Below are 47,256 nucleotides of genomic sequence, written 5' to 3' on the forward strand. Positions count from 1 at the left end.
AATAAGCGCATGCAGATTTTAAAAAAAACAGCACTATTTTTATTAATTAATTTTGGCGGACTCGCCTTTGGAAGTTGGTTAATGAATAATGGGCCAGCAACTGACTGGTATCAAAATCTAACAAAAGCACCTTGGACACCACCAGGATGGGTATTTGGAGCCGCATGGACAACTATCATGATATGCTTTTCTATGTATCTCGCCTATCTTTTTTCAGAAAGTAATACAACTAAAGCATTAAAACTTTTTATAGTTCAATTTATTCTAAATGTGAGTTGGAATTATATATTCTTTAATCAACAATTATTTACGTTAGCACTTATAAGTATCACATCACTGACAATTGTTGTATTTACTTTTTTCTTTGTATTTAACTCAGAAAAAATGAAATATCTACGACTATTGTTACTACCCTATATAATTTGGTTATGTATTGCGACATCATTAAATACATATATAGTAATCTATAACTAATTTCTTTGTTTTAATGTAGCTTCGATATCACTGAATTTCATGTTTTTACTTTTTAATAGAATTAAAAAGTGATATAATAAATCGGCAGCTTCATTTCTAAATAAATCGGAATTATCATCTTTTGCCTCAATTACTAATTCTACAGCCTCTTCTCCTACTTTCTGCGCTATTTTATTAATACCGCGTTTAAATAATGTATTTGTATATGATTCACTTACATTATTATCAATTCGATCGTGAATAGTATGTTCTAAGTCATAAATAAATCCTTTGGCCGTTTCTTCAGCAAAGCAAGAGGTAGTTCCTTTATGGCAAGTAGGACCTTCAGGTACTGCTTTTATCAGCAATGTATCTTGGTCACAATCAATCTGAATGTCTTTTACAGTTAAGAAATTTCCTGATACTTCACCCTTAGTCCATAATCTATTTTTAGTTCTACTAAAGAAAGTCACTTTGTTCTCAGCAACAGTTTTTGTATATGCATCTTCATTCATGTACCCCAACATTAAAACTTGTAGTGTTTCGCTGTGCTGTATGATAACGGGCACCAAACCATTTGATTTATTAAAATCTATATTCATAGTCTAATTGCTATATTATTTCTTTGTAATTCTTTTTTGAGTGCTACTATTTCTATTTCTTTAAAATGGAAAACACTTGCAGCTAATGCAGCATCGGCCTTGCCCAACTGAAACGCATCAATAAAATGGGCAATAGTACCGGCACCACCAGATGCAATGATTGGGATGTTTATAAGAGACGATAACTTGGCAAGAGCTTCATTGGCAAAACCTTTTTTAGTACCATCATTATTCATTGAAGTAAATAATATTTCCCCAGCTCCTCTTTGCTCAGCTTCAATTGCCCAATCAAATAAGTTTAAATTTGTTGGCTTCGTACCTCCCGCTAAATGTACTACCCATTCGTTAGCTATTTTCTTCGCATCAATTGCCACAACTACGCATTGACTTCCAAACTTATCTGCCAATTCATTAATTAATGTTGGTCTTTTTATTGCCGAAGAATTTATAGAAACTTTATCAGCACCATTTTTTAACAGTATCGATACATCATCAACAGAAGAAATACCGCCGCCAACAGTAAACGGAATATTTACCTGTTCTGCTACTTTCAATACCATCTCTTGCATCGTCTTTCTACCTTCTAATGTTGCAGAAATATCTAAAAAAACTAACTCATCGGCACCGAGCTGTGCGTATTCTTTCGCCAATTCTACTGGATCACCTGCATCTCTCAAATTAACAAAATTGACACCTTTTACAGTACGTCCGTTCTTAACATCTAAACAGGGAATAATTCGTTTAGTTAGCATTTATGATAAATTTTTCTAGTTGTTGTAATGAAATCTTCTGTTCATAAATAGCCTTTCCAATAATGACTCCTTCACAGCCCATATCGGCTAACTTTGGTAATTCTTCAAAGGTAGCAATACCACCAGAAGCAATTAGCTTTAACGACGGAACTTCATCGAGTATCGTTTTGTAGGTTTTGAACGAAGGTCCTTCCAACATTCCATCTTTTGAAATATCAGTACATATTACATACTGAATTCCCTTTTGATGATAGCTAGTAATAAATGGAAGTAGTTTTTTATCGCTGTTTTCTTGCCAACCACTTACGGCTATTTTACCTCCTGAGGAATCAGGATGAAAGTCAGCACCTAATATAATTTTATCGGGTCCATATTGTAAAATCCATGATTGAAATACTTCAGGATTCTTAACTGCAATACTACCTCCGGTAACTTGAGAGGCGCCTGATTCAAAAGCAATACGCAGATCGCTATCTGATTTTAATCCACCACCAAAATCAATTTTTAAGTTTGTTTTAGACGCTAAACTTTCTAAAACGTTATAATTGATAATTTGCTTTGCTTTCGCACCATCTAAATCTACAACATGTAAAAATTCAATACCTGCTCCTTCAAATTGTTTTGCGACCTCTAACGGATTCTCATTATAGATCTTCTTTGTTGTGTAGTCGCCCTTAGTGAGGCGCACACATTTTCCATCAATAATATCTATAGCTGGTATAATTCTCATACTTCTAAAAAATTCTTTAGTATTTTCTGTCCCTCTTCTCCACTCTTTTCTGGATGAAATTGAACTCCATAAAAGTTGTCTTTCTGTAACGCAGACGCGTAACGTACTTCATAATCTGTCGTTGCAATTGCTTCTGAACAATTTAACGCATAATAACTATGCACCAGATACATAAACTCAGCTTCTTTTATTTCTTTAAAAAGGTTCGATTTTAAATTATAAATCGTGTTCCAACCCATTTGAGGTACTTTTACCTCATTCGAAAACCTTTGTACAGTTGTATTAAAAATACTTAAGCCCTTTGTAGCATTCTCTTCTGTTGACTTACACATGAGCTGCATACCCAAACAAATACCCAATACAGGCTGTTTAAGCTCTATAATTACCTTATCTAAGTTGGATGCAAGAAGCATTTTCATAGCAGAGCTAGCCTCTCCTACGCCAGGAAAAATTACTTTTTTAGCAGTTTTTATTTCTTCTTTATCCTTACTTAAAACAGCTTCAACGCCCAATCGTTGGAAAGCAAATTGAATGCTTTTAATATTTCCTGCACCATAATCAATAATCACCAAATCTCTCATAGCATTCCTTTGGTTGATGGTAAAATCATCTTATCTGTATCACGTTTTATTGCCATTTTAATAGCTTTTGCAAAAGCTTTAAAAATAGCCTCTATTTTATGATGTTCATTCACACCTTCTGCCTTTATGTTTAAATTACATTTCGCACCATCAGTAAATGATTTAAAAAAGTGCATAAACATTTCTGTCGGCATTTTGCCAATCATCTCTCTTTTAAATTCAGTATCCCACACGAGCCAATTTCGCCCACCAAAGTCAATGGCTATCTGGGCGAGGCAATCATCCATAGGCAAACAAAACCCATAGCGCTCTATACCCAGTTTGTCTGCTAAGGCAGTGTTGAATACCTCTCCTAGAGCGATGGCCGTATCTTCAATAGTATGGTGCTCATCAACTTCAAGATCTCCCGCTACCTGTATCGTTAAATCGAGTTGACCATGACGTGCGATCTGATCTAACATATGATCAAAAAAGGCAATACCTGTATTAATTTTGCTTTTCCCTGATCCATCCAAATTTAGCGCTATCTTTATTTTAGTTTCGTTAGTATTTCTCTCTATAGAAGCTGTTCTATCTGCTAATTTTAAACATTCGTAAATCTCGTGCCAGTCATTAGTTTCTATAGTTATATAGCTATCTAACGCTTCGCGTTTCACTGTAATTTCATCTGTACCTAAAAAGGTTTTATCATTAATATAGATACCTTTACTACCTAAGTTTTTTGCTAGTTCTATATCGGTTAAGCGGTCGCCAATTACAAATGAATTGGATAAATCATACGCATCTGAGAAATATTGTGTTAACAACCCGGTGTTGGGTTTACGCGTAGGTGCGTTGTCTTTTGCATAGGTACGATCTATAAACTGCTCTTTAAATTCAATACCTTCATTTCTAAATACATCTATTATGAAATTATGAACTGGCCAAAATGTATCTTCAGGAAAATCAGGTGTGCCTAACCCATCTTGATTGGTAATCATTACAATCTCATAATCAAGCTCTTTCACTATTCTACTAAGAAATTGAAATACCTTTGGATAAAAAGTTAGCTTTTCAAAACTGTCAATTTGCTCATCTTCAGTTTCTCTAATAAGGGTGCCATCTCTATCTATAAATAATACTTTTTTCATAATAAATTCTTTAGCGTATTTATAAGTTTATCGTTTTCTTGTTTTGTGCCAACCGTAAAACGTAAGCAATTCTTACAAAGGGGTTGGTTACTCCTATTGCGAGTAACAATTCCTTTTTTAATTAATTGCTTATAACGTTCGTCTGCATTATCTACTTTAATTAGAAGAAAATTAGCATCAGAAGGATATATGTTGTTAATAAAATCAATTTCGTTAAGTGTAGATGATAAGCGATCTCGTTCACTTATAATCTCCGAAACTTCGTTTTGTATCTTTTCTGTTTTCCCTAATATTTCTATTGCTTTTTGTTGTGTTAACGAATTCACATTATAGGGCGGTTTAATTTTATTAAGTATATCTATAATCTCTTTGGAAGCAAAACAGATTCCCAATCGTATTCCAGCCAAACCATAGGCTTTTGATAAGGTCTGAGTTACAATTAAATTGGGGTATTTGTCTAGGTAATTTACCCAACTTTCTTGTTTAGAGAAATCTATATATGCTTCATCAATAACTACGATTCCGTTAAACTTTTTTAGCAGTTCATCAATCAAATTACCTTCAAAACTATTGGAAGTAGGATTGTTGGGTGAACATAAAAACAATAATTTTGTATGCCTATTTACAACCGCCAAAATCTGGTCTATATTTGGCTGAAAGTTATCTCTTAATTGTACTTCAATATTTTTAACAGCATTAATGCCCGCCAGCACTTTATACATACCATATGTTGGCGGTAAGGTAATAATAGCATCTTTATTCGGTTCGCAAAAAGCTCTAAAAATTAAATCAAGTACTTCATCACTACCATTACCCAGTAAGATGTTATGCGTATTGACAAGACGCCGGTTGGCAATAAGTTCTTTAAGTGTTACCTGATGTGGATCAGGGTATCGATTATATCCATTATTAAATGGGTTCTCATTCGCATCGATAAAAATCATGTTGTCTGCAACCTCTTTGTATTCATCTCTAGCTGAAGAGTAAGGCTGCAAATCAAGAATTGTAGGTCTAACAAAACGTTTTATATCAGTCATCTTTAATCGTTTTTAATCTCACTGATACGGCATTTTTATGTGCTTGCAAGCCTTCTGCTTCAGCCATTAATTCAATAGCTCCACCAATATTTTTTATACCCTCTCTAGATAATTTTTGAAACGTTACTTTTTTTACGAAGCTGTCTAAAGACACACCACTATATCCCTTAGCATATCCATAGGTTGGTAAGGTATGATTTGTGCCCGATGCGTAATCGCCAGCACTTTCACAACTATAATTTCCTAGAAAAACAGAACCCGCATTTATAATTTTATCGATATAATCTTCGGCATTATCTGAGGCAATTATTAAATGTTCTGGTGCATATACGTTACTAAATTCAATACACTTTTCTATAGACGTTAAAAGTATCGCACTACTATTTTTTAAAGCTTGTAATGCAATCGTTTTTCTTGGCAATGTATCTAGTTGTATTTTGATTTCTGTAATAATGCTATTTACCAATTTTTCATCTTCAGCCAATAAGATCACTTGACTATCGGGTCCGTGTTCGGCTTGCGACAAAAGGTCAGCGGCTACAAAGGTCGCATTGCAAGTTGTATCTACAATAATAAGTACTTCACTAGGTCCAGCAGGCATATCTATAGCGACACCCTTTTTTTGTATCAATTCTTTCGCTTTTGTAACATATTGATTACCTGGGCCAAAAATTTTATATACTTTGGGTATTGTTTCCGTTCCATTTGCCATGGCCGCTATGGCTTGTGCACCTCCCACTTTAAATATTTGTGTAATACCAACAAGATTGGCGGCATACAAAATAGCTGGATTCACTTTTCCTTCCTTATCTGGAGGTGTGCAAAGTACAATCTCTTTACAGCCCGCAATTTTAGCAGGAATCCCTAACATCAAAATACTAGAAAACAAAGGTGCAGAACCTCCCGGAATGTACAAACCTACTTTTTCAATGGCAATACTTTTTCGCCAGCATTTTACGCCACTACTCGTCTCAATAACTTGTACAGTTTCTATCTGAGCATTATGAAATTTAGTAATGTTATCTTTTGCAACAGCAATCGCTTTTTTAAGATCTGTATTTACTAAAGCGACTGCTTCCAAAATTTCATATTTTGAAACCTTGATGTTAGTAATATTCACATTATCAAATAATTGAGAATATTTTAACAATGCCTTATCTCCGTTCTTATATACATCATTTACAATAGTTGTAACTGCCGCTTCTAATTGATTTTCTGGAAGCTTAGCGCGTTGACAAAGGTCACTCCATTTACGTTTATTTGGATATTCAATTATTCGCATCATAAAACCATTTTTTCAATTGGAACTACCAAAATACCTTCCGCTCCAGCCTTTTTTAATTTATCTATTACTTCCCAAAACTTACTTTCTTCGATAACAGAATGTAATGAGCTCCATCCTTCTTCGGCCAAAGGAAGAACTGTAGGACTTTTTAATACCGGAAGTATATTAGATACCTCTGCAATTTTATCATTCGGCACATTCATCAAGATATACTTTGTATTCTTAGCTCTTAAGACCGCTTGCATTCTAAATAATAATTGTTCTAAGATCGCCTCTTTTTCTTCGGGTAATTTATTAGATTTAGCTAATACCGCTTCAGATCGTAGAATTACTTGAGTTTCTCTTAATCCGTTTTTAAATAGAGTACTTCCTGAACTAACAATATCACAAACACCATCGGCCAAGCCAATATTTGGCGCAATCTCTACAGATCCTGAAATTACATGAATCTCTGCATCTATATTATTCTCTTTTAAAAAGCTTTGTAAAGTGTTTGGATATGATGTAGCAATTTTTTTTCCATTAAAATAAGAAAGTTCATTTGTTGTAACTGTTTTAGGCACTGCTAAGGAAACTTTGCACTTAGCAAAGCCCAACTTTTCGACAATCGTAACATTTTTCTGTTTTTCTATTAAAACATTTTCACCTATCACTGCTATATCGGCTACGCCATCTTCAAGATATTGGGGAATATCAGAGTTACGTAAAAAAAGTATTTCTACTGGAAAATTAGGTACCGAAACCTTTAGTTGATCTTTACCATTATCGAGTTTTAGACCCGCGTCTTTTAAAAGTTTGAGTGAGTTTTCGTTTAAACGTCCACTCTTTTGAACTGCAATCTTTAATTTACTCATAATTTGTGCTAGTATTTGTTTGAGTAAATCTTTTGAGCATCTCTTTGAAAAAAGAAAAAATCCGTTTGATTTACTCAAACGGATTTTAAATTTTATGCTTTTAGTTACAACATACCATCTCTAATTCGCTTGAGTGCAAATATGAAAATGATGATGATGTAATTTATTTATAGTCATTGTTTTTTTAATGATCGACAAATTTAAAAGATATAATTTAATAAATACAAACTTTTCTTTAAAAAATATTTTATGGGCAAATTATTTAGTACAATAAATTTTTATTGATACCCATAATATTATTCTTGGTATATGTATTAATAAAATCTTCGGTGAAATATTTGTTACCTAAAAGTTCCTGTTCTTTTAATGTCTCTTGTACTTCTCGCTCTCTATACGCTTTTAACATCGGTTTGCCTAATTCGGCAAAACTGTAATGCCACGGTTCATATTTAAAACCTTTTCGTGCGTGGTCATTGGTATATACTTGATAATACCCATAGCTATGTGCGTTTTTATCCATCCATTCTCTAAAGGTTTTATAAATACCATAGCCGTGAAAGTTTTTGGTGCTTAAAGGATATTTTGACGTTTTTATCCTTCCGTTCACAACATCAATTTCAGTACCCCAATGATGTCTTGAACTACCTGGGATTGCCGTATAACGTATATTGCTATGTATAGCTTCTTTAGGACTTTGTTTCTTTTGTAATGTGTAACGCTTGTATTTTCGTGTCCAGATTAAATTTTGGTGATTAAAACTTCGATAACTAGAAACAACACGTATTGAAAAACCATCTTTCTCAGCTTGATGACTCATTTCTAAAAAAGCCTGATTTGCTTTCTTTAATAATTTATAACCGTTACCATACAACTGAGGTTTACCTCTACCGATAAGGTCGCTATCGGTAAATGCAAAACTTTCTTTTGTATTAGTGAATGCCAAATTGGGTGCTGCTATAATAGCAATTCCTGCAAAAGCAGATGATTTTAAAAAATTTCTTCTTGAACTCACAAATAGGGAAATTTTGAATTAGTAAACTTTACCTAAAAATAAAGCTCTGAGTTACACTTTTGAAGTAGTAAACTTTTGAATTATCAACAATATTTTTTGTTAATTAGTAGGCGAAATAGAAGAAGTAATGAAATCAAAAAATATCATAAATTTTTGATTTTAAATACTTTAAAATATAATATATTCATACAATATCAACAGTATTTATAAACAATTGAAAAAAACCATTAAAAACTAGAGCAAAAAATTAGCGCAAATTATTAAAAAGTTAATTCGCATATTTTGCCTTTTTACTCCCCTTGTACATTTCATATTTTACAAAGCGACATTCTAGTTTACCGTTATATACTTTGATTTTTTTTGAAGTACGTAAACCTACATTTTTAAGACCATTCTCAAAATCAGAAGTGATCAACCAGGCATCAGTATCTGTATATCCTCCTTTTAATGTATTACCAATCTCTTTATAAAAAATGGGTACATCGATCTCTAAGCGTTCTCCATAAGGTGGATTAAATAGTACAATCGTTTTACCCTCTGCCTCCTTTTCTGTATTGAAAAAATTTTCATGACGTATTTTAATAAAATCCTCAAGATTTGCATTCTTTACGTTATCTAATGCCTTTCTTGTTGCTGAAGGTGCTTTATCAAAACCATAAATTTCTCGATCGGAAGAACGGATTCTTTTTAGCAATGAATTTCTAATTACATCAAATAATGCTGAATCAAAATCTTTCCAACGTTCAAAGCCAAACTCTCTACGATTGATGTTCGCTGGAATATTATTAGCAATCATAGCAGCTTCAATAAGTATGGTACCACTTCCACACATGGGATCTATAAAATGTTGTGTGCCGTCATACCCCGAAAGCAATACTAAGCCCGCAGCCAACACTTCATTAATTGGTGCGATATTCGTAGCACTTCGATACCCACGCTTATGTAGTGAATCACCCGAGCTATCGAGCGATACTATACAATTATCTCGATTAATGTGTATGTTTAGTTTTATATCGGGATGTTTTATATCTACATTAGGTCGTTTCCCTTTTTTATCGCGAAAATAATCGACAATGGCATCTTTAGCTTTTAGTGCTACATAGTGAGAATTTGTAAAATTATCTGAACTTACCACGGCATCAATCGCAAAAGTATTTCGTTCTGTAAAAAAACGTTCCCAACTTATTTTTTGAAGTTTATTATAAAAATCATGTTCGTCAGTTACTCTAAATCCATGAATGGGCTTTAAAATACGTACCGCTGTTCTTAGCCCCATATTAGCTTTATACATGAAACCTTTATCTCCTTTAAATGTTACGCTCCGTACACCTTCTTTCACATCCATTGCTCCTAGATCACGTAGTTCTTTTGCTAGTAAACTTTCAAAACCATATAAGGTTTTTGCCAACATTTTAAAGTTTTCGTTCATGAATTCGATTATTTTACGACAAAGGTAATTGAATGAATTGATTTGTTATTTTTGCGCGACACTTTTTCTATGAAAACAAAAAAGAATTGGTTTGAAGATTGGTTTAATACCAAATACTATCATATACTTTATCAAGACAGAAATGATACAGAGGCTCAGCATTTTATGCGAAATCTCACCGACTTTTTACAGCTCAAAAAAGCAGACAAGGTATTAGATCTACCTTGTGGTAAAGGACGCCATGCCATCTATTTAAACTCTTTAGGTTATGACGTTATTGGTGCAGATCTATCAAAAAACAGTATTGAATATGCTAAAAAGTTTGAAAACGATTCTTTAAAATTTGAAGTGCACGATATGCGCAATAATTTTAAAACCAAGTTTGACGCCATCTTAAACTTGTTTACCAGTTTTGGATACTTTGATGATGACGAAATCAATATTGCAGTGCTAAAAAACTTAAAAAATGGACTCAAACCTAATGGAGTTCTTGTAATTGATTTCTTAAATGTTCACCAAGTAGCAGCGAATTTAATCTCGAAAGAAATTGTCAAAAAAAATGACATCGACTTTCACATTTCGAGAAAAATAACTGAGAACTTTATTATTAAAGACATTGAATTTATAGCTGAAAATAAAGAGCATCATTATACAGAATATGTAAGAAATATTAGTTTAGAAACTTTTACACATTATTTTAAAAAAGCGGGATTGAAATTAAAACATATATTTGGAGACTATAATTTGAATGAATTTAATAGTGAATCTTCAAAGCGTTTAATCTTGGTTTTAGAATGAATTACCTAGCACTTTTCGTATCGGTTATTATCGGTGTTATCTTAGTGATCGCCTTAAAACCTAAAACAAAAAGTATTCAGCTACTATTGGCTTTTAGTGGTGCTTATTTATTGTCAATAACAGTTTTATATTTAATTCCTGAAGTTTTTGAAACACAGCAACATGAAATAGGGATATTTATACTTTTTGGAATATTATTGCAAACAATTTTAGAATTCTTCTCAAAAGGGGCCGAACATGGTCACGTGCATATTCATCATGAACTTAAAAATATTCCTTGGTTATTGGTGTTGAGTTTATGTATTCATGCATTTGTTGAAGGGATACCATTACATGGCGATGAAAATGACACCTTACTTTGGGGTATTGTTATTCATAAAATACCCGTGACTTTGGTATTGGCCGCATTTTTATTACATACAAACCTCTCTAAAATTACTGTTTATGGTATTCTGTTAGTATTTGCCTTAATGAGCCCATTAGGCGCCATAACTCCTGAATATATCTCGTTTTTTAATAAATATCAAACACAAATAACAGCTATTATCATTGGTGTATTTTTACACATTGCCACGGCAATACTATTTGAAAGTTCACAGAATCATCAATTTAATATAAAAAAATTTGTAGCTGTTTTATTAGGATTTGGAGTCGCCTATATGAGCGCTACTATTGGGCATTAATTAGCAACTTTACTAATAAATTTGATACGCATTAAACGTAACTCTTCTTCATCATAATCACCATCAAATTCATCTAAAGCTTCTTGAATTTTATCGTTTTCAGCTTCCATAAAATATTCAAAGATCTCTTCTTGCTGCTCTTCATCTAGTAAATCGTCTAAAGTATAGTCTATATTTAGCTTTGTACCCATATAAACAATACGTTCCATTTCTTTAATAAGTTCTGCCATTGATAAACCTTTAGATTTGGCAATGTCTATAAGGGGTAGTTTCTTATCAGTATTTTGAATTACAAATAATTTGAGACCCGAATTACTACCTGTAGTCTTTACTACTAAATCATCGGGTCGTTCTATATCATTCTCATCGACATATCTTGAAATTAATTCAATAAAGGGCTTTCCAAACTTTTTTGCTTTACCATCACCTACACCATGAACATTCGCCAATTCTTCTATCGAAATCGGATATTTGAGCGTCATATCTTCTAAAGAAGGATCTTGAAAAACAGCAAAAGGAGGCACTCCTTTCTTTTTACCTTCACTTTTGCGAAGTTCTTTAAGCATACTCATGAGTTGCTCATCTACGGTTCCTCCTGAACTTTTAGTATTCGTAATTATAGTACTATCTTCATCTCCATCATAAACATGATCTTCAGTCATCATAAATGATATAGGGTTCTTTAAAAAGTTTAGTCCTTGATCGGTGACTTTTAACACCCCATACTGCTCAATTTCTTTACTAATATAACCCGCTACTAATATCTGTCTAATCAAAGCCATCCAATGATTGGCATCTTTGTCTTTACCTATACCAAAGAAAGGTTGTGAGAGTATCTTACGAGATTTTAGTAAAGCATTTTCCTTTCCGATAATGATATTTACTATTTCTTTTGATTTGAATTCTTCATTAGTGTCTTTTATTACTTCAATTAATACTTTAACATCATCTTTAGCTTCCTTTTTCTTTTTAGGGTTACGAACATTGTCATCCATATCAGCTCCTTCGCCATTCACTTCATCGAATTCTTCACCAAAATAATGGAGTAAAAATTTACGACGAGACATCGACGTTTCTGCATACGACACTACCTCCTGTAAAAGTGCATGCCCTATTTCTTGCTCAGCAACGGGTTTTCCTGACAAGAATTTTTCTAACTTTTCAATATCTTTATAAGCATAAAAAGCTAGACAATAACCTTCACCTCCATCACGTCCTGCTCTACCCGTTTCTTGATAATAACTTTCTAAGCTTTTTGGAATATCGTGATGAATAACAAAGCGCACATCAGGTTTATCAATACCCATCCCAAAAGCAATAGTAGCAACCACCACATCAGCATCCTCCATTAAAAACATATCTTGATGTTTTGCACGTGTTTTTGCATCCAATCCAGCATGGTAGGGAATTGCTTTTACTCCATTAACTTGTAATGTCTCAGCAATCTCTTCTACCATTTTACGGCTTAAACAATAGATAATACCCGATTTACCAGCATATTGACGTACAAAACGAATAATGTCTTTAGCAACTTCTTTTGTTTTAGGACGAACTTCATAAAATAAATTTGCTCTGTTAAAAGATGCTTTAAAAGTTTTAGCACCCGTCATACCAAGGTTTTTTAAAATATCTTCTTGTACTTTTGGTGTAGCCGTTGCCGTAAGCCCGATAATAGGAACATCATCAATTTTTTTAATAATATTCTTAAGGTTTCTATATTCTGGTCTAAAATCATGCCCCCATTCTGAAATACAATGAGCTTCATCAATCGCAACAAATGATATATTCTGATCTTTTAAAAAATCTATATAATCTTCTTTGGTAAGTGATTCTGGTGCTACATACAGTAACTTTGTAACGCCATTTCTAATATCGCTCATCACTTGATTTACCTCAGTTTTATTAAGCGAAGAGTTTAATACATGCGCAATGCCATGTTCGGTTGAGATTCCGCGTAAAGCATCAACCTGATTTTTCATTAAAGCTATAAGTGGCGATACTACGATAGCAGTACCCTCTTTTATCAATGCAGGTAGTTGATAGCATAACGATTTACCACCACCAGTTGGCATGATAACAAAAGTGTTTTCGCCAGAAAGAATACTATTAATTACTTGCTCTTGAAGGCCTTTAAATTGACTGAAACCAAAATATTTCTTAAGAGCACCGTGTAAGTCTAAATTTGTCACGTTGTATAAAAATTTATCTATATTTTTAGATACATTTGCATTTAAAGATACAAATTAATTATTTCAAAAAAATGCTGCGGTTTGAATAGCCAAAAAAATATTTTAGACATCGCACGACAAACCATTTCTCTAGAAAGTAGAGCGATAGCGAATTTAATCAATTTTTTGGATAAAAACTTTGAAAATTCGGTTAAATGCATCTTAAATTCGACGGGACGCGTAGTAGTAACGGGGATTGGTAAAAGCGCCAATATTGCTACTAAAATTGTTGCTACGTTAAATTCTACAGGAACACCAGCAATATTCATGCATGCTGCTGATGCAATTCACGGAGATTTAGGTATTGTTCAAAAAGATGATGTAGTAATTTGTATTTCAAAAAGTGGTAATACACCAGAAGTAAAAGTATTAATTCCTTTAATTAAGAATTCTGATAATAAAATTATCGCTATTACTGGTAACAAAGATTCGTACCTAGGCAAAAATGCTGATTTTGTATTAAATTCTTATGTTGAACAAGAGGCTTGCCCCAATAATCTTGCACCCACAACCAGCACAACAGCACAATTAGTAATTGGTGATGCACTTGCAATATGTTTACTTGAAATGAAAGAATTTACGAGTAACGATTTTGCAAAATATCACCCAGGTGGTTCTTTAGGCAAACGCTTGTATTTAAGGGTAAGTGATCTGGTAAATAATAATGAAAAACCTAAAGTTTCACCTGGTGACACTGTTACCGACGTCATTATAGAGATTTCTGAAAAAAGATTAGGAGCAACTGCCGTTGTTGAAAATGACAAGCTTATTGGTGTTGTTACAGATGGCGATCTTAGAAGAATGTTGAAAAATAATGAGAATTTTAATAATTTAACTGCTAATGATATTATGACAAAAGCCCCTAAGGCAATTGACGTAGATGCCATGGCAATAGACGCATTAGAAGTCATGGAAAATCATAATATTACACAGTTATTAGTAACAAAAGATGATTTATATGCTGGTGTTATACATTTACATGATCTTTTAAAAGAAGGAATACTATAAGATGGCTAAACAAGAACAAGGAGAAATGTCTTTTTTAGATCATCTAGAGGCGTTGAGATGGGTATTAGTTCGCTCAACGGGAGCTGTGCTGATTGCAGCTTCAGTAGCATTCTTAATGAAAAACTTTATCTTCAATTCTATTATACTTGCACCAAAAGAAGCAAGTTTTACTACCTATCGTTTTTTTTGTAATATTTCTAAAAGTTTTGGTACAGAAGGTTTATGTATAGATGATATTCCTTTTGTTGTACAAAGTAGAACCATGGCAGGGCAATTTTCTGCACATATCTGGACTTCGATAACCGCGGGATTCATCATTGCATTTCCTTTTATTCTATGGGAAGTATGGAAATTCATAAAACCAGCTTTGTACCCTAAAGAACGTAAAAATGCCAAAAGTTTTATTTTCGTTTCTTCTATATTATTTTTTATTGGAATTCTATTTGGATACTATGTGATCACACCGTTATCTGTGAATTTCTTAGGAGCCTATAGAGTAGCCGATGAAGTTAAAAACAATATAGACCTTAGTTCTTATATTGGATTGTTAAGAGCTTCTGTTCTATCAGCTGGGCTTATATTTGAGTTACCCATTATCATTTTCTTTTTAACGAAATTAGGTTTAGTGACGCCTGAGTTTTTAAGAAAACAAAGAAAATATGCATTTGTACTCGTACTTATATTGGCTGCTTTAATAACTCCACCCGACGTAATTAGCCAAATTATTGTTGCGATTCCTATGGTGATTCTATATGAAATAAGCATTTCTATTTCGAAGAGAATTATTAGTAAAGAGAAGAAATTAGTTACTAAATAATAATTCTTTATACTTTTGTTTTACCTTTAAAACAGTGACATTATGAAAATGGCCAGTTCTGTAGAAGAATATATTAAAAGTCAAGAAAAATACACCAAAGAATTAGAATTTTTAAGAACTATTTTCTGTGAAACTGAACTTACCGAAACAGTAAAGTGGGGAATGCCAACCTATACAATTAATGGCAAAAATGTTGTAGGTTTTAATGCTTTTAAAAATTATTTTGGTGTTTGGTTTTACAATGGTGTTTTTTTAACTGATCCTCATAATATTTTAAGAAATGCACAAGAAGGAAAAACACGAGGTATGCGACAAATTCATTTCACAAGTATCGATCAGGTAAATAAAAATATGCTACTTGATTATTTACTCGAGGCAATTGAAAATCAAAAAAAGGGTTTAGAAATTAAACCAGAAAAGAAACCACTATTTATACCAAATGAGTTACAACAAGTTTTTACTGAGAATAAGAAATTAGAACGTATATTTGAAAGCCTTACGCTAACTAAAAAGAGAGAGTTTACTGAGTATATTAGTAGTGCAAAACGTGAAGAAACACGTCAAAAAAGATTAGAAAAAATTATACCAATGATTTTGAATAATATTGGTCTAAATGATAAGTATCGATAAATGATTTTAAGAGCTGACAATATTCAAAAAGTTTATGGAAGCCGTAAAGTAGTTAAAGGCATTTCTCTACAAGTAGAACAAGGTGAAATTATTGGATTGCTTGGTCCGAATGGTGCAGGAAAAACTACCTCTTTTTACATGATTGTCGGCATGGTTCAACCTAATGAAGGGCGAATTTTTTTAGATAATGAAGATATTACTGAAGACTCGATGTACAAACGTGCACAGAAAGGTGTTGGTTATCTAGCGCAAGAAGCATCTGTATTTAGAAAGCTTTCTGTAGAAGATAATATTATGGCTGTGTTGCAGTTTACCAAGCTTTCAAAAAACCAACAAAAAGAAAAATTAGAATCATTAATCGATGAATTTAGCTTAGGGCATGTTCGTAAAAATAGAGGTGATTTGCTTTCTGGTGGTGAGCGCAGAAGAACGGAGATTGCTCGTGCGTTAGCTTCAGATCCTAAATTTATACTTTTAGACGAACCTTTTGCAGGTGTTGACCCTATTGCTGTAGAAGACATACAAAGCATTGTTGCACATTTAAAAGATCGAAACATTGGTATTCTTATTACAGATCATAACGTGCAAGAGACCTTAGCTATCACAGATAAAACCTATTTAATGTTTGAAGGTGGTATTTTAAAAGAAGGCACACCACAAGAGTTAGCAGAAGATGAAATGGTACGTAAAGTTTATTTAGGCGAAACTTTTGAATTAAAAAAGAACAGATTTGTCAAGTGATGTTGTTACAAAATTTAATTTTCTGCGTCTTATTTTACAACTAGCATAATTCTGATATGAAAATCAAATTACAACTACACGTTTTAATCATTACTCTACTTTTTTTATCATGTACTTCTAAAAAAAACGACCCTGAATTCTTGAAACAATTTTCTGGAAACTATTTATACACTGATGATGAACTAGTACATGTTCATTCTAGTAATAGAGAGTTACTACTCGATTGGAGAGGTGCTAAAAATATTAAGCCTTTAAAAACAGATGCTAACACTTTCTATGTGAAAGAAATGAATTCTAAAATTCGTTTTTTAGTAAATCCATCAGATAATAAGGAATACCTAGTGCTTATACCTAAAACTAAAGAGGATACGTTACAGTTTGTGCATTATAAAGTTACAACGAATTATAAAACACCTAGTATGCACTTATTAGACAACAATTATGAAAAAGCACTTGAAGGTTTTTTAAAAATAAAAGAGAAAGATAGTGTAAGCCCTCTTATTAATAGACGCAAATTAAATAGATTAGGATATGATTATTTGCGTGGTAAAGATTCCATTAAAAAAGCTATTGAAATTTTTAAAATCAATGCAGCTTTACATCCAGACAATGATAATGTGTATGATAGTTTAGGAGACGGATATAAAATGAATAAAGATACTGCTAACGCCATTTTGAATTATGAAAAAGCATTAGCTATCGATTCTGGCAGTAAGCATACCAAAAGAAAACTTGAAGACCTACAAAAAAATTACTCAAAAGAAATTAAAAAAGAAACCACTAATTAAGCTGTTTCTTCTTGATTACTTTCTCTTCCATAATTATTTTCTGCGAAGAAAAAAATCATGGCGATTAGATCTACCAGTACATCTACATTAAAATTTCTCATTTGTGAATTTGTTTAGGTTTTGTTTATTAATTGATAATCTTTTATTCAAGCATTTGTAAAATTTTACCCTCAGCATTTACTAAATATTGCTGCGTTCTCTTTCCGTTAACTAATGTCACTAGGTAAACTTTATTTGCACTACTCTTTTTTGTATCTACAGCAACATCTTTTAATGTAAAGTGTGCAATTTTAGATGCTGCCGATTTTACTTTAGTTGGAACTGCTGATTGTGCTATTTTTGTATAATCCTTCTTATTAATTGATGATACTTCAGTTGTATTAATTTCTCTGCTCTGGCTATATATACATTGTGTTGAAAAGAATAAGAATCCAACTATTAATATCGCTATATATTTTAAATTTTTCATGATCATTTATTTTCGTTAATTATTATCTTCTACTCCATCTAGCACCACCTCTGCCTCTTTCAAAATCATATCCTAGCGTTATGAGATGTGTACCAGCGTTATTCAATTCACTAGCTTCATTGATATTCCACTGAAAAGCATATCCGAAATAGAACTGATCTTTTTTAATACCTAACAAGGGTGCGATAGAGACAGGCTCAAAACTTTGATCATTTAAAAAACGACCATTAATACCAGCAAATAAATATCCATCATCAGTAATTTTACGAGTTTTAAAATTTAAATGAGTTTCTGAACGCTTATCACTTTCATAGTAATCGAAATAGATAGATGGTTCAAATTCATACTCTTCATTTTCTGTATAAAAAGTATATCCAGTATAGATATAATAGTTTCTTAATTTTGCTGGTTCTTCTTCATCAAAAATAGTAAGCTTTTTATTCAAAATATTTGAGGCATTGAAACTAATAAAGAATTCTTCAATTCTATATAAAGCACCTATTTCAAAATTATGATTTGTAGTACCTTCACTAGCACCTACATTTGGGTCATTAGCAGGAAAAGCTGGGTCACCATTATGAAAATCTGAAGTATTAATCTTAAAATGATTAAATCTATACGAAATACCTAGGGATAAATACTGCTCATTAGCATCATTAAGCGTTAAATGATGTGCATATGATAGCTGTCCACCTATTTGTTTTGTAAATCCGTTTCTATCATTATATAACAGAATTCCTACACCCGATTTTTCATTATTTAAGCGTGTATCGAACGAGATAGTCTGCTCTAATGGAGCATTTTTTAGTCCAATCCATTGCCCAACACCACTTACTCTTAATCTACTCATATCTTCATCATAACCCGCAAAGGTAGGTGAGATTACAAATGGGTGTTCTACTAAATACTGCGTATAAGGTGAAAGCTTAAATTCTTGCGCATTAGCAACTAAGCTACATACGAATATCATTATAAAAATTACTCTTTTCATTGGTTTGTAGGTTTAGTTGATTAACGGTATAAAGTAAAATGTCCTTTAAATTCTCTGTTATCGCCAGATTCATTAATTTTGACAATGTACCAATAGTCTCCTGAGGGTAATCGTTTCTTTTTATAGCTTCCATCCCAAGAACTCGTGTTGCCTTTATATGCAGCGATTAAACGTTGATATCTATCAAATATTTGTACAGATAGGTTTGGATAATTTTCAATATTAATAGGATACCAAGTATCATTTGTGCCATCACTATCTGGTGTAAAGAAATTAGGAATTTCAATATCTAAGAACTTTATAAATACAATGGCTTCTTTTAAACATCCGCGTTGATCTCTTACAACCAATTTGTGGTAACCTGATCTTGTTACGGTAAAACTACTTTCAGGTCCAAAATCTTCTTCCTCGGGTTGAATACTTTCGTCTGGAGAGTTAACACCTACAAATACAACTGCGTATTCATAAGTTGGTTCTCCTCCAGTAACTTGAATTTGATAAATATTCACTTCAGGTGTTTCTAAAAGTGTTGGCTCGCTAAGCGCCACGTATGAATCAATGAAAACATCTACCGGATCTGCAGAACATCCTGTTGAATTTTGCACAACAGTCACAGTATGATTTCCTGCTGAAACATTTTCAAAAATACCTGTAGTATTTGCAGAACCTCCATCTAGTCTATAGGTTACATCATTTCTATATTCTTCTGCTACAGTGGCAGTAACCGTATTCGATGCTCCTTCACATGAAAACCCTCCCGTTGCTTCCAATTGTAAATCAACTAGTTGATTCACCGTGATAGGTGTGGTAGTTTCACAGCTATTAACTCCTTTAACTTTACGAACAATAATTTCGTAATCTCCTTTTATCAATCCGCCAAAAGTTGGATTTGATTGGAAACTATTTCCTCCATCTATACTATAGGTTAATGTATTACCTGCATTGTTTTGAGATACATTAACTGTAATCGTACCATCACTATCTCCTTGACAAACGATATCAGTTTTGTCAACTGTGTATGCTATTTCTTCATCAAAATTTATATTGGCGACAGTCGTAGTAGTACAATTATTAGCATCTCTTACAGTTATGGTATGATCTCCTTCTTGTGTTGTTTCAAAAATGTTTGATGTTTGAAAAGTGCCACCATCCATACTATATTCATATGCATTATCACCTCCCGTAAAAACAGTACCACCTGTACCTGTTATTTCTATTCTCCCGCTAAGGGTATTACCATTACAAGGCATGATATTATCTAATACCACGTTTGATGCTTGTAATAATGTAGGCTCTTGCACTGTAAAACTAAATGTGTCGAAACACCCATCTGTATTCGTAATACGCACATTGTATGTACCTATATCTAAACCACTAAAAGTATGATTCTTAGCTGATATTAAACCTGTAGATTCATTAGTACTTGGTCCAGATATCTCATAATTAAAAGTAGCTGCATCATCTGTAATTGATATAGTAACACCTCCATCAGCGCTATCTTTACATTGATTATTAAATGGTGTAAATTCTACATCTAATCCATTTACTGTAACAACTCTCTCAGTTACTGTACAACCTACTTTGGTTTGTGTACATGTATATACGCCAGGACCACTAACCGTGATTGTTTGAGAATTAGCTGCTAATAAATTATCATCTTGATCTGTCCATCTGTAAATATTATAACCGTTATCACCAGAAATGGTTAAATTATTATTACAGAATTCTAATACAGTATCAAATTGACAAGAGCTTGTATCGACGAACAATTCCATAGCCCCAACGTTACCAAGACCACAACCACTAACACCATTTAATCCTGGCTTATTAATAATGGTTCCAGCTGGATTTGAAGCACCTGAATAAAAGGCCTCAAGACTATTAATCAATATATTAGTACAGGCATCAGAATAATCAAAACAATTTGATGAAGCCGTTACTTGATATCTTATATTATAAGCCGCATTATTTGGATCTGATTCTCTTACTAATAGTGAACTGTCTAAATCAAAACGGAGCACACGCGTGGTAGGGTTGAAAGTATAGGTAATTAATCCTCCTGCCAACGGGTTTCCATTTTCATCTAAAAATTCAAAAGAAGTATTATCTAATGTTACATTAATGGGTAATGTATTTAGAATGTAAGCGTTTTCACCATCATCAGTTCCTACATTTTCAAAATTTAAATTATACCAAACCGTTTCACCTAATTGAATAGGAGAACCTAAGGTTACTTGGTTCCCACTCAAGTTTTCGACACTTGTAAGCACCTCAATATCTGGTTCAATAATATTAACAGAGAAGGTATTTAAGAAAGGATAAATTCTATCGCCTTGAGTTGCTAGCCTTACCGTTGCTTCTGTAGCATTATTCTGCAACATCCAATTCGCTGGATTCGGATCTGAATTAAAAGGCGCCAAATCTACCAACGCTATATCCCAACCCAGCGTATTCGTGTGATTGGGGTTTTTAGTGGTTACTTGTGCTCCATCTATCGTTACTTTACTATTAAAAAAGTTATCTGAAGGATTTTCAGCATCTGATAGTATTGTAAAATTACTATTTGGATTTGTAGCAGGTAATAATTGATCTGCAAAATATAACTCTTCACCAGTAAATTGTCTATCTCCTTCTAATGCAACTATACCAATTTTACCTTCAACAGGTCCAAAAGGCGGTGTGGTAAATCCTGAATATTGAAATTGTTCTGTATTAGTAGGAGCAACTTCTGTCAATCCATCAAAAATTGAAATATATCTACTAGGTTCGTTTGGATCCTCAAATACAACAACCATTGTCCATCCCGCAGCTCTATTGTTATTAGTAGTAGAAATATCATTATCTACCCAAGCTGGTATATTCGCCACAGTATAGGTGCCATTCGGGTTACCTAAACCAGTTACTAGACTCGTAACGTCATAGAAAAACACCGTACTATCTGTAATCACGGGTGTTGCCAAAGAGCCTAAAGAAGCTCCAACAATATCTACATATCCTCCTGTAGGCATTCTAAATTTAATATTTTCTGGTGTTTGCCCAGTGGTCAAAGAATTCGTAGCCCAGTATAACCCAGCATACAATACTCTAGCACAACTTGTTGGTAAATTAAGCTGTGCACTACTTGAACTAAAGGTAGTAGCATCAGAGTCTATATCAATATAGACCATATCAAAATTGTTATTATTTTGATTACCAGTATAGGGTGTTGTAGGATGGTTTCCTACAATAGAATTACCAATTAAGGTAAGGTCTCCATTTACACCTGAGTTTTCGTATCGTTCTTGAAATGGAACAATATTTTGTGTGAAACCTAATGATGTACACATCATAAATATAACAAGAGATAACACTCTTGTCATGAAGGCTTTGGCTTGATTCATGAACTAATGTTTAGCGATTACTGTCTATTAACGATTGAATCAAGCTATTTATTTCACTTTAAATAGAGATTTTTAGACAGGAGATAGAAAAATATTATTAAATAATTGATTATTAATGATTTATATTTAAAATATTCATTTTATGAATAATGAAAATATGATATAAATAATGATAATCACTGGTATAGCAACAAATTGCAATGTTACGAAAAGAACGATAGAAATTATTAAAAATAGTATCTGTAAAAGATGCTTCTTGAAAGAAAAATCTTTAAGTTTTAATGAAAACAATTTAAGTTCAGAATTCATTAGAAAAACAAGTACCAATGTGGTAATAATTAGAAAAGTTTTGTTATTGATGAAATCAATTATTTCAATATGATTACTGTATGCATGAATTAATGGTAATGAAATAACAAACAATGCCATCGCTGGTGTTGGTAATCCAATGAACGAATCTGTCTGTCTATCATCTATATTGAACTTGGCTAATCTGTAACATGCTCCTAAGGTTAACAATAAGCCTAAAAAAGGCAATAATTGAATGGGTTGAAACTTATATCCTATCCAGACCATATGATCGTTCGTTTCTATGAACGATGATGTAAACCAATCGTATTCAGACCAATCACCAAGCGACTTTCGTATCAATTGAAACATCACAACACCAGGTACCACTCCAGAAGTCACCATATCTGCCAATGAGTCTAGTTGTACCCCAAGTTCACTCTGAACTTTTAATAATCGCGCAGCTAATCCGTCAAAAAAGTCAAAGAAGATGCCCAATAACACAAAAAAAGCAGCAACTACTAACCTATCGGTAGCCGCAAGCATTACAGCAATAACACCACATAACAAATTGAGTAATGTTATAATATTCGGAATATGCTTTTTAATGATTTTTAGATTTGATCTGGGTAAATTTAGTGAAATAATTTTGATTCGTTCTATCTATGAAGTTGTAAAAAGAACTACCCTTAATTGTAGTAAATAAATTGTAAATAACGAGCGGCCAAAATTACTTTTGGCCGCTCAATCTCTAATGTTGTACATAATATCCTCGTTTTTTGTTAAACAATCTGTCTTCGAAATCATTCAATTCGTGGTAACAAATTTGTATTCTAATTGGAGGTTCTTGTTTTTGAAAAATTAATGTTCTCATTCGTTTTATTTTAAGTTTGGATAATTATTTTTTACTTATAGCGTCTGTAGGTGTTCCACGATGTTCTTACTGTGTGTCCTAATAAACTCTTTTTTTCGATGTTCTTTGATGTTCTCATAATGTTTAAATTTGATAGATTACTAAATTGTTTAATTAACGGTAACGCCTTTTAATATTCCAAGATGTTCTTGATGTGTGTCCTAAAAGACTCTTTTTTTCAATGTTTTTAATTGTTCTCATAATGATTATTTTTAATGTTCGTTTCTTATATGACGCTTATATTTCAAAAATGTTACAGTACTTGGTAATACATAGTACTATTTTAACAAATATTTATGAAAAAATAAAGTGACTTTATATGCAAACGCATAAATAGTTACTTTAGGAACAACTCTGTTAATAAATAATCGTAGTACTGTTTCATTTTTTATATTGAAATAGTATTTTAGCAACGCTTCAAACAACATTTAATGGCTAAACAGACTTCATATACCGAAGATAATATTCGTTCGCTCGATTGGAAAGAGCATATTAGAATGCGCCCTGGTATGTATATTGGTAAATTGGGTGATGGTTCTTCACCAGATGATGGTATCTATATACTTATTAAAGAAGTGCTAGATAATTCTATTGATGAATATGTTATGGGTGCTGGTAAAACCATAGAGGTTGCTGTGAAAGATAAAACAGTTTCTGTTCGCGATTATGGTCGAGGCATCCCTTTAGGTAAAGTTGTAGATGTTGTTTCTAAAATGAATACTGGTGGTAAGTATGATTCGAGAGCATTTAAAAAATCAGTAGGGTTAAATGGTGTAGGTACCAAAGCTGTTAACGCACTATCTTCACATTTTAAAGTGCAATCTATTAGAGATGATCAAACTAAGATAGCAGAATTTGAAAAAGGAACTATTGTTGTAGATGATGAGGCGCAACCTTCTACATTACGAAAAGGTACTAAGGTTACCTTTATACCAGACGAAACGATATTCCATAATTTTAAGTTTCGTAGTGAGTACATCATCAAAATGATTAAGAACTATGTGTATCTCAATCCGGGATTAACCATTCTTTTTAATGGAGAAAAGTATTTTTCTGAGAACGGATTAAAAGATCTTCTTGAAGAAAATATCTCGAAAGACGATATGCTCTACCCTATTATTCATCTTAAAGGAGAGGATATAGAAATCGCGTTAACGCATAGTAGAACGCAGTATAGCGAAGAATACCATTCGTTTGTAAATGGTCAGCATACTACGCAAGGAGGAACGCATCAAAATGCTTTTAGAGAAGCCGTTGTAAAAACGGTTCGAGAATTTTTTGGTAAAAATTTTGAAGCTTCAGACATCAGAAAATCAATTGTTTCTGCGGTCTCAGTTAAAGTAATGGAGCCCGTTTTTGAAAGTCAAACAAAAACAAAATTAGGCTCCACAGAAATGGGAGGTGGTTTACCCACAGTACGAACTTTTATAAACGACTTTGTAAAAACCAACCTCGATAATTATCTACACAAAAATGTAGAAGCTGCAGAAAAGCTTAACAAAAAGATCTTACAAGCTGAGAAAGAACGTAAAGAACTTTCTGGTATTCGAAAGTTAGCCCGTGATCGCGCGAAAAAAGCCAGTTTACACAATAAAAAGCTACGTGATTGTAGAGTGCATTTGGGCGATATGAAAAAAGACAACCGCCTCGATAGCACCTTATTTATCACAGAAGGAGACTCTGCTAGTGGCTCCATAACTAAATCACGCGATGTAAACACACAAGCTGTTTTTAGCTTACGCGGAAAGCCGCTGAACTCTTTTGGCATGTCGAAAAAGATTGTGTATGAAAATGAAGAGTTCAATTTATTACAGGCGGCACTCAATATAGAAGATGGTATTGAAAATCTACGCTATAACAATATCGTAATTGCTACAGATGCCGATGTTGATGGTATGCACATTCGTTTACTACTCATTACTTTTTTTCTACAATTCTTCCCAGAATTAATTAAAGAAGGACATTTATATATACTTGAAACACCGCTCTTTAGAGTTCGTGATAAAAAAGACACTCATTATTGCTACTCAGAAACTGAAAAGCAAGAAGCTATAAAAAAATTAAAAGGAAAACCTGAAATCACCCGATTTAAAGGGCTTGGAGAAATCTCACCAAATGAATTTGCGCACTTTATTGGAGATAACATACGTCTAGATCCGATTATGTTAGATAAAGAAATGTCGATCGAACAATTACTAACCTTTTACATGGGTAAAAACACACCCGACAGGCAGAAATTCATTATAGAGAACCTAAAAGTAGAATTAGATCTTGTTGAAGAGAAAGAACAAGTAGGAATTGAAGAATAAACCCCATGCAAGACGAAAACGAATTAGAAAATAACCAAGAGCAGCAAGAAACCATTACCAGAGTTACTGGTATGTATAAAGATTGGTTTCTAGACTATGCTTCGTATGTGATTTTAGAGCGTGCCGTGCCTAAAATAGACGATGGTTTGAAGCCTGTACAGCGTCGTATTATGCAGTCTATGAAAGATCTTGATGATGGGCGTTACAATAAGGTAGCGAATTTGGTAGGACACACCATGCAGTACCACCCACATGGTGATGCAAGTATTGCAGATGCCATGGTACAATTGGGCCAAAAAGAGTTATTGATCGATATGCAAGGTAACTGGGGTAATATACTAACTGGTGACCGCGCTGCCGCTTCACGATATATTGAAGCACGCCTTTCAAAATTTGCGTTAGAAGTAGTCTTCAATCCGAAAACTACCGATTGGCAAGCATCCTATGATGGACGTAAAAAAGAACCTATAGACCTTCCTGTTAAATTTCCGTTGTTATTAGCGCAAGGCGCCGAAGGTATTGCTGTAGGGCTCTCTACTAAAATTCTTCCACATAATTTTAACGAACTTATTGATGCCTCTATAAAGTATTTAAAAGGAAGAAGTTTTAAGCTTGTACCTGATTTTATAACAGGTGGAATTGCAGACGTTACCAACTATAATGATGGTAAGCGCGGTGGTAAAGTAAGAGTACGATCAAAAATATCACAGTTAGATAAAAACACATTAGTAATTAATGAGTTACCTTATGGAACTACTACGAGCACTTTAATAGATTCAATTCTAAAAGCTAATGAAAAAGGTAAGATCAAAATAAAGCGAATAGAAGACAATACGGCAGCCAATGTTGAAATTTTAGTACACCTACCCTCTGGCGTTTCTCCAGATAAAATGATCGATGCCTTATACGCATTTACCTATTGCGAACAATCCATTTCTCCTTTATGCTGTGTGATTGAAGATAATAAGCCTGTTTTTATTGGCGTTACCGAAATCTTAAAGCGATCTACAGATCATACGGTAGCTTTGTTAAAACAAGAGCTTGAAATTCAACTGAATGAATTGCAAGAACAATGGCATTTCGCTTCGTTAGAGCGTATTTTTATTGAAAATCGTATTTATCGCGACATCGAAGAAGAAGAAACATGGGAAGGTGTGATTGCAGCGATTGACAAAGGCCTAAAACCCCATATAAAACATCTTAAAAGAGCGGTGACCGAAGAAGATATCGTCCGCTTGACGGAAATTAGAATTAAAAAGATTTCTAAGTTCGATATTGATAAGGCAAAACAGTTTATAGAGAGTCTTGAATACAAAATTGCTGAAGTAAAGAACTACCTCGCCAACCTTATTGAATATGCCATTGATTATTTTAAGAAGCTAAAAGATAAATACGGTAAAGATAAAGAGCGAAAAACAGAGATTCGCATATTCGAAGATATCGTAGCCACAAAGGTAGCTATGAAAAACGCAAAGTTGTATGTAAATCGTGAAGAAGGTTTTATAGGTACCGGACTAAAGCGTGATGAATTTGTGACCGATTGCTCAGATATTGATGATATCATCGTGTTTAGACAAGATGGTATCATGATGGTTACAAAGCTCGATAGCAAAACCTTTGTGGGTAAAAGTATTATTCATGTAGCTGTGTTTAAAAAGAAAGACAAACGCACCGTTTATAACATGATTTATCGTGATGGCAGATCAGGCCCTACCTATATGAAACGTTTTTCGGTGACCAGTATCACGCGAGATAAAGAATACGACCTTACCGCTGGCAACAAGCAATCTAAAGTATTGTATTTCTCTGCCAACCCTAATGGTGAAGCCGAGATCATTACCATCCACTTAAGGGCTGTTGGTAGCATTAAAAAGTTGAAATGGGATATTGATTTTGCCGATTTGGCTATTAAAGGGCGTAGCAGCAGAGGAAATACAGTTACCAAATACGCTGTAAAGCGTATCGAACTTAAAGAAAAAGGTATTTCTACACTAAAACCACGCAAAATCTGGTTTGATGATACGGTGCAGCGTCTTAATGTAGATGGCCGTGGTGATCTTTTAGGGGAATTTACTGCAGAAGATCGCTTGTTAATCATTAATCAGTCAGGTACGGTAAAGACGATCATGCCAGAATTAACAACACATTTTGATGACGATATGATCGTGTTAGAAAAATGGTTGCCAAACAAACCTATTTCTGTGGTGCATTTTGAAGGTGAAAAACAGCGTTATTATGTAAAACGCTTTATGATCGACAACCCGAATAAAGAAGAAACATTCATTTCAGACCACCCGAAATCACAACTAGAAATCGTTTCAACAGAATTTAGACCGATCGCCGAAGTTCTATTCTCTAAAAGAAGCCTAGAACCCATGCAAGTAAATTTTGAAGAATTTATTTCGGTAAAAGGAATTAAAGCTATTGGAAACCAATTAACTACAGAAAAAATAAAACAAGTTAATTTATTAGAGCCACTACCCTATCAGCCACCGCAAGAAGAAGAAATTGAAGTGATTGATGAAGAACATGTTTCTGATAAAGATACGGATGAACCATCAGGAGATGATGCGCAGGCAACACTATTTTAACGCCTTGTATTCTTGTAAAAAATGAACAAACTGTGCGACGGCCTTGGCACGGTGACTTATCTTGTTTTTTTCATGTAAGGGCATCTCGGCAAAAGAACGCTCATATCCATCAGGTACAAAGATAGGATCGTATCCAAATCCTTCAGAACCGCATTTTTCTCGTAAAATTTCACCCTTACACACACCTTCAAATACATAGCTTTTTCCGTCAAGGTTAAGAGCAATCACCGTTTTGAACTGGGCACTTCGCTCTGCCTTACCTTCTAAATAGGTCAGTACTTTTTGCATATTCGCAGCTGCATCTCTAGTTGCGCCAGCATAGCGCGCCGAATAGACACCTGGCGCTCCGTTTAACGTAGTAACTTCTAAACCCGTATCATCAGCAAAACAATTGTACCCGTAGTTATGTGTCACATAATCAGCTTTGAGCTGTGCATTGCCCATAAGCGTTTTGGCAGTTTCAGGTATTTCGTCTATACAATTAATATCTGTTAAACTTAGTAACTCAATACTTTTAGGTACTAATTGCTGTACTTCTTGTAGCTTATTTACATTATGGGTGGCAAAAACGATCTTCATATGAGCACAAAAGTAAACGATCTTACTCATTTTAAGCATGACCTATGTCTAATTTATTGAAAATCAAAAAATAAAATAAGTTTTTATAGTTCGAATCATTTTAAAAGACCTACTTTCGCGGCTTAATTAAATACATTTATTATTATGAGTACTGGTACAGTAAAATTTTTTAATGACTCTAAAGGTTTTGGATTCATAACAGAAGACGATAACAACAAAGAGCATTTCGTACACATTTCTGGATTAATCGACGATGTTAGAGAAGGTGATAAAGTTGAATTCGATTTAACAGAAGGTAAAAAGGGTTTAAACGCAGTGAATGTGAAAGTAATGTAATTACTTCAAATATTTTTTACAAGAGAAGCATGCCGAAACGCATGCTTTTTTTATGCCTAGAATCTAATAGCTTTATGGAATGAAGAAATTTGTATGTAAGTTTTGTAGTTGCTCTATTGGCAAGTGCGCTCTACGAAGCCAAGACCCACATCATTTTGACTCAAAAGTTGACTCCTTGCAACAACTCCCAATTCAGAAAGTAGATACTTTAGCGATTTACAAACCTCAGATATGTTCTAAATTAGTGCTAAACCGAGCTCAGCGTAATAGGTCTTTAACAAACAATATAAAGTCTTCAAAACCTTACTAAAAACTACTATGGCAATAATAGCAAACTCACCTACCTCGATATTTGGGAGTTGATGCTTACCAAAAAAGGGAAGCCTGAACCGATGCTTTTTATTGCGGATAGCTTACATATGAACCGCAAAGGCTATGCTTGTGGAAACAACTATTATGTATAAAGCACTAAAATGGTAGCCTATTAGGATGCTTGGCAAGGTGTCTTTCGTGCAACGGTATTATTTTTAGCAGCTTGCATACACACTTTTCTTTCTCTATTATTTTCATTATTGGTAGGTGCTACCGATTCGTTTCGCTGTACCTTTTCGATAGCCTCTACACGTTGATACAACGGAATCATAAGCACAGTAGGCACAAGCACAAATAGTAATACGAATAAAGTGGCGAGTTTGATATTAATTTTCATGTGCGTGCTTTAATCATTAAAGATGCATTTCGTTGCAATGCAAAATACAGCTTGGATTTTAGTAACTGCCTTAAAGAAATCTTAAATAAATGATAAGGAAAAGATAGATTATTAGAATATAAAAATAGGAAAAATCCCCTGCAAAAAGGGGAAATATCCTCTTTCACAAACACTTATAAGCAACTAACTTAGCAATCTCTACAAGTACATATTCTATGTATAATTAAATAAATTCAATTGCTATGAACACTAACAGAAGAACTTCCGCTTGGGAGAAAAGAAACGAAGCAAATCAACTTGCTACACAAAGATTACATCCAAATCATTACACGAATGGTGATGAGCTAAAATTTAGGCACAAAAAAGGCGATACCATCACTAAATGCCATGATGAACTCCATAAGAAGAAACATGATAAAGAAATACCCATCAAATTAGATGGTAAACCATCGTACTTAATGAGTTTTACCAAAGGAATGCCTCATAATAAAGATACTGGTTTACTAAACAACCCGATTCACTTTCAATATTTTGTACGAGCCATTGACAGTGGTGGCTCGAGAGATTTTAGAGATACACCACTAGGGCCTAAAGGCTTCATTGGACACCCTAATAACTGCCCTAAACTCAAAAAAGATGATTGGAAATCGTTTAAAGCGAAAAATGTAGGTTCGAAAAAAGAGCCCGCGGGTGTACGTGCCTGGGAAAGTCAAAGTGCTGGATTAGCCCACGACCTAGAAGGGCCCGACGCACAAGCGGTTACGATGCCACCAGCTCCAACATTAGGTAGCGCTGAACTTACTGGAGAGATGGCTGAAGTTTATGCTCAAGCACTTCTACGTGATGTACCCTTTAATGCACTTAGTGCTGGAGTCATTGAAGAAGAATACACCAAGAATCCTTGCCAAAAAATTCCTAAAAACGGTGTATCGAACAAACCTACCTTAACAAAGCTTTGCGTTGATAAAAAAGATGTTGAAGAAGTACTTAAGTTTACAGAGAAACTTAAAAAAATCAGCTGGTTTTCGGGTACTGACTTAAAGCTCAACCCACAAGAAGAAGCGAGACGCTGTCATCGCATTTGCCCGAATCCAGCAACAGCCTTTCGAGGAATTACCAAAGGTGATGTCATTGGTCCTTACCTTTCGCAGTTTTTGTTAATGGGTAATAAAGGAATTAATGACAATAATAATGAAAGAAATCCAGAAGATGGCTTAGTCACCTATGGTGCTATTACGGTTGATCAACGCGTGCGTACCGCCAAACCCAGTAAAGATTATATGACTACCTGGGAAGAATGGCTTGACGTACAACATGGTGCAAAGTTGAATGGTCTAGAAGAGTATCTTCCAGGAGGTGCCACTGGCAGACGTTTTATCTATACACCTAGAGATTTAGCTACCTATGTACATTATGATGCTTTGTATGAAGCCTATTTAAATGCTTGTTTGATCTTATTAGGAGATGGTTATACATTCGATCCAGGAATTCCATTTCAAGAAGATGACAACAGAGACCACCAGCAAGGTTTTGCTCATTTTGGTGGTCCACATATTTTATCGTTAGTAACCGAAGTTGCTACACGTGCCTTAAAAGCAGTACGCTATCAGAAATACAATATACATAGGAGATGCCGACCTGAGGTAGTAGCAGCACGAATTACAAAATTTGATGTTTTAAAAGAGATGGCACCTCAACTTTTGAATGTAAAAAATGAATTGCAAGAGCTTCTCGATCATGTGGACGCGCACAATACCGAACAGAATGCGAAAGATCCTGATAAGATTATTACGCATCCTTTAAAGGATAATTATTTATTACCCATGGCATTTTGTGAAGGATCACCGATGCACCCAGCCTATGGTGCAGGTCATGCAACGGTTGCTGGTGCCTGTGTCACTATTTTAAAGGGATTTTTTGACTGTCAGCAAACCTTTAAGCCTGATGGTGAAAATTCAGATAAGGCGTTCGTGTCGGTTAATGAAGGACAATCTCTTAAATTGGTACCTGTATTTGATAAATACCTAAATAAAGCGCATTTAACGGTTGAAGGAGAATTGAATAAGTTAGCTTCTAATATTTCAATAGGTAGAAACTGGGCTGGTGTACATTATTTTACAGACTATTACGAGTCTATATTGATGGGTGAGCAGATCGCACTAGGTATTTTAGAGGAACAAAAATTAATGTTCGGTGAAAATTTTTCGATGACCGTTCCATTATTTGATGGCACTACCAGAAGAATCTAAAATTATTTTTTAGAAATAAAAAAAATGTATAGCTAAGTTTAGGCACAGTGCTTCTTTTGTAACACTGGTCAAAAACTTAGCTATAGTTTATGATTACGATCTCGCTTTTAGCAAAGAATTTTGTTCTTCTAACAATTCATTCATTCGAGTAAGCAATTCTATGTCTTTTGGAGTAACTACAGTTTCGTCTTTGGTGTCTTGCGCCTTTGAACGCAATCTATTCATCGCTTTTACTACTACAAAAATGGTAAGTCCTACAATTATAAAATCTAGAAAAGCTTCTGCCAAAGCACCATAAGCAATAGCAACTTCTTCTTGTAACACCGCACCCGATTCAGTGGTACTGGCATCACGAAGAATTATTTTACGATTCTCTAGGCTTAATCCGCTCGATAATAAAGACAATGGTGGCATAAGCACCTGTTTTACCAATACATCGATTACCGTATTAAACGCAGCACCAATAATAATACCTATCGCCATATCCATCATATTACCTTTAACAGCAAACTCTTTAAACTCTTGTAAAAATTTCATGTTGATTTATTTTTTGTCAATGTTAACAAAAATAATATAAGTGAATCCATCATAAATTTGAATATCTTAAAAATAATTGCAAATTCGCATCTTTAACCATATTGAAATTGAAAATTTTAGGAATAGACATTGGTGGTTCTGGTATTAAAGGAGCCATTGTCGATACTACCACGGGCGAATTACTTTCTGAAAAACACAGAATACCCACTCCAACGGGAAGAAAACCAGAAGATATTGCTACTACCGTAAAAGAGCTCATTGATCACTTTAATTGGAACGGTAAAGTAGGATGTGGATTACCCACCGTAATACATCACGGAAAAGCTGTACAGCATAGTAATCTTCATGAAAGTTGGAAAGGTATTCAAGTAGATGAATTGTTTCGTCAAAAAACAGGATTACCATTCACTGTAATTAATGATGCAGATGCAGCAGCCATAGCAGTCATGCATTTTGGCGTTGGCAAAGGTGAAATGGGATTTGTACTCATGATTACCATTGGTACGGGTTTAGGCTCGGGAGCCTTCTATGATGGGCATTTAATTCCTAATTTCGAACTTGGTAGCTTTCCTTATAAAAAATATGAACAGATAGAACATTATGCTGCCGATTCGGCTAGAAAACGTGACGGAATTTCTATACAAAACTGGGCAAAACGTTTTAATAAATTTTTAAAAATTGTCGAGCGTATGCTCACTCCTGATCTCATCATTTTAGGAGGCGGTGCCTCAAAAAAGTTTGATCAGTTTAAAGATGTGATTAATATTAATTCACCTGTAGTTCCCGCAAAATATCAAAATAATGCAGGTATTGTTGGAGCTGCTTTGGGTGTTGTTGAAGAAAAATATCATCAAAAGAAAGTAGCAAAAGTAGCAGAAAATCATGTATAAATCCGTAGTATATAAAAAACTTGTCTTTGGTGATCAAAACTTTTACAAAAACCAGGGAAGACCTTAAGAACATATAAAGAAAAACTATCGAAATAATTATTCATGGTGATAGGGCTCATTCTTTAAAATAGTAAGCGCTCTATATAATTGTTCAATAATAAAAATACGTATCATTTGATGCGAAAAGGTCATTTTTGATAATGCTACTTTGCCTTGAGCTTTTTCATACACTTTTTGAGAAAAACCATAGGGGCCACCAATTACAAATACGAGCTGCTTAATACCTGAGTTCATTTTTTTTTGCAAAAACCTAGAAAATTCAACCGATCGAAATTCATGACCTTTTTCATCTAGCAACAATAATTGATCTGTAGCTTCAATTCGCTTTAATATCACTTCACCTTCTCTTTCTTTCTGTTCTTTTTCTGAAAGATTTTTAGCATGTTTAATATCGGGTATTACTTCAAATTCAAATTTTATATAGTGCTTTAATCGCTTTTCATAAATATCGAAAAGCAGTGTTAGTTGCTTGTCGTCTGTCTTCCCAATTGCCAAAAGTTTAATTTTCATGAAGTAAATATAAAACTTATTTTTGCCTATCAAATTTTAAATGCATGATCTCTAAAGACCAATTTAATAAAGAACTTAAACTTATAATTTCAAATGCTATTCGTGAAGATGTAGGCGATGGTGATCATAGCTCTTTGGCTTGCATTCCCGATACTGCAAAAGGTAAAGCCAAGCTTTTGGTAAAAGATGAAGGGATTATAGCGGGTGTTGCCTTTGCAAAAATGGTATTTAACTATGTAGATAAAAATATGACTGTCGAAACACTCATTGAGGATGGTAGTCATGTAAAATACGGAGATATTGTTTTTTATGTTGAAGGAAGTTCACAATCTATATTAAAGGCAGAACGTCTTGTTTTGAATGCCATGCAACGTATGAGCGCAATTGCTACAAAAACAAGAACTTTTGTTGATCTATTAAAAGGTACAAATACCAAAGTTTTAGATACGCGTAAGACCACACCGGGCATTCGTGCTTTAGAAAAGTGGGCTGTGAAAATTGGTAGTGGCGAAAATCATCGTTTTGCCTTGTATGATATGATCATGCTAAAAGATAATCATATCGATTTTGCAGGAGGAATTACCAAAGCTATTGAGAAAACAAAACAGTATTTAAAAGATACTGATCGTGATCTTAAAATAATTGTAGAAGCGCGTAATCTTAAAGAAATAGAAGAAATATTACAATCTGAAGGTGTTTACAGAATCTTGATCGATAATTTCAATTATGAAGATACACGTAGAGCTGTTGCCATGATTGGTGATCAATGCTTAACGGAATCTTCGGGGGGTATTAATGAAAAAACGATTCGACATTATGCCGAATGTGGAGTTGATTATATCTCTTCGGGTGCACTCACCCATTCTGTGTATAATATGGATTTAAGTTTAAAGGCGGTATAGTTACTTCTGACTCTCTTTTAACATAGGTACAAAGCGAAAATCACCAAACTCATGTTTTTCGAATTCTTTGGCTCCTTTTTTAATATACAATGTCATTGTTTGTATGGCATCGCCCACAGGGATCACAAGCCTACCTCCTATTTTTAGCTGCTCTAATAAGGGTCTTGGTACAAAAGGTGCCCCAGCGGTAACAATAATTTTATCAAAAGGAGCAAATTCTGACCAGCCAGCATAGCCATCACCAAAGTTTAATTTTTTAGCCACATAGCCTACTTTGGGTAGAAATTTTTTTACTTTATCATACAATTCTTTTTGGCGTTCTATACTATAAACTTCCGCTTTAAGCGCGATTAAAACCGCAGTCTGATACCCAGAACCCGTACCAATTTCTAACACCTTATCTCCTTCTTTAATATCTAATAATTCGGTCTGAAAAGCGACCGTATAAGGTTGAGAAATTGTTTGATCGGCAGCAATAGGAAATGCCTTGTCTTGGTACGCAAAATCAATGAAGCCTGAATCCATAAACAGATGCCTCGGTATTTCTGAAATAGCATTCAATACTTTTTCGTCTTTAATACCTTTTGCCTGAACAGTTTTAACTAATTGATTTCTAAGTCCTTTGTGTCTTGCAGTATCTTTTATCATGTTGATTTCAAATTACGTAAATATTTAAGCAAATACGCAAGTGAAAATCTATTATTTCTTATTTTTGAGGAAATTTTTTTCTATGCTTAAGGTTGGTGTTTTAGGTGCTGGTCACCTCGGTAAAATACATTTAAAATTATTACAACAATCAGAAAAATATGACTTAGTAGGTTTTTATGACCCAAATGCTGAAAATGCTAAGGCTGTTGCAGAAAAATTTGGCTATACACCATTCGACACCATCTCTGAACTTATTGACGCTGTAGAAGTTGTAGATATCGTAACACCTACTCTTTCGCATTTTGATTGTGCTAAAGAAGCCATTACGAAAGGTCGTCATATTTTTATTGAAAAACCTATTACTACTACCGTTTCTGAAGCCGAGGCAATTAAAACCTTAGCGAGCAAGAATCATGTTCGCGGGCAAGTGGGTCATGTTGAGCGTTTTAACCCTGCCTTTATGGCTGTGAAAGACATGGTTGATAACCCTATGTTTATTGAAACACATCGTTTGGCAGAATTTAATCCAAGAGGTACAGACGTTTCTGTGGTATTAGATCTCATGATTCATGACATCGATATTATTTTAAGTGTTGTAGATTCTAAAGTCAAAAATATAAATGCTAGTGGTGTATCGGTAATTAGTGAAACCCCAGATATTGCAAATGCACGAATAGAATTTCAAAATGGATGCGTAGCGAACTTAACAGCGAGTAGAATCTCATTGAAAAATATGCGTAAAACACGTTTCTTTCAAAAAGATGCCTATGTATCGATAGATTTTCTTGATAAAAAAGTAGAAGTGGTAAAGATGAAAGATGTACCTGAAAATCCTGATGAATTTGCTATGATCTTACAAAATGCCGAAGGAGTTAAAAAACAAATCTATTTTGAAAACCCCAAAGTAGCACCTAACAACGCTATTTTAGATGAGTTAGAAACGTTTGCAGACGCCATAAATAACAATACCACACCTGTTGTAACCTTGTCTCATGGTGCCTATGCATTACGTGTAGCACAACAAATAATTGATAGTTTTTAAAATATATATTATACTTTCGCCTTCGCGGAATAAACCTAAATAAATGAAGAATGTAGCAGTACTTGGTGCAGGGACGATGGGTAACGGAATTGCCCATACCTTTGCACAATTTGGATACAAGGTCCAATTAATTGATATTTCTCAACAAGCGTTAGACAAAGGAATTGCAACCATAACCAAGAATCTTGACAGAATGGTTGCTAAAGAGAAAATAGCTGAACAAGATAAGACAGATACACTTACAAATATAGAAACACATACATCTGTTAAAGAGGGTGTTCAACAAGCAGACTTAGTTGTTGAGGCTGCTACAGAGCATATTGACCTAAAACTTGCTATTTTTAAAGAATTAAATGATGTATGTTCAAAAGAAACTATTTTGGCAAGTAATACATCTTCAATTTCTATAACAAAAATCGCATCAGTAACCGACAGACCCGAAATGGTTATTGGTATGCATTTTATGAATCCGGTACCCATTATGAAATTGGTAGAGATCATTAGAGGGTATAGTACCTCAGATGCCGTTACTCATACCATTATGGAACTTTCAAAGAAGTTAAATAAAGTTCCAGTAGCAGTAAATGACTATCCTGGCTTTATAGCCAATAGAATCTTAATGCCCATGTTGAATGAAGCTATATATTCACTGTATGAAGGAGTGGCGGGTGTTTATGAGATTGACACAGTCATGAAATTGGGTATGGCGCATCCTATGGGGCCCTTGCAACTGGCTGATTTTATAGGTTTAGATGTTTGCTTGTCAATTCTAAACGTACTTTATGAAGGTTTCGGAAACCCTAAATATGCCCCGTGTCCGCTATTGGTAAATATGGTAACTGCAGGTAAATTAGGAGTGAAATCTGGTGAAGGATTTTATGATTACTCAGAAAGTAGAAAAGCCGAAAAACTATCGAAGCAATTCTCTTAAAAAATGCTCGAAAAGGTTTTATTTTTGCTATGCCTTCTGAGTTGTATCGTTTGTAAATCTCAAGAAAAAAAGAAAGCATCAAATCTAAAACCAAAAACCATTACCATCCATTATGGATACGGTACTGAAGATAACTTTCTCTTTAACGATAGCGATTACACCTATGAAACTCATATCATACGCGTTTCTTTTTATTATCCGCTAAACAAGAAAAAATATCAATTAGGATTTAGTCTTCAACCTCAAGTTCATTTCTTACAGCATCAATTGAAAAATGAATTTTTTATACAACCGAATGAGGAAAATTTTGAAACGCTAAGAGAACGGTTTACACGTCTAAAACAAATGCAACTTTATGCACTTCAGGGCGAAATATCTATTCGAAAGAAAATTGCAAGAAAATGGGAGCTAGCTACTTTCGCATCCATAGGCCTAGCTATTATAAACATAGAAACTGAACGCTTGTCTAAAGGTTTTACGTTTATAGAGAATCTTGGATTAGAAATTAACTACTCGTTTAGTGAACGGTGGTTTATGACATTAAAACCAAACTACAATCATGTTTCGAATGCAAATTTACAACAAAGAAATAGCGGATATAACTCGTTAAACATTGAATTTGGGTTAGGATTTGATATACACTAAAACATAGCAATTCACTTATAATTTTTATACCTTTTTTAAATAGAAAAACCTTCAAGAAATCTTGAAGGCTTTTATGGGGTGGAAGATGGGGCTCGAACCCACGACCCTCGGTACCACAAACCGATGCTCTAACCAACTGAGCTACAACCACCATGTACTTAGCGGATGCAAATATAATCTATTTGCAAATGATGGCAAATAAAAAATAAAAAATCTTCCTTAAGAGATACCTTTATAATTTTTTAATATCAGAAAGTAAACTATTCAATGCATTCCATAATTTACCTTGTGTATTAGGACCACTTTGATTGGTTATGATTGAAATTCCTAACTTATATTTAGGTACAATAAGCAAATAATTTTGCATACCATAAGCACCTCCATGAATTGCATAGTACTCACCATGTTCTGAATCACTTAAAACTGGCCATAAATAAGCCATTTGCATATGGTCGTCGGTGTAAATTAATTTATGAGATTCATTCGCCGCGAGGTTTTTTTTATCAAGTTGAAATCTTATATAATTCATTAAATCTCTAGTGGTAGATTTTATTCCACCACCAGCTCCCCACAAAGTATTTGCAAAATGAGGAACTTTGTTATTATTTTCACCAAAACCATCAGCTAAATAATATACTTCTTTTTTAGATAAATGAACCTTTGTGTTATTCATTTCAGCTATTTTACAAATGTATTTTTGCAATAATTCTTCAAAAGACATTTCGTACACATTCTCAAGTATATGTGCCATCAACTCTGTATCAGAGCTTGAATAAACATATTTTGTTCCTGGCATATAATCTATAGTTATAGACTGTAAATCAGAAAGAAATTTTTCTTTATTATATTCTTTTTGAATATTATTAATTCTAAATGGTAAGTTTTCATCAATAGTATTGAATAGTTCATTTATTTCTTTTGGTAAAAATCTTGGCAAACCTGCTGTGTGGGTAATTAGATGCTTAATTTTTATTGGATTACCATCATATTCTAAATTTGAAAAATTACCAGTCAAATATTTTCTAACATCATCGTCTAAATGTATCTTTTTATCAAGAACTCCCTGTGCAACTAATGTCCCTGTAAATGATTTGCTGACTGAAGCAATTTCATAAATTGTTGTATCTGTTGGCTTGTTTCCTTTCCCTTTGTTTAACTCTCCATAATGTGCCGAGTAGGATTTTTCGTCTTTAATTACTCCTATTGAAACAGAATTTATTTTAGGATCTAAGAGCAAAGAGTCAGCTACATTCTTAATCACTTTTTCTATAATCTCACCTTTGTCTTGGTGAGCTAACTTCTTTTTATTCTTACAACTAATACTTAAAGTACAAATAATAAGAAAAACCAGTATTATCTTATCATTTTTTGATTTTTTTTTACTCAATAACATAGTTTGTTTTTTAATGCTACTTCTGGCGAATAATAATATCTCCATTCAGCGTTTTAAAGGTCATCTCGGCTCCTCCTCCGTTAATGGTACCAAATGTCCATTTATCTACATTTACTTTATACACATTTGATTTTCTACTTTTTTTAATATCGGCTTTTTTATCTACTATTTTCATATCGAAATCAGTATAGACAGAACCATTATCAGTTTTCGCCTTAATGTCAGCTTTTAAATTCTCTGGAAATGTGACATCAATATTACCATTAAGGCTGCTAAAGGCCATAGATTCATTTGTGTTAATTTTATTAAAAGTAACTGTAATATTTCTATTCAATGCGTCTGCAATTACCGAACCACTCACATTCTTCATATCAACTTTACCATTGGTGTTACTCACCTCTAGTTCGCCACTTACACCTTCTACATAGATATTTCCATTATTGGTTACATTTAATTTAAGATCAAAGTCTTTGGGTACTTTAATTGTAAAATCAGTAACAGTATTTATATTCTTTGAACGTACTCTAATTTTATTATCAACTTCTTCAACCGAAAATCGAACTTCATTCGAGTTGATTTTCTTTAAGCCATATTTCTGCTTTTCTTTTTGTTTTCTAGATGCTCTTGCAACTGCGTTTACAATAACATCGTTACCCAGATGACTTTCAACAGAAATAGAGCCGTTTAATAAATACATGGTTAGTTTGCCTTTTGCTCCAGGTTTACTCAATGGCACCACCACTTCTTCTTGCGCCTGTAACATGAAAGCTCCACATAAAAATACTAATAATAATATTTTATTTATCAATATATTATACTTTTTCATAATTTTATATTTTAATGGTAGCATCCCCGTTTAACAAATCAAAACTCAGTTTTGAACCACCGTTACCAATTCTAAATTGTTGCTTCGAATTTAGCTTATACTTGGTACTTTTATAGTGCTTAAATTTTGTTACCGAAGTAATAGGTTTACTACTCGACGTTTCTAAGTTTGTGTAAAAGCCACCATTCATACTTTTAAAAGATATATCTGCATCTACATCTTCTTTTACAGTGATATTAATATTTCCATTTAGTGACTTATATGAAGAACCATCTACGGGTTTCGTTTTATACGATATATTGATATCTCTATTCAAAGCATTTACATGTGTTTTACCAGAAATATTTTCGAGTGTAATAGGACCGTTAATATTACTCACTACAATTTCACTCGCATGTACATTGGTTACATTTATATCGCCATCATTTACAGCCTTTAGTTCTACATTCGTATGATAGGGAACCTTAATTTTGAAATCTAAGGTGTAGGAGTAATTTCTTCTTGAATTATTTTCATGATGACCATAGCGCCCTGTTTCCCTATTAAATCTAGTATAGGGTGTGTCTAGAAAAACATAAATATAATTATCGACTTCCTCTACTCGCACACCTACTTCTTTTTTTCCTTGCGCTAAGGCTCTATTATTGTAGGCGTCAATAGATTTTTTAGCCTCTATTTTTATCGTAGTACCGTTATAACCTTCAACTTCTATAGAGCCGAATACATTATCTACAATTAATAAATTATCTGAAGATTTAGCTTTAAACGAAACTTCTTTCGAGATCGTTTCGTTAAAACTTTGACTGTATATCAATACACTGCAAAAACAGCATAATAACATATAAAGGATTTTTAAATTATTCATATTACTCGTTTTTTGATTACTTTTTTAAATGATCTCTTTTATGGTTTCATCTATTTTCTCTTTCACATTTGCGTCAACATTGGGTTGATTCAATAACTCTTTAAGTGGGTCTATAGAATTTTTCTCTTGTAGCGACAACATTACATCGGCAAGTGCTACTTGTACCAATGGTGAGTCTTGCGTGGTTATTGATGTTATTAAACCTTGTCTGACAATAGGTTTATCAGAATAACGCATAAGTGATTCTATAGCCGCCAGTCTTACATTTACATTATCATCATTATTTAAAGTGACAAACAAAGCTTTAATTACCTGTTCTGTTGCATCGGTTAATTTACTCGCCTCATTAACAGCTTTTAAACGCTTATTAGCCGAAGGTTGCTCTATTAATTCAAGTACTAATTGAGAACGCACTTCTTCGGTTTCTGCCTTAGCATACTGAATAGATTCATTAGATGTTTGTTGAGACGAAGATGAACCATTGAATTGCCTTCCCAAAAAAAGACCTAATGCCAATAATCCTAAACCATATACTAGCTTTCCTTGCATACTATTTGTAGTAAATAATACCTTTAACTGATCTAAAAATGTAGATTTTTTAGATGAATGCTTTTCTTTTTCAGTTTTCAAAAACGTATAAAATCTAGCATCCATTTTATTTTCTGAAGCTTTTGGAATTTCAATATCAAAATTTAACAGTGCTCTCAATTCGTCAATCGCTGCAATCTGTTTTGGATTTTCAGAAAGATATTGTTCTACTTCTCGCTGCTTATCAACAGAAAGTTTATCGTATATATAATCAATTTTTAAACTATCAAACTCTTGCTTATTCATAACTTCAATTCTTTTCAATTTGTAAAAAAATAGCCCTTAAATCATGTAATGCTCGATGTGCTTTTGTTCTAGCGGCTCCTTCACTACACCCAAGTATATCACCTATTTCACTATATTTTAATTCTTTGTACTTACTTAAAATTAGCACCTCTCTCTTTTCTGGCTGTAATTTGTTTAATGCTAATGCCAGATTTGAGGTGTCTTCTTCTAATTCTATTTGCTCATTAATATCTGAACTATCGCTCACTACCTCTGACAATTCATCAATATCTTCATTATACATACTTTTCTTATTTTTTCTAAAATGGTCGTAATTAATATTTCTGGCAATCTGAAACATCCAAGAAATAAAATTACTTTCATCTGTAAATGTGTGTTTATACTTCAGCATACGCTCAAAAACAGTTTGCACTAAGTCCTCACACAAGGATGCATTTTTATGCATTTGATAGTAAAAACCAAACAATCGTTTTTTGTGTCGTTCGTATAATAATCCTAGCTTTTCTAATTGCCCAGATTTTACGCTTAACATTAATGAACTATCTGATAACTTATCCAATTGTAACACTGTTGATTTGTTGATTCATAAAGGTAAACTTAGCTTTTTAAAAAACGTTACAGAAATTAATTAAAAATAACATTTTACTGTACTTGAAAAATAGTATATCATTACTTTTGTGCTCTAAACTAAATGCAATGCATAAAATAACACATGTTATTTACGATCTTCTAATCAAGTCTGGAGTTAATGAGACTGGTGCAAAATATCTCAATATGATTGTACTGCTACTCATAGCATTGATCCTAATTTTTTTAGTTGATTATGTTGTTCGAAGAATTTTAAGAAGTCTTTCAGTTAGAATTGCGAAGCGATCAAAAACAAACTTTGATGATATATTGATCAGCAATAAGACTCCAAGAAATTTTGCGCACATAATACCACTCTTTTTAGCAATAGAATTCACTCCTTTAATTTTTAGTGATTTTGAAAATGCTAAAAATTTTATCATAAAATCTCTAGAAGTTTTTGCCATTATATTAACCTTATGGATTGTTAGAAGTGTACTCAACTCCATTAAAGATTATCTTAAAACTTTACCAAATCTAAAAGACAAACCTATAGCAAGTTATATACAGGTTTTTATGATTTTCGCTTGGTTTGCAGGATTCTTATTAGCTTTTACCGTGATTACTGGGCAGTCTGTACTTCGCTTTTTTGCAGCACTAGGTACAGCTTCAGCGATTATTATTTTAGTCTTTAGAGATACCATTTTAGGTTTTGTAGCTAGTATCCAAGTATCAATTAATGATATGGTTCGTATTGGCGATTGGATTACCTTTGATAAGTATGGTGCAGACGGAGATGTTATTGAAATTACCTTAGCAACTGTAAAAGTTCAAAACTTCGATAAAACCATCACTACCATACCTACCTATGCATTGATTTCCGATTCTTTTAAAAATTGGCGTGGAATGACCAATTCTCAAGGTCGTAGAATTAAACGATCTTTAAATATTAAGATGGATAGTATTAAGTATTTATCTGAAAATGAAATAGAACGACTAAAAAATATTCAACTTATAACAGAATATATTTCATCACGTCAAGAAAAAATTACTGAATATAATACAGCGCAAGCTATTGATAAAAAATTGTTACTTAATGGAAGGAATCTGACCAATATTGGTGTTTTTAGAAAGTATGCAGAGACTTATGTTAAAAACCATTCTGGTATCAATAAAGAAATGATGATTATGGTACGACAATTAGCCCCTACTACACAAGGGTTACCTATAGAAATCTATGCATTTAGTGCAGATAAACGTTGGGAAAATTATGAATATATTATGGCAGATATTTTTGATCATTTATTAGCTGCTATCGAGTATTTTGATTTAGAATTGTTTGAGTTGCCAACAAAAATTCAAGTTTAATTTTCTTCTTCCGTAAGTATTATTAAAGTTCGCTTTAATCTAAATTAAGTTATCTAAACTATCAACAGCTACATAACGCTCTACAGTAAAACCTTCGGCGTGATCTACCCCAATGAGCCTACCTAAATCTTGTGCACGATACACGATGCTTTCTAAGAAATTTTTACTGGTTATAGGAGATACAGGTTCTTTACTATTCGGATCATAAAATTGAGAACTATATGCTTTTACTGCTTCTAATTTCTTATCAATAAACCCAGAAACATCAACCACAAAATCGGGCTCTAAGTTTTTCCATTGAATGTAATGATAGACTTGTTTAGGTCGCCAATGTTCTTGCCTCTTTCTATTAAATTCGGTTTCTATACGACGCAAACCCGATAGAAAACAAGCATCACTCACCAATTTACTACCCTTACCATGATCTATATGACGATCTTCAACAGCATTACATAATACAATATCGGGCTGGTATTTACGAATCATTTTAATAACTTCTAATTGGTGCTTTTTATCATTTACAAAGAATCCATCCGCGAAAGCAAGATTTTCTCTAACTGTTACACCTAAAATATTTGCCGCATTCGCAGCTTCTTGATCTCGAATTTCTGCTGAACCACGGGTTCCTAATTCTCCACGGGTAAGGTCTAAAATCCCTACTCTTTTCCCAAGCGATATTTCTTTGGCAATAGTAGCTGCACAACTCAATTCTACATCGTCAGGGTGTGCTCCAATGGCAAGTATATCTAATTTCATATAGTCAAAAATCTTATATCAAATATATGGTATTTTTGTGGTAAACTATCTAGTCTCATGTTAGAACACTTTTTTCAATGTCCCTATTGCTGGGAAACGATATCAATGCTACTCGACACCTCGACAGCCAACACGACCTATATAGAAGATTGTGAGGTTTGTTGTAGGCCTATTGAAATAACGTTTACATGTACAGATAATGATTTGACAAGCTTCTCGGCAGATGATATTGATCAGTAACGTCATTGCGAGGAGCAAGAATATTCTTGCGACGAAGTAATCTTTCAAATTAAGATTCAAATTGAATAGATTGCCACGCTCAAATAAATTTGAGCTCGCAATGACGTTAACTTGTACTTAACGCTTGCTCAATATCTTTCTGTAAATCTTCAATATCTTCAATACCCACAGAAAAACGAATAAGATTATCAGAAATACCAACTTCAGTTCGCTGTTCGGGTGTAAGCAAAGCGTGCGAAGTTTCTGAAGGTAATAGCATCGTAGATTCTACCCCTGCCAAGCTCATTGATGGTTTTATTAAAGCTAATCGTTTTAAAAAGGTTGCAGCATTATATTGACTTGTCAATTCGAAAGATAACATCCCTCCAAACCCTTGCATTTGTGCTTTTGCCAATTTATGATTTGGATGTTCCTGCAAGCCAGGATAATACACTTTGGCAACGGCAGTATGTGCTTGAAGCCATTCAGCCAGCGCTTGAGCATTGCTATTGTGTTTTTCAATACGTACCGCTAAGGTTTTGATACTGCGTTCTAAGAGATAACACATAAAATCACTCATGCTGCCTCCTAAATTTTTGCTCTTGTGCCATATCGTATCAATATGCTCTTGAGAAGCTACCACAGCGCCAGCACACATATCACTATGCCCGCTTAAATATTTTGTAGCGGAATGTAATGAGATGTCAATTCCTAATTTGAGTGGTGTTTGATTTATAGGTGAAGCAAACGTATTATCGATCATTGAAACTATACCATGCTTCTTTGCAATTTTAGCAACACCACTAATATCTGTAATGGTGAGTAACGGATTTGAAGGTGTTTCTACATAAACAACCTTTGTATTACTGCGGATCTCAGCTTCAAAATCAGCAACAGCCACACCTTTAGTAAAAGAGTATTCAATTCCATATTTTTCAAATTCTTCAACAACAAAATTAAAAGTACCACCATAAATCTCATTTTGTAAGACAATATGATCTCCTGTACTCAAAAAAGCGAATAATGTCGTGCTAATTGCCGCCATACCAGACGCAAAAACCAACCCTTGCTCGCCTCCTTCTAAAGCAGCTATTTTTGTTGCTACAGCCTCTTGATTCGGATTGTTAAAATACCTTGGATAGCGTTTCTTTTCTACATCCATAAACGGATACGAACTCGCCATAAAAATAGGTGAAACCGCACCACCAAATTGTGTGTCTTTAATTTCGCCAGTATGTGTGCAAATAGTACTATTTCCAAATTCTTTTTTCATGAGTTAGATTTAATTGATTGACTAAAGATACTTGATATTTTGAAAATAATTATAACGTAAATGTGACCTATTTAAAAAGTTAGTGTCATACTAACAAGAACACAAGATTACGTTAATATTACAACAAATGAAACAACTAATTTTTGCGGTAGGATTGCTCTTCACAATCACGCTGCAAGCACAAGAAATCGCATCGGTTTTTAAAGAGGAAGTACAATTAATAGAAAGAGAAAGTAAAATGCTAGAAAAAGGGAAAGTTGAGTCGCTTCAATCATTGAAGCAACAACTTGCTAATATGAAAAAGGAAAATTATCGCCTTAAACAAGTGATACAAAAACGGCAGTATGAGGGCTGCTCAAAAATTAACCAAACCTCTCATGATGGATTGGCGGTGACCCAAAAAGTATTGAGGCAAGAAAAAAGGGAAAGAAACAGAAACTTACAAAGTTTGCCTCCGCCGCTTTAAAAGAAAACCCGAGAAAAATTTCTCGGGTTTTTTTATTCTATACTTGCGTTGTTTTCCAGCGGCCTTTTTTAAACCATAGAATACCTAAGATTGCCAAAAGTGCTTCTGCCAATACTACTGCCAAGAATACACCTAAAGAACCCACTTCAAAA

48 protein-coding genes and 1 tRNA gene are annotated in these 47,256 nt (G+C 33.7%); 20 read left to right on the forward strand and 29 right to left on the reverse strand.

Annotated features, from left to right (window positions below; all coding sequences use genetic code 11):
- Positions 1–474 (forward strand): TspO/MBR family protein (locus AC1EUY_RS11440; RefSeq protein WP_480195674.1); only part of this gene is annotated, 474 nt, incomplete at its 5' end.
- Here AC1EUY_RS11440 and hisIE read toward each other — a convergent pair.
- The 10 genes from hisIE to AC1EUY_RS11490 all read right to left on the reverse strand — a co-directional run bounded on the left by hisIE (position 471) and on the right by AC1EUY_RS11490 (position 9,865).
- On the reverse strand, positions 471–1,055 hold the full coding sequence (gene hisIE, locus AC1EUY_RS11445; RefSeq protein WP_480195675.1) for a bifunctional phosphoribosyl-AMP cyclohydrolase/phosphoribosyl-ATP diphosphatase HisIE: 585 nt from the start codon (positions 1,053–1,055) through the stop codon (positions 471–473). The genes AC1EUY_RS11440 and hisIE overlap by 4 nt on opposite strands.
- On the reverse strand, positions 1,052–1,807 hold the full coding sequence (gene hisF / locus AC1EUY_RS11450; protein WP_480195676.1) for an imidazole glycerol phosphate synthase subunit HisF: 756 nt from the start codon (positions 1,805–1,807) through the stop codon (positions 1,052–1,054). Before hisF ends, hisIE begins: the two co-directional genes overlap by 4 nt.
- Positions 1,797–2,537 carry a 1-(5-phosphoribosyl)-5-[(5-phosphoribosylamino)methylideneamino]imidazole-4-carboxamide isomerase gene (gene hisA / locus AC1EUY_RS11455; RefSeq protein WP_480195677.1) on the reverse strand — a complete coding sequence of 247 codons (741 nt, stop codon included), beginning with the start codon at positions 2,535–2,537 and terminating at the stop codon, positions 1,797–1,799. The genes hisF and hisA overlap by 11 nt, the downstream gene beginning before the upstream one ends.
- Complete coding sequence (gene hisH, locus AC1EUY_RS11460; protein WP_480195678.1) at positions 2,534–3,118, reverse strand: imidazole glycerol phosphate synthase subunit HisH; 585 nt, start codon at positions 3,116–3,118, stop codon at positions 2,534–2,536. The genes hisA and hisH overlap by 4 nt, the downstream gene beginning before the upstream one ends.
- On the reverse strand, positions 3,115–4,248 hold the full coding sequence (gene hisB / locus AC1EUY_RS11465; protein ID WP_480195679.1) for a bifunctional histidinol-phosphatase/imidazoleglycerol-phosphate dehydratase HisB: 1,134 nt from the start codon (positions 4,246–4,248) through the stop codon (positions 3,115–3,117). Before hisB ends, hisH begins: the two co-directional genes overlap by 4 nt.
- Positions 4,245–5,285, reverse strand: a complete 1,041-nt coding sequence (hisC, locus tag AC1EUY_RS11470; RefSeq protein WP_480195680.1) for a histidinol-phosphate transaminase — start codon at positions 5,283–5,285, stop codon at positions 4,245–4,247. Before hisC ends, hisB begins: the two co-directional genes overlap by 4 nt.
- Positions 5,278–6,567, reverse strand: coding sequence for a histidinol dehydrogenase (hisD, locus tag AC1EUY_RS11475; protein ID WP_480195719.1), 1,290 nt, complete (start codon positions 6,565–6,567; stop codon positions 5,278–5,280). Before hisD ends, hisC begins: the two co-directional genes overlap by 8 nt.
- Positions 6,567–7,424 carry an ATP phosphoribosyltransferase gene (hisG, locus tag AC1EUY_RS11480; protein ID WP_480195681.1) on the reverse strand — a complete coding sequence of 286 codons (858 nt, stop codon included), beginning with the start codon at positions 7,422–7,424 and terminating at the stop codon, positions 6,567–6,569. Before hisG ends, hisD begins: the two co-directional genes overlap by 1 nt.
- Positions 7,425–7,686: 262 nt before the next feature.
- Positions 7,687–8,436, reverse strand: coding sequence for a M15 family metallopeptidase (locus AC1EUY_RS11485; protein ID WP_480195682.1), 750 nt, complete (start codon positions 8,434–8,436; stop codon positions 7,687–7,689).
- Between the two features lie 268 nt (positions 8,437–8,704).
- A complete protein-coding gene (locus AC1EUY_RS11490) occupies positions 8,705–9,865 on the reverse strand; it encodes a THUMP domain-containing class I SAM-dependent RNA methyltransferase (protein WP_480195683.1) in 1,161 nt (386 codons plus the stop codon).
- Positions 9,866–9,934: 69 nt separating this feature from the next.
- Between AC1EUY_RS11490 and AC1EUY_RS11495 the strand changes: the two genes are divergently transcribed.
- Positions 9,935–10,663: an SAM-dependent methyltransferase gene (locus tag AC1EUY_RS11495; RefSeq protein WP_480195684.1), complete on the forward strand. Its 729-nt coding sequence runs from the start codon at positions 9,935–9,937 to the stop codon at positions 10,661–10,663.
- Positions 10,660–11,346 (forward strand): ZIP family metal transporter, encoded by a 687-nt coding sequence (locus AC1EUY_RS11500; protein WP_480195685.1) that lies wholly within the window; start codon positions 10,660–10,662, stop codon positions 11,344–11,346. Before AC1EUY_RS11495 ends, AC1EUY_RS11500 begins: the two co-directional genes overlap by 4 nt.
- Here AC1EUY_RS11500 and recQ read toward each other — a convergent pair.
- Positions 11,343–13,535 carry a DNA helicase RecQ gene (gene recQ, locus AC1EUY_RS11505; protein WP_480195686.1) on the reverse strand — a complete coding sequence of 731 codons (2,193 nt, stop codon included), beginning with the start codon at positions 13,533–13,535 and terminating at the stop codon, positions 11,343–11,345. The genes AC1EUY_RS11500 and recQ overlap by 4 nt on opposite strands.
- Before the next feature lie 81 nt (positions 13,536–13,616).
- On the opposite strand from recQ, the gene AC1EUY_RS11510 reads away from it, so the two are divergent.
- Genes AC1EUY_RS11510 through AC1EUY_RS11530 form a run of 5 tightly spaced genes read left to right on the forward strand, consistent with a single transcriptional unit; the run spans position 13,617 to position 17,558 of the window.
- Positions 13,617–14,582, forward strand: coding sequence for a KpsF/GutQ family sugar-phosphate isomerase (locus AC1EUY_RS11510; RefSeq protein WP_480195687.1), 966 nt, complete (start codon positions 13,617–13,619; stop codon positions 14,580–14,582).
- 1 nt (position 14,583) lies between these two features.
- Positions 14,584–15,399, forward strand: a complete 816-nt coding sequence (gene tatC, locus AC1EUY_RS11515) for a twin-arginine translocase subunit TatC (protein WP_480195688.1) — start codon at positions 14,584–14,586, stop codon at positions 15,397–15,399.
- Positions 15,400–15,441: 42 nt separating this feature from the next.
- Positions 15,442–16,029, forward strand: coding sequence for a YdeI/OmpD-associated family protein (locus tag AC1EUY_RS11520; protein ID WP_480195689.1), 588 nt, complete (start codon positions 15,442–15,444; stop codon positions 16,027–16,029).
- The gene (gene lptB / locus AC1EUY_RS11525; RefSeq protein WP_480195690.1) at positions 16,030–16,770 is read left to right on the forward strand and encodes an LPS export ABC transporter ATP-binding protein; all 741 of its coding nucleotides are present in this window, start codon (positions 16,030–16,032) and stop codon (positions 16,768–16,770) included.
- A gap of 56 nt (positions 16,771–16,826) precedes the next feature.
- Entirely contained in the window at positions 16,827–17,558 is a 732-nt protein-coding gene (locus AC1EUY_RS11530) for a tetratricopeptide repeat protein (protein ID WP_480195691.1), read from the forward strand.
- A 142-nt stretch (positions 17,559–17,700) separates the two neighbouring features.
- Here AC1EUY_RS11530 and AC1EUY_RS11535 read toward each other — a convergent pair whose 3' ends face one another.
- The 5 genes from AC1EUY_RS11535 to AC1EUY_RS11555 all read right to left on the reverse strand — a co-directional run bounded on the left by AC1EUY_RS11535 (position 17,701) and on the right by AC1EUY_RS11555 (position 23,560).
- The gene (locus AC1EUY_RS11535) at positions 17,701–18,027 is read right to left on the reverse strand and encodes a hypothetical protein (RefSeq protein ID WP_480195692.1); all 327 of its coding nucleotides are present in this window, start codon (positions 18,025–18,027) and stop codon (positions 17,701–17,703) included.
- A gap of 22 nt (positions 18,028–18,049) precedes the next feature.
- Positions 18,050–19,018, reverse strand: a complete 969-nt coding sequence (locus AC1EUY_RS11540; protein ID WP_480195693.1) for a PorP/SprF family type IX secretion system membrane protein — start codon at positions 19,016–19,018, stop codon at positions 18,050–18,052.
- A gap of 20 nt (positions 19,019–19,038) precedes the next feature.
- Positions 19,039–22,398 (reverse strand): T9SS type B sorting domain-containing protein, encoded by a 3,360-nt coding sequence (locus AC1EUY_RS11545; RefSeq protein WP_480195694.1) that lies wholly within the window; start codon positions 22,396–22,398, stop codon positions 19,039–19,041.
- 135 nt (positions 22,399–22,533) lie between these two features.
- Positions 22,534–23,349: a CDP-alcohol phosphatidyltransferase family protein gene (locus AC1EUY_RS11550; protein ID WP_480195720.1), complete on the reverse strand. Its 816-nt coding sequence runs from the start codon at positions 23,347–23,349 to the stop codon at positions 22,534–22,536.
- Positions 23,350–23,437: 88 nt separating this feature from the next.
- Positions 23,438–23,560, reverse strand: a complete 123-nt coding sequence (locus AC1EUY_RS11555) for a hypothetical protein (RefSeq protein WP_480195695.1) — start codon at positions 23,558–23,560, stop codon at positions 23,438–23,440.
- A 470-nt stretch (positions 23,561–24,030) separates the two neighbouring features.
- Here AC1EUY_RS11555 and AC1EUY_RS11560 point away from each other — a divergent pair, with 470 nt between their 5' ends.
- The gene (locus AC1EUY_RS11560) at positions 24,031–25,908 is read left to right on the forward strand and encodes a DNA topoisomerase IV subunit B (RefSeq protein WP_480195696.1); all 1,878 of its coding nucleotides are present in this window, start codon (positions 24,031–24,033) and stop codon (positions 25,906–25,908) included.
- Between the two features lie 5 nt (positions 25,909–25,913).
- A complete protein-coding gene (locus AC1EUY_RS11565) occupies positions 25,914–28,499 on the forward strand; it encodes a DNA gyrase/topoisomerase IV subunit A (RefSeq protein WP_480195697.1) in 2,586 nt (861 codons plus the stop codon).
- On the opposite strand, the gene AC1EUY_RS11570 is transcribed toward AC1EUY_RS11565, so the two are convergent.
- Positions 28,491–29,078, reverse strand: coding sequence for a non-canonical purine NTP diphosphatase (locus AC1EUY_RS11570; protein WP_480195698.1), 588 nt, complete (start codon positions 29,076–29,078; stop codon positions 28,491–28,493). The genes AC1EUY_RS11565 and AC1EUY_RS11570 overlap by 9 nt on opposite strands.
- Before the next feature lie 144 nt (positions 29,079–29,222).
- Here AC1EUY_RS11570 and AC1EUY_RS11575 point away from each other — a divergent pair, with 144 nt between their 5' ends.
- Entirely contained in the window at positions 29,223–29,414 is a 192-nt protein-coding gene (locus tag AC1EUY_RS11575; RefSeq protein ID WP_480195699.1) for a cold-shock protein, read from the forward strand.
- A 484-nt stretch (positions 29,415–29,898) separates the two neighbouring features.
- On the opposite strand, the gene AC1EUY_RS11580 is transcribed toward AC1EUY_RS11575, so the two are convergent.
- The gene (locus AC1EUY_RS11580) at positions 29,899–30,123 is read right to left on the reverse strand and encodes a hypothetical protein (RefSeq protein ID WP_480195700.1); all 225 of its coding nucleotides are present in this window, start codon (positions 30,121–30,123) and stop codon (positions 29,899–29,901) included.
- A 242-nt stretch (positions 30,124–30,365) separates the two neighbouring features.
- On the opposite strand from AC1EUY_RS11580, the gene AC1EUY_RS11585 reads away from it, so the two are divergent.
- Complete coding sequence (locus AC1EUY_RS11585; RefSeq protein ID WP_480195701.1) at positions 30,366–32,372, forward strand: vanadium-dependent haloperoxidase; 2,007 nt, start codon at positions 30,366–30,368, stop codon at positions 32,370–32,372.
- Positions 32,373–32,465: 93 nt separating this feature from the next.
- Here the strand turns inward: AC1EUY_RS11585 and mscL are convergent, their stop codons facing one another.
- On the reverse strand, positions 32,466–32,909 hold the full coding sequence (mscL, locus tag AC1EUY_RS11590; protein WP_480195702.1) for a large conductance mechanosensitive channel protein MscL: 444 nt from the start codon (positions 32,907–32,909) through the stop codon (positions 32,466–32,468).
- 107 nt (positions 32,910–33,016) lie between these two features.
- Here mscL and ppgK point away from each other — a divergent pair, with 107 nt between their 5' ends.
- Positions 33,017–33,799, forward strand: coding sequence for a polyphosphate--glucose phosphotransferase (gene ppgK / locus AC1EUY_RS11595; protein WP_480195703.1), 783 nt, complete (start codon positions 33,017–33,019; stop codon positions 33,797–33,799).
- 96 nt (positions 33,800–33,895) lie between these two features.
- Here the strand turns inward: ppgK and rlmH are convergent, their stop codons facing one another.
- Positions 33,896–34,369: a 23S rRNA (pseudouridine(1915)-N(3))-methyltransferase RlmH gene (gene rlmH, locus AC1EUY_RS11600; RefSeq protein ID WP_480195704.1), complete on the reverse strand. Its 474-nt coding sequence runs from the start codon at positions 34,367–34,369 to the stop codon at positions 33,896–33,898.
- A 44-nt stretch (positions 34,370–34,413) separates the two neighbouring features.
- Here rlmH and nadC point away from each other — a divergent pair, with 44 nt between their 5' ends.
- Entirely contained in the window at positions 34,414–35,271 is an 858-nt protein-coding gene (gene nadC, locus AC1EUY_RS11605) for a carboxylating nicotinate-nucleotide diphosphorylase (RefSeq protein WP_480195705.1), read from the forward strand.
- Here the strand turns inward: nadC and AC1EUY_RS11610 are convergent, their stop codons facing one another.
- A complete protein-coding gene (locus AC1EUY_RS11610; RefSeq protein WP_480195721.1) occupies positions 35,272–35,916 on the reverse strand; it encodes a protein-L-isoaspartate(D-aspartate) O-methyltransferase in 645 nt (214 codons plus the stop codon). It abuts the gene before it with no gap.
- Between the two features lie 85 nt (positions 35,917–36,001).
- Here AC1EUY_RS11610 and AC1EUY_RS11615 point away from each other — a divergent pair, with 85 nt between their 5' ends.
- From AC1EUY_RS11615 to AC1EUY_RS11625, 3 genes are read left to right on the forward strand one after another with little or no spacing between them, the layout of a single operon-like run.
- On the forward strand, positions 36,002–36,961 hold the full coding sequence (locus AC1EUY_RS11615) for a Gfo/Idh/MocA family protein (RefSeq protein WP_480195706.1): 960 nt from the start codon (positions 36,002–36,004) through the stop codon (positions 36,959–36,961).
- Positions 36,962–37,004: 43 nt separating this feature from the next.
- A complete protein-coding gene (locus AC1EUY_RS11620) occupies positions 37,005–37,892 on the forward strand; it encodes a 3-hydroxybutyryl-CoA dehydrogenase (protein WP_480195707.1) in 888 nt (295 codons plus the stop codon).
- A gap of 3 nt (positions 37,893–37,895) precedes the next feature.
- Complete coding sequence (locus tag AC1EUY_RS11625; protein WP_480195708.1) at positions 37,896–38,537, forward strand: acyloxyacyl hydrolase; 642 nt, start codon at positions 37,896–37,898, stop codon at positions 38,535–38,537.
- A 74-nt stretch (positions 38,538–38,611) separates the two neighbouring features.
- Here AC1EUY_RS11625 and AC1EUY_RS11630 read toward each other — a convergent pair.
- The 6 genes from AC1EUY_RS11630 to AC1EUY_RS11655 form a co-directional block, all read right to left on the reverse strand.
- Positions 38,612–38,688: transfer RNA gene (locus tag AC1EUY_RS11630), tRNA-His, on the reverse strand.
- A gap of 81 nt (positions 38,689–38,769) precedes the next feature.
- Complete coding sequence (locus tag AC1EUY_RS11635) at positions 38,770–39,975, reverse strand: serine hydrolase domain-containing protein (RefSeq protein ID WP_480195709.1); 1,206 nt, start codon at positions 39,973–39,975, stop codon at positions 38,770–38,772.
- Positions 39,947–40,756: a DUF4097 family beta strand repeat-containing protein gene (locus tag AC1EUY_RS11640; RefSeq protein WP_480195710.1), complete on the reverse strand. Its 810-nt coding sequence runs from the start codon at positions 40,754–40,756 to the stop codon at positions 39,947–39,949. Before AC1EUY_RS11640 ends, AC1EUY_RS11635 begins: the two co-directional genes overlap by 29 nt.
- Before the next feature lie 4 nt (positions 40,757–40,760).
- Complete coding sequence (locus tag AC1EUY_RS11645; RefSeq protein WP_480195711.1) at positions 40,761–41,621, reverse strand: DUF4097 family beta strand repeat-containing protein; 861 nt, start codon at positions 41,619–41,621, stop codon at positions 40,761–40,763.
- Positions 41,622–41,645: 24 nt separating this feature from the next.
- Complete coding sequence (locus AC1EUY_RS11650; RefSeq protein ID WP_480195712.1) at positions 41,646–42,455, reverse strand: HEAT repeat domain-containing protein; 810 nt, start codon at positions 42,453–42,455, stop codon at positions 41,646–41,648.
- A 4-nt stretch (positions 42,456–42,459) separates the two neighbouring features.
- Complete coding sequence (locus tag AC1EUY_RS11655; protein WP_480195713.1) at positions 42,460–43,014, reverse strand: RNA polymerase sigma factor; 555 nt, start codon at positions 43,012–43,014, stop codon at positions 42,460–42,462.
- Between the two features lie 137 nt (positions 43,015–43,151).
- Between AC1EUY_RS11655 and AC1EUY_RS11660 the strand changes: the two genes are divergently transcribed.
- Positions 43,152–44,390 carry a mechanosensitive ion channel family protein gene (locus tag AC1EUY_RS11660; protein WP_480195714.1) on the forward strand — a complete coding sequence of 413 codons (1,239 nt, stop codon included), beginning with the start codon at positions 43,152–43,154 and terminating at the stop codon, positions 44,388–44,390.
- A gap of 39 nt (positions 44,391–44,429) precedes the next feature.
- Here the strand turns inward: AC1EUY_RS11660 and bshB1 are convergent, their stop codons facing one another.
- Entirely contained in the window at positions 44,430–45,146 is a 717-nt protein-coding gene (bshB1, locus tag AC1EUY_RS11665) for a bacillithiol biosynthesis deacetylase BshB1 (RefSeq protein WP_480195715.1), read from the reverse strand.
- Between the two features lie 57 nt (positions 45,147–45,203).
- Here bshB1 and AC1EUY_RS11670 point away from each other — a divergent pair, with 57 nt between their 5' ends.
- A complete protein-coding gene (locus AC1EUY_RS11670; protein WP_480195716.1) occupies positions 45,204–45,386 on the forward strand; it encodes a CPXCG motif-containing cysteine-rich protein in 183 nt (60 codons plus the stop codon).
- A gap of 106 nt (positions 45,387–45,492) precedes the next feature.
- Here AC1EUY_RS11670 and AC1EUY_RS11675 read toward each other — a convergent pair whose 3' ends face one another.
- The gene (locus AC1EUY_RS11675; RefSeq protein ID WP_480195717.1) at positions 45,493–46,638 is read right to left on the reverse strand and encodes a trans-sulfuration enzyme family protein; all 1,146 of its coding nucleotides are present in this window, start codon (positions 46,636–46,638) and stop codon (positions 45,493–45,495) included.
- Between the two features lie 127 nt (positions 46,639–46,765).
- On the opposite strand from AC1EUY_RS11675, the gene AC1EUY_RS11680 reads away from it, so the two are divergent.
- Positions 46,766–47,104: a hypothetical protein gene (locus AC1EUY_RS11680; protein WP_480195718.1), complete on the forward strand. Its 339-nt coding sequence runs from the start codon at positions 46,766–46,768 to the stop codon at positions 47,102–47,104.
- Positions 47,105–47,256: the final 152 nt, after the last annotated feature.

This window comes from Maritimimonas sp. 2210JD6-3 (assembly GCF_056591795.1).

Excerpts from the sequence above, each read along its gene's own strand:
- hisIE (WP_480195675.1), bottom strand. The coding sequence starts at position 1,055 with ATGAATATAGATTTTAATAAATCAAATGGTTTGGTGCCCGTTATCATA.
- hisF (WP_480195676.1), bottom strand. The coding sequence starts at position 1,807 with ATGCTAACTAAACGAATTATTCCCTGTTTAGATGTTAAGAACGGACGT.
- hisA (WP_480195677.1), bottom strand. The coding sequence starts at position 2,537 with ATGAGAATTATACCAGCTATAGATATTATTGATGGAAAATGTGTGCGC.
- hisH (WP_480195678.1), bottom strand. The coding sequence starts at position 3,118 with ATGAGAGATTTGGTGATTATTGATTATGGTGCAGGAAATATTAAAAGC.
- hisB (WP_480195679.1), bottom strand. The coding sequence starts at position 4,248 with ATGAAAAAAGTATTATTTATAGATAGAGATGGCACCCTTATTAGAGAA.
- hisC (WP_480195680.1), bottom strand. The coding sequence starts at position 5,285 with ATGACTGATATAAAACGTTTTGTTAGACCTACAATTCTTGATTTGCAG.
- hisD (WP_480195719.1), bottom strand. The coding sequence starts at position 6,567 with ATGCGAATAATTGAATATCCAAATAAACGTAAATGGAGTGACCTTTGT.
- hisG (WP_480195681.1), bottom strand. The coding sequence starts at position 7,424 with ATGAGTAAATTAAAGATTGCAGTTCAAAAGAGTGGACGTTTAAACGAA.
- AC1EUY_RS11490 (WP_480195683.1), bottom strand. The coding sequence starts at position 9,865 with ATGAACGAAAACTTTAAAATGTTGGCAAAAACCTTATATGGTTTTGAA.
- AC1EUY_RS11495 (WP_480195684.1), top strand. The coding sequence starts at position 9,935 with ATGAAAACAAAAAAGAATTGGTTTGAAGATTGGTTTAATACCAAATAC.
- AC1EUY_RS11500 (WP_480195685.1), top strand. The coding sequence starts at position 10,660 with ATGAATTACCTAGCACTTTTCGTATCGGTTATTATCGGTGTTATCTTA.
- tatC (WP_480195688.1), top strand. The coding sequence starts at position 14,584 with ATGGCTAAACAAGAACAAGGAGAAATGTCTTTTTTAGATCATCTAGAG.
- AC1EUY_RS11520 (WP_480195689.1), top strand. The coding sequence starts at position 15,442 with ATGAAAATGGCCAGTTCTGTAGAAGAATATATTAAAAGTCAAGAAAAA.
- lptB (WP_480195690.1), top strand. The coding sequence starts at position 16,030 with ATGATTTTAAGAGCTGACAATATTCAAAAAGTTTATGGAAGCCGTAAA.
- AC1EUY_RS11530 (WP_480195691.1), top strand. The coding sequence starts at position 16,827 with ATGAAAATCAAATTACAACTACACGTTTTAATCATTACTCTACTTTTT.
- AC1EUY_RS11535 (WP_480195692.1), bottom strand. The coding sequence starts at position 18,027 with ATGAAAAATTTAAAATATATAGCGATATTAATAGTTGGATTCTTATTC.
- AC1EUY_RS11540 (WP_480195693.1), bottom strand. The coding sequence starts at position 19,018 with ATGAAAAGAGTAATTTTTATAATGATATTCGTATGTAGCTTAGTTGCT.
- AC1EUY_RS11545 (WP_480195694.1), bottom strand. The coding sequence starts at position 22,398 with ATGAATCAAGCCAAAGCCTTCATGACAAGAGTGTTATCTCTTGTTATA.
- AC1EUY_RS11555 (WP_480195695.1), bottom strand. The coding sequence starts at position 23,560 with ATGAGAACATTAATTTTTCAAAAACAAGAACCTCCAATTAGAATACAA.
- AC1EUY_RS11560 (WP_480195696.1), top strand. The coding sequence starts at position 24,031 with ATGGCTAAACAGACTTCATATACCGAAGATAATATTCGTTCGCTCGAT.
- AC1EUY_RS11565 (WP_480195697.1), top strand. The coding sequence starts at position 25,914 with ATGCAAGACGAAAACGAATTAGAAAATAACCAAGAGCAGCAAGAAACC.
- AC1EUY_RS11570 (WP_480195698.1), bottom strand. The coding sequence starts at position 29,078 with ATGAAGATCGTTTTTGCCACCCATAATGTAAATAAGCTACAAGAAGTA.
- AC1EUY_RS11575 (WP_480195699.1), top strand. The coding sequence starts at position 29,223 with ATGAGTACTGGTACAGTAAAATTTTTTAATGACTCTAAAGGTTTTGGA.
- AC1EUY_RS11580 (WP_480195700.1), bottom strand. The coding sequence starts at position 30,123 with ATGAAAATTAATATCAAACTCGCCACTTTATTCGTATTACTATTTGTG.
- AC1EUY_RS11585 (WP_480195701.1), top strand. The coding sequence starts at position 30,366 with ATGAACACTAACAGAAGAACTTCCGCTTGGGAGAAAAGAAACGAAGCA.
- mscL (WP_480195702.1), bottom strand. The coding sequence starts at position 32,909 with ATGAAATTTTTACAAGAGTTTAAAGAGTTTGCTGTTAAAGGTAATATG.
- rlmH (WP_480195704.1), bottom strand. The coding sequence starts at position 34,369 with ATGAAAATTAAACTTTTGGCAATTGGGAAGACAGACGACAAGCAACTA.
- nadC (WP_480195705.1), top strand. The coding sequence starts at position 34,414 with ATGATCTCTAAAGACCAATTTAATAAAGAACTTAAACTTATAATTTCA.
- AC1EUY_RS11615 (WP_480195706.1), top strand. The coding sequence starts at position 36,002 with ATGCTTAAGGTTGGTGTTTTAGGTGCTGGTCACCTCGGTAAAATACAT.
- AC1EUY_RS11620 (WP_480195707.1), top strand. The coding sequence starts at position 37,005 with ATGAAGAATGTAGCAGTACTTGGTGCAGGGACGATGGGTAACGGAATT.
- AC1EUY_RS11625 (WP_480195708.1), top strand. The coding sequence starts at position 37,896 with ATGCTCGAAAAGGTTTTATTTTTGCTATGCCTTCTGAGTTGTATCGTT.
- AC1EUY_RS11635 (WP_480195709.1), bottom strand. The coding sequence starts at position 39,975 with ATGGAGATATTATTATTCGCCAGAAGTAGCATTAAAAAACAAACTATG.
- AC1EUY_RS11640 (WP_480195710.1), bottom strand. The coding sequence starts at position 40,756 with ATGAAAAAGTATAATATATTGATAAATAAAATATTATTATTAGTATTT.
- AC1EUY_RS11645 (WP_480195711.1), bottom strand. The coding sequence starts at position 41,621 with ATGAATAATTTAAAAATCCTTTATATGTTATTATGCTGTTTTTGCAGT.
- AC1EUY_RS11650 (WP_480195712.1), bottom strand. The coding sequence starts at position 42,455 with ATGAATAAGCAAGAGTTTGATAGTTTAAAAATTGATTATATATACGAT.
- AC1EUY_RS11660 (WP_480195714.1), top strand. The coding sequence starts at position 43,152 with ATGCATAAAATAACACATGTTATTTACGATCTTCTAATCAAGTCTGGA.
- bshB1 (WP_480195715.1), bottom strand. The coding sequence starts at position 45,146 with ATGAAATTAGATATACTTGCCATTGGAGCACACCCTGACGATGTAGAA.
- AC1EUY_RS11670 (WP_480195716.1), top strand. The coding sequence starts at position 45,204 with ATGTTAGAACACTTTTTTCAATGTCCCTATTGCTGGGAAACGATATCA.
- AC1EUY_RS11675 (WP_480195717.1), bottom strand. The coding sequence starts at position 46,638 with ATGAAAAAAGAATTTGGAAATAGTACTATTTGCACACATACTGGCGAA.
- AC1EUY_RS11680 (WP_480195718.1), top strand. The coding sequence starts at position 46,766 with ATGAAACAACTAATTTTTGCGGTAGGATTGCTCTTCACAATCACGCTG.